52 protein-coding genes and 1 pseudogene (1 of these 53 running past the window's edge) are annotated in these 57671 nt (G+C 55.4%); 19 read left to right on the forward strand and 34 right to left on the reverse strand.

Features of this window, described 5'->3' with window-relative positions; all coding sequences use genetic code 11:
- Positions 1 to 77 precede the first annotated feature (77 nt).
- The 3 genes from prc to IAE30_RS19820 form a co-directional block, all read right to left on the reverse strand.
- Positions 78 to 2117, reverse strand: a complete 2040-nt coding sequence (gene prc, locus IAE30_RS19810; protein ID WP_038646561.1) for a carboxy terminal-processing peptidase — start codon at positions 2115 to 2117, stop codon at positions 78 to 80.
- Positions 2118 to 2136: 19 nt separating this feature from the next.
- Positions 2137 to 2817 (reverse strand): RNA chaperone ProQ, encoded by a 681-nt coding sequence (proQ, locus tag IAE30_RS19815; RefSeq protein WP_200680794.1) that lies wholly within the window; start codon positions 2815 to 2817, stop codon positions 2137 to 2139.
- A gap of 96 nt (positions 2818 to 2913) precedes the next feature.
- A complete protein-coding gene (locus IAE30_RS19820) occupies positions 2914 to 3414 on the reverse strand; it encodes a GAF domain-containing protein (protein WP_038646557.1) in 501 nt (166 codons plus the stop codon).
- A 217-nt stretch (positions 3415 to 3631) separates the two neighbouring features.
- Here IAE30_RS19820 and yebS point away from each other — a divergent pair, with 217 nt between their 5' ends.
- From yebS to rsmF, 3 genes are all read left to right on the forward strand, one after another.
- Positions 3632 to 4876 carry a membrane integrity lipid transport subunit YebS gene (gene yebS, locus IAE30_RS19825; RefSeq protein WP_200537864.1) on the forward strand — a complete coding sequence of 415 codons (1245 nt, stop codon included), beginning with the start codon at positions 3632 to 3634 and terminating at the stop codon, positions 4874 to 4876.
- Complete coding sequence (locus IAE30_RS19830) at positions 4845 to 7478, forward strand: PqiB family protein (protein WP_200680795.1); 2634 nt, start codon at positions 4845 to 4847, stop codon at positions 7476 to 7478. The genes yebS and IAE30_RS19830 overlap by 32 nt, the downstream gene beginning before the upstream one ends.
- A 75-nt stretch (positions 7479 to 7553) precedes the next feature.
- Positions 7554 to 8978: a 16S rRNA (cytosine(1407)-C(5))-methyltransferase RsmF gene (rsmF, locus tag IAE30_RS19835; RefSeq protein ID WP_200680796.1), complete on the forward strand. Its 1425-nt coding sequence runs from the start codon at positions 7554 to 7556 to the stop codon at positions 8976 to 8978.
- Between the two features lie 2 nt (positions 8979 to 8980).
- Here the strand turns inward: rsmF and IAE30_RS19840 are convergent, their stop codons facing one another.
- Positions 8981 to 9628 carry a metallophosphoesterase gene (locus IAE30_RS19840; RefSeq protein WP_034828689.1) on the reverse strand — a complete coding sequence of 216 codons (648 nt, stop codon included), beginning with the start codon at positions 9626 to 9628 and terminating at the stop codon, positions 8981 to 8983.
- Positions 9629 to 10095: 467 nt separating this feature from the next.
- On the opposite strand from IAE30_RS19840, the gene IAE30_RS19845 reads away from it, so the two are divergent.
- On the forward strand, positions 10096 to 10356 hold the full coding sequence (locus IAE30_RS19845) for a DUF3761 domain-containing protein (protein WP_052696604.1): 261 nt from the start codon (positions 10096 to 10098) through the stop codon (positions 10354 to 10356).
- 62 nt (positions 10357 to 10418) lie between these two features.
- Positions 10419 to 10697, forward strand: coding sequence for a hypothetical protein (locus tag IAE30_RS19850; protein ID WP_200680797.1), 279 nt, complete (start codon positions 10419 to 10421; stop codon positions 10695 to 10697).
- Between the two features lie 42 nt (positions 10698 to 10739).
- Here the strand turns inward: IAE30_RS19850 and IAE30_RS19855 are convergent, their stop codons facing one another.
- The 5 genes from IAE30_RS19855 to copC all read right to left on the reverse strand — a co-directional run bounded on the left by IAE30_RS19855 (position 10740) and on the right by copC (position 13448).
- Positions 10740 to 10907: a hypothetical protein gene (locus tag IAE30_RS19855; protein ID WP_167540447.1), complete on the reverse strand. Its 168-nt coding sequence runs from the start codon at positions 10905 to 10907 to the stop codon at positions 10740 to 10742.
- Positions 10908 to 11015: 108 nt separating this feature from the next.
- Complete coding sequence (locus IAE30_RS19860; protein ID WP_200680798.1) at positions 11016 to 11342, reverse strand: hypothetical protein; 327 nt, start codon at positions 11340 to 11342, stop codon at positions 11016 to 11018.
- A gap of 467 nt (positions 11343 to 11809) precedes the next feature.
- Positions 11810 to 12157 carry a YebY family protein gene (locus tag IAE30_RS19865; protein WP_200680893.1) on the reverse strand — a complete coding sequence of 116 codons (348 nt, stop codon included), beginning with the start codon at positions 12155 to 12157 and terminating at the stop codon, positions 11810 to 11812.
- A 28-nt stretch (positions 12158 to 12185) separates the two neighbouring features.
- Positions 12186 to 13067, reverse strand: a complete 882-nt coding sequence (gene copD, locus IAE30_RS19870; protein WP_200680799.1) for a copper homeostasis membrane protein CopD — start codon at positions 13065 to 13067, stop codon at positions 12186 to 12188.
- 3 nt (positions 13068 to 13070) lie between these two features.
- Positions 13071 to 13448 carry a copper homeostasis periplasmic binding protein CopC gene (copC, locus tag IAE30_RS19875; protein ID WP_038646537.1) on the reverse strand — a complete coding sequence of 126 codons (378 nt, stop codon included), beginning with the start codon at positions 13446 to 13448 and terminating at the stop codon, positions 13071 to 13073.
- Between the two features lie 153 nt (positions 13449 to 13601).
- Here copC and IAE30_RS19880 point away from each other — a divergent pair, with 153 nt between their 5' ends.
- Together IAE30_RS19880 and exoX are read left to right on the forward strand one after the other, a co-directional pair.
- On the forward strand, positions 13602 to 13832 hold the full coding sequence (locus IAE30_RS19880) for a DNA polymerase III subunit theta (protein WP_034828680.1): 231 nt from the start codon (positions 13602 to 13604) through the stop codon (positions 13830 to 13832).
- A gap of 7 nt (positions 13833 to 13839) precedes the next feature.
- On the forward strand, positions 13840 to 14508 hold the full coding sequence (exoX, locus tag IAE30_RS19885; RefSeq protein WP_038646533.1) for an exodeoxyribonuclease X: 669 nt from the start codon (positions 13840 to 13842) through the stop codon (positions 14506 to 14508).
- Here the strand turns inward: exoX and IAE30_RS19890 are convergent.
- Entirely contained in the window at positions 14502 to 16565 is a 2064-nt protein-coding gene (locus tag IAE30_RS19890; RefSeq protein WP_200680800.1) for a prolyl oligopeptidase family serine peptidase, read from the reverse strand. The genes exoX and IAE30_RS19890 overlap by 7 nt on opposite strands.
- A 118-nt stretch (positions 16566 to 16683) precedes the next feature.
- On the reverse strand, positions 16684 to 17325 hold the full coding sequence (locus IAE30_RS19895) for a tellurite resistance TerB family protein (protein ID WP_200537886.1): 642 nt from the start codon (positions 17323 to 17325) through the stop codon (positions 16684 to 16686).
- 161 nt (positions 17326 to 17486) lie between these two features.
- On the opposite strand from IAE30_RS19895, the gene purT reads away from it, so the two are divergent.
- Complete coding sequence (gene purT, locus IAE30_RS19900; protein WP_038646529.1) at positions 17487 to 18665, forward strand: formate-dependent phosphoribosylglycinamide formyltransferase; 1179 nt, start codon at positions 17487 to 17489, stop codon at positions 18663 to 18665.
- A 102-nt stretch (positions 18666 to 18767) separates the two neighbouring features.
- Here purT and IAE30_RS19905 read toward each other — a convergent pair whose 3' ends face one another.
- Together IAE30_RS19905 and zwf are read right to left on the reverse strand one after the other, a co-directional pair.
- Complete coding sequence (locus tag IAE30_RS19905; protein ID WP_034828669.1) at positions 18768 to 19406, reverse strand: bifunctional 4-hydroxy-2-oxoglutarate aldolase/2-dehydro-3-deoxy-phosphogluconate aldolase; 639 nt, start codon at positions 19404 to 19406, stop codon at positions 18768 to 18770.
- Between the two features lie 185 nt (positions 19407 to 19591).
- Positions 19592 to 21067 carry a glucose-6-phosphate dehydrogenase gene (zwf, locus tag IAE30_RS19910; protein WP_034828667.1) on the reverse strand — a complete coding sequence of 492 codons (1476 nt, stop codon included), beginning with the start codon at positions 21065 to 21067 and terminating at the stop codon, positions 19592 to 19594.
- A gap of 373 nt (positions 21068 to 21440) precedes the next feature.
- On the opposite strand from zwf, the gene IAE30_RS19915 reads away from it, so the two are divergent.
- The 3 genes from IAE30_RS19915 (at position 21441) to IAE30_RS19925 (ending at position 25173) form a co-directional block, all read left to right on the forward strand.
- Positions 21441 to 22286, forward strand: a complete 846-nt coding sequence (locus IAE30_RS19915) for a MurR/RpiR family transcriptional regulator (protein WP_045816103.1) — start codon at positions 21441 to 21443, stop codon at positions 22284 to 22286.
- A gap of 117 nt (positions 22287 to 22403) precedes the next feature.
- A complete protein-coding gene (pyk, locus tag IAE30_RS19920; protein WP_038646525.1) occupies positions 22404 to 23846 on the forward strand; it encodes a pyruvate kinase in 1443 nt (480 codons plus the stop codon).
- A gap of 91 nt (positions 23847 to 23937) precedes the next feature.
- Positions 23938 to 25173: an MFS transporter gene (locus tag IAE30_RS19925; RefSeq protein ID WP_038646523.1), complete on the forward strand. Its 1236-nt coding sequence runs from the start codon at positions 23938 to 23940 to the stop codon at positions 25171 to 25173.
- 25 nt (positions 25174 to 25198) lie between these two features.
- Here the strand turns inward: IAE30_RS19925 and lpxM are convergent, their stop codons facing one another.
- From lpxM to znuA, 3 genes are all read right to left on the reverse strand, one after another.
- Positions 25199 to 26176 (reverse strand): lauroyl-Kdo(2)-lipid IV(A) myristoyltransferase, encoded by a 978-nt coding sequence (gene lpxM, locus IAE30_RS19930; protein WP_038646521.1) that lies wholly within the window; start codon positions 26174 to 26176, stop codon positions 25199 to 25201.
- Between the two features lie 127 nt (positions 26177 to 26303).
- Positions 26304 to 27632 carry a murein DD-endopeptidase MepM gene (mepM, locus tag IAE30_RS19935; RefSeq protein ID WP_038646518.1) on the reverse strand — a complete coding sequence of 443 codons (1329 nt, stop codon included), beginning with the start codon at positions 27630 to 27632 and terminating at the stop codon, positions 26304 to 26306.
- 14 nt (positions 27633 to 27646) lie between these two features.
- The gene (gene znuA, locus IAE30_RS19940; protein WP_200680801.1) at positions 27647 to 28618 is read right to left on the reverse strand and encodes a zinc ABC transporter substrate-binding protein ZnuA; all 972 of its coding nucleotides are present in this window, start codon (positions 28616 to 28618) and stop codon (positions 27647 to 27649) included.
- Positions 28619 to 28695: 77 nt separating this feature from the next.
- Here znuA and znuC point away from each other — a divergent pair, with 77 nt between their 5' ends.
- Positions 28696 to 29451, forward strand: a complete 756-nt coding sequence (gene znuC / locus IAE30_RS19945) for a zinc ABC transporter ATP-binding protein ZnuC (RefSeq protein WP_200680802.1) — start codon at positions 28696 to 28698, stop codon at positions 29449 to 29451.
- On the forward strand, positions 29448 to 30236 hold the full coding sequence (gene znuB / locus IAE30_RS19950) for a zinc ABC transporter permease subunit ZnuB (RefSeq protein ID WP_200680803.1): 789 nt from the start codon (positions 29448 to 29450) through the stop codon (positions 30234 to 30236). Before znuC ends, znuB begins: the two co-directional genes overlap by 4 nt.
- Before the next feature lie 67 nt (positions 30237 to 30303).
- Here znuB and ruvB read toward each other — a convergent pair whose 3' ends face one another.
- The 6 genes from ruvB to aspS all read right to left on the reverse strand — a co-directional run bounded on the left by ruvB (position 30304) and on the right by aspS (position 35985).
- A complete protein-coding gene (gene ruvB / locus IAE30_RS19955; protein WP_045816049.1) occupies positions 30304 to 31308 on the reverse strand; it encodes a Holliday junction branch migration DNA helicase RuvB in 1005 nt (334 codons plus the stop codon).
- Positions 31309 to 31316: 8 nt separating this feature from the next.
- Entirely contained in the window at positions 31317 to 31931 is a 615-nt protein-coding gene (ruvA, locus tag IAE30_RS19960; RefSeq protein ID WP_034828652.1) for a Holliday junction branch migration protein RuvA, read from the reverse strand.
- A 207-nt stretch (positions 31932 to 32138) separates the two neighbouring features.
- Entirely contained in the window at positions 32139 to 32666 is a 528-nt protein-coding gene (ruvC, locus tag IAE30_RS19965) for a crossover junction endodeoxyribonuclease RuvC (RefSeq protein ID WP_038646509.1), read from the reverse strand.
- Between the two features lie 37 nt (positions 32667 to 32703).
- Entirely contained in the window at positions 32704 to 33447 is a 744-nt protein-coding gene (locus IAE30_RS19970) for a YebC/PmpR family DNA-binding transcriptional regulator (RefSeq protein ID WP_038646507.1), read from the reverse strand.
- A 325-nt stretch (positions 33448 to 33772) separates the two neighbouring features.
- Positions 33773 to 34204: a dihydroneopterin triphosphate diphosphatase gene (gene nudB / locus IAE30_RS19975; protein ID WP_200680804.1), complete on the reverse strand. Its 432-nt coding sequence runs from the start codon at positions 34202 to 34204 to the stop codon at positions 33773 to 33775.
- Complete coding sequence (gene aspS / locus IAE30_RS19980) at positions 34204 to 35985, reverse strand: aspartate--tRNA ligase (RefSeq protein ID WP_200680805.1); 1782 nt, start codon at positions 35983 to 35985, stop codon at positions 34204 to 34206. The genes nudB and aspS overlap by 1 nt, the downstream gene beginning before the upstream one ends.
- Positions 35986 to 36218: 233 nt before the next feature.
- Here aspS and IAE30_RS19985 point away from each other — a divergent pair, with 233 nt between their 5' ends.
- From IAE30_RS19985 to cmoB, 3 genes are all read left to right on the forward strand, one after another.
- Positions 36219 to 37040, forward strand: coding sequence for a DUF72 domain-containing protein (locus IAE30_RS19985; protein ID WP_038646499.1), 822 nt, complete (start codon positions 36219 to 36221; stop codon positions 37038 to 37040).
- Positions 37041 to 37117: 77 nt separating this feature from the next.
- Positions 37118 to 37846 (forward strand): carboxy-S-adenosyl-L-methionine synthase CmoA, encoded by a 729-nt coding sequence (gene cmoA, locus IAE30_RS19990; protein ID WP_200680806.1) that lies wholly within the window; start codon positions 37118 to 37120, stop codon positions 37844 to 37846.
- Positions 37843 to 38811, forward strand: coding sequence for a tRNA 5-methoxyuridine(34)/uridine 5-oxyacetic acid(34) synthase CmoB (gene cmoB, locus IAE30_RS19995; protein ID WP_038646493.1), 969 nt, complete (start codon positions 37843 to 37845; stop codon positions 38809 to 38811). The genes cmoA and cmoB overlap by 4 nt, the downstream gene beginning before the upstream one ends.
- 3 nt (positions 38812 to 38814) lie before the next feature.
- On the opposite strand, the gene IAE30_RS20000 is transcribed toward cmoB, so the two are convergent.
- From IAE30_RS20000 to cutC, 3 genes are all read right to left on the reverse strand, one after another.
- Entirely contained in the window at positions 38815 to 39435 is a 621-nt protein-coding gene (locus tag IAE30_RS20000; RefSeq protein ID WP_200680808.1) for a LysE family translocator, read from the reverse strand.
- A 115-nt stretch (positions 39436 to 39550) separates the two neighbouring features.
- Positions 39551 to 40411: a hypothetical protein gene (locus IAE30_RS20005; protein ID WP_200680810.1), complete on the reverse strand. Its 861-nt coding sequence runs from the start codon at positions 40409 to 40411 to the stop codon at positions 39551 to 39553.
- 168 nt (positions 40412 to 40579) lie between these two features.
- Positions 40580 to 41332, reverse strand: a complete 753-nt coding sequence (gene cutC, locus IAE30_RS20010) for a copper homeostasis protein CutC (protein WP_038646489.1) — start codon at positions 41330 to 41332, stop codon at positions 40580 to 40582.
- An 85-nt stretch (positions 41333 to 41417) separates the two neighbouring features.
- Between cutC and IAE30_RS20015 the strand changes: the two genes are divergently transcribed.
- The gene (locus IAE30_RS20015) at positions 41418 to 42557 is read left to right on the forward strand and encodes a MalY/PatB family protein (protein WP_200680812.1); all 1140 of its coding nucleotides are present in this window, start codon (positions 41418 to 41420) and stop codon (positions 42555 to 42557) included.
- Here IAE30_RS20015 and IAE30_RS20020 read toward each other — a convergent pair.
- Positions 42554 to 43108, reverse strand: a complete 555-nt coding sequence (locus tag IAE30_RS20020; RefSeq protein WP_038646487.1) for a VOC family protein — start codon at positions 43106 to 43108, stop codon at positions 42554 to 42556. The genes IAE30_RS20015 and IAE30_RS20020 overlap by 4 nt on opposite strands.
- A gap of 319 nt (positions 43109 to 43427) precedes the next feature.
- On the opposite strand from IAE30_RS20020, the gene IAE30_RS30290 reads away from it, so the two are divergent.
- Together IAE30_RS30290 and argS are read left to right on the forward strand one after the other, a co-directional pair.
- A complete protein-coding gene (locus IAE30_RS30290; protein ID WP_007889544.1) occupies positions 43428 to 43550 on the forward strand; it encodes a hypothetical protein in 123 nt (40 codons plus the stop codon).
- A gap of 168 nt (positions 43551 to 43718) precedes the next feature.
- Positions 43719 to 45449 (forward strand): arginine--tRNA ligase, encoded by a 1731-nt coding sequence (gene argS, locus IAE30_RS20025; RefSeq protein ID WP_045832925.1) that lies wholly within the window; start codon positions 43719 to 43721, stop codon positions 45447 to 45449.
- A 35-nt stretch (positions 45450 to 45484) separates the two neighbouring features.
- Here the strand turns inward: argS and IAE30_RS20030 are convergent, their stop codons facing one another.
- The 8 genes and pseudogenes from IAE30_RS20030 to ntrB form a co-directional block, all read right to left on the reverse strand.
- A complete protein-coding gene (locus IAE30_RS20030) occupies positions 45485 to 45889 on the reverse strand; it encodes a flagellar protein FlhE (RefSeq protein WP_200680813.1) in 405 nt (134 codons plus the stop codon).
- Positions 45890 to 45891: 2 nt separating this feature from the next.
- Positions 45892 to 47979 (reverse strand): flagellar biosynthesis protein FlhA, encoded by a 2088-nt coding sequence (gene flhA / locus IAE30_RS20035; protein WP_045816039.1) that lies wholly within the window; start codon positions 47977 to 47979, stop codon positions 45892 to 45894.
- A complete protein-coding gene (flhB, locus tag IAE30_RS20040; RefSeq protein WP_034828621.1) occupies positions 47972 to 49123 on the reverse strand; it encodes a flagellar biosynthesis protein FlhB in 1152 nt (383 codons plus the stop codon). Before flhB ends, flhA begins: the two co-directional genes overlap by 8 nt.
- 87 nt (positions 49124 to 49210) lie before the next feature.
- Complete coding sequence (gene cobA, locus IAE30_RS20045; protein WP_200680814.1) at positions 49211 to 50032, reverse strand: uroporphyrinogen-III C-methyltransferase; 822 nt, start codon at positions 50030 to 50032, stop codon at positions 49211 to 49213.
- An 11-nt stretch (positions 50033 to 50043) separates the two neighbouring features.
- Positions 50044 to 52647: pseudogene (locus IAE30_RS20050) on the reverse strand (molybdopterin-dependent oxidoreductase).
- Positions 52644 to 56711, reverse strand: a complete 4068-nt coding sequence (nirB, locus tag IAE30_RS20055) for a nitrite reductase large subunit NirB (RefSeq protein WP_200680815.1) — start codon at positions 56709 to 56711, stop codon at positions 52644 to 52646. The pseudogene IAE30_RS20050 and the gene nirB overlap by 4 nt, the downstream one beginning before the upstream one ends.
- 10 nt (positions 56712 to 56721) lie before the next feature.
- A complete protein-coding gene (locus tag IAE30_RS20060) occupies positions 56722 to 57510 on the reverse strand; it encodes an ABC transporter ATP-binding protein (RefSeq protein WP_038646473.1) in 789 nt (262 codons plus the stop codon).
- A 10-nt stretch (positions 57511 to 57520) separates the two neighbouring features.
- Positions 57521 to 57671, reverse strand: the end of a protein-coding gene (ntrB, locus tag IAE30_RS20065; RefSeq protein WP_200680816.1) for a nitrate ABC transporter permease. Its footprint extends 725 nt past the window's final position; only the last 151 of its 876 coding nucleotides appear in the window; the start codon falls outside the window, past its right edge; the stop codon is at positions 57521 to 57523.

The following is a 57671-nucleotide window of genomic DNA, read 5'->3' on the forward strand; positions in this document are numbered from 1 at the left end:
GCCGGATCGTTCAACCGATCATTTTTGTCTTAACTGATCGGCATTACGCCGGAGCGGTGCTTTTATTCAGCGAAAATTTACTTCGCGCCTTCAGCAGCAGGCTGGGTTTTCTCCAGCTGCGCCATGTCATTGGCAATTTTCACGGTTTCGTCCAGATACGGGTCTGGCTCTTTGTAGTCTTTCGGCAAATCTTCAATGCTCTTCAGCGGGGCTTTGCCTTCCGCCTGATAGCGCGCGTTAATGCGTTCCAGACGCAGTGCATCATCTTCGTGGTTCTCTTTCTCACGTTGGCCGAGATTGAGCGACACGATATTGCGTTTGTCCTTCATCGCGTCAAAGCGCGCAATATCTTTCATGATGTACTGGAACTCGCGATCTTTAGCGATACGATCGGCGTGCTCTTTGGTCAGCTGCGGTACCAGCGCGGTGATATCACCGGTTTTGGTGTAAGTCGCGGCATTCACGCTATCCCATGGCAGCGCATTATCCTCGAATTTCTCACCGGTTTCCGCCGCTTCTACGCCAGTTGGCATCAGCAGATCCGGCGTCACGCCTTTACGCTGAGTACTGCCACCGTTGATGCGATAGAACTTCTGGATGGTATATTGCACTGAGCCCAACGCTGGCCATTCAGGGCGCAGCATCTGATCATAGATGCGGTTCAGCGAGCGATACTGCTGCACGGTACCTTTACCAAAGGTCGGTTCACCAACAATCAGCGCACGGCCGTAATCCTGCATCGCAGCGGCAAAGATTTCGGATGCGGAAGCACTGAAACGATCGACCAGCACCACCAGCGGACCTTTGTAATAAACGATACCGTCGTTATCACTGTCCTGGCGCACGCGACCATTATTGTCACGGACCTGCACCACTGGGCCACTTGGAATAAACAGACCAGACAGTGATACCGCTTCGGTGAGAGCACCGCCGCCGTTGGTACGCAGGTCGATCACAATACTGTCGACGTTCTGCTTCTGTAGTTTTTGCAGCTGCACTTTTACATCGTCAGTCAGGCCAACGTAGAAGCCTGGAATATCCAGTACGCCAACTTTCTCTTTACCGACGTTATGTACGGTGCCTTTCACTGCGCGATCTTCCAGACGGATCTTTTCACGCGTCAGTGTCACGGTGCGGGTTTTGGTGCCTTTGCCAGCAGGCAGGATTTCCAGGCGTACTTTACTGCCTTTCGGTCCTTTGATTTTGGAGACAACATCATCCAGACGCCAGCCAATCACATCTTCCATTGGCTTGCCTGGCTGGGCAACACCGACAATACGGTCGCCCACGCTGATGGATTTGCTCTTCGCGGCCGGTCCACCGGCCACCATGGAGTTGATGACCGTGTAATCATCGTCCATCTGCAGCACGGCACCGATACCTTCCAGCGACAGGCTCATCTCGGTGTTGAACTGTTCGGTGTTACGCGGTGAAAGATAGTTGGTGTGCGGGTCGATTTCGTGCGCAAAGGCGGTCATCGCCAGCTGGAACACATCTTCACTATTGCTCTGCGCCAGGCGACGAATGGCAAAGTTGTAACGCTTAGTCAGCGTTTCACGAATATCTTTGTCATCTTTGCCGGCCAGTTTCAGGCTCAGCTCGTCATATTTGACTTTGGCATCCCACAGCGCGTTCAGCTCATCGCTGTTTTTCGGCCAGGGTGATTTTGCACGGTCAATGTCGATGGTGTCATTGCCGGTGAAATTCATCGGGCGATTCAGCACGCTCAGCGCATATTGATAGCGCTCGAAGCGGCGTTTCTGCGCCAGATTGTAGAGATCGTAGAACACATCCAGCTTACCGCTGCGCAGTTCATCACCCAACGTGGTTTTCTTATCGGCGTATTGCGCGATGTCTGAAGCCAACAACACGTTATGGTTGTAGTCGAGCAGATTCAGGTAGCGATCAAAAATTTTCGCAGAGAAATCCTGATTCAGATCGAACTGGCGATAGTGAGAACGGGTGAAACGCGAAGTGACGCGTTCACTGACGGTAGGATGCTGCGGGTCTTCATGTAACTGTGGAATCTGGTCGGCGCGGGTAATGTTATCTGCGCCAAAGGTGGGGCCTGCTAACAGCAGGCCCGCGATCATACCGATCTTTAAAATGTTGTTCATGCCGAGGTCAGCCTCCGTTTCAGAACTGCAAGTGTTCTGCGCGCACAATCATAGCCATGCCGGAAGCGAGCTGCACCCGAACGCCATCCTTGGTGATTTCAAGAATGGTGGCGTCCATTGCACTTTTGCCTGCTTTAACTTTGATGTTCTGGCCGGGTTGCAAAGTTGAGGTGTCAGTGACAGGTTTAGCTCGCGGTGGGCGCGGTGCAGCAGTACGTTCTGCTGATGCGGCACGCGGTGCCTGTGGACGAGGCTTGCGTGGTGCGTCGCCTTCAGCCGCTTTGCGAGGAGCAGGTTTACGAGGACGACGTTCAGCGGTCTCTTCACCGGCTTCGCGTTTCTTCGCTTTTTGCTGATCGCGCTGCGCCTGAACGCGCGCTTTGGCTTCTTCCAGCTGCTTGCGCGCATGTTCAACGTGTTGTTCGTCCAGCACGCCACAGGCGTTGCCATCGAGATCAACACGGATTGCACCCGCTTTAATGCCGTACAGGTAACGCCAGCTTGAGGTATAAAGGCGCAAGGCTGAACGCAGTTGCGTCTTGCTCAGGCTGTTTTCACCCTGAACGCGCTCAACCAGATCCTGGAAGATACCGATTTTAAGCGGACGCGCTTCACCTTCGGCGCTAAAACATTGCGGAAAACGTTCCGCCAAAAAGGCGATCACTTCTTTACTGCTATTCAACTTAGGTTGATTTTCCATGAAATTTCCTGATTACTACGGGTTTGCCGACCAGAGCAGGCATGAACAGGCGACATTATAATGACAACATCGCCAAATGCTATGTGATCCAGTCGATTAGCTGCGTGACAGTTGAATAAATTTTTCGATGTCACTGCCCGCCAGCACTTCACAAAGCCCGTCGGTAAGGGCCACCAGCCCCGCTTCATCCTCACTATCAAAGCGAGAATAAACCGTACTATCAATGTCTAGCACACCGACAACGGTGCCATTCACTTTCAGAGGAATCACGATTTCAGCATTGCTGGCCGCATCACACGCGATATGACCAGGGAACGCGTGCACATCCTCAACGAGCTGTACTTTATCCTCTGCAATCGCTGTGCCACAAACCCCTTTGCCCACCGGAATGCGTACGCAGGCAATTTTGCCCTGGAACGGGCCCAGCACCAGCGTATTCGGCTCGGTGAGCAAGTAGAATCCTGCCCAGTTCACGCCTTCCAGGCGTTCAAACAACAGCGCACTGCAATTACCCAGTGCTGCCAGGAAAGAGGTTTCGCCCGCTAACAGTGCACGGACATCGCGATTTAAATCCTCGTAAAAGGCTTTTTTGTTCATTGTTTAACCATAACTCGTCACTGTCGTGAGCTTGTTGTCACTCAGTTGTTAAAATAAGCACTAATAATCCAGCCCCATCAGGTGAATCATTGTGTTAGTTACTATACCCTTAGCAGTCGGTGGTTAAGACTATTCTTGTACCACTCCCTATTGCAGTCAGAATGCTCTGAACAGCATGCCGGTAAACGTAACGAACGATGGGCCACTTGCGTCACCTATGAAAATTCACGCTATCAGCCAGACGTTGCCCCACGCACGTTATCAGCGTTGTCCGCAATGCGATACCCTTTTTTCCTTACCGGATGTGAAATCGCATCAGTCGGCGCATTGCCCGCGCTGTCATGCAAAAATTCAAAGCGGCCGCGATTGGTCAATGACGCGACTCACTGTGATGGCCGTGACCATGATCGTGTTGATGCCCTTCGCCTTCAGCCTACCTTTGGTGGATATTCGCCTGCTTGGCATGCGCATCAACGCCAGCCTGGTAGAAGGCGTCATCCAGATGGCGCAGCAGGGCAACGTGCTGACGGCCTCAATGGTGGCGTTTTGTACCATTGGTGCACCGGTAACCTTAGTCGCTGGCATCTGCTATTTATGGATTGGCAACGCCATCGGGATGAACCTGCGTCCGGTGTTGCTGATGCTGGAGAAGCTCAAAGAGTGGGTGATGCTGGATATCTATCTGGTCGGTGTGGCGGTCGCTTCTATTAAGGTGCAGGATTATGCCGCGCTGGAAGTGGGCTACGGTCTGGTGGCCTACATCGCGCTGACGGTGCTGAGCCTGCTGACACTGATTCACCTAAACGTGGAAGAGCTGTGGGAACACTATTATCCGCAGGCTTTGCCGACGTCCCCTCCTGAACAGTGGCAGGTGTGTCTGAACTGCCATCAAACCGGTGTGCCGGACGATCGCGGACGTTGTACACGTTGTCACACCCCGCTGGACTTCCGTCGTCGCCACAGTTTGCAGAAATCCTGGGCCGCGCTGATCGCTTCGATTGTGCTGTTGATCCCCGCTAACCTGCTGCCGATTTCAGTGGTTTACGTCAATGGCGCGCGCCGTGAAGATACGATCTTCTCCGGTATTCTGGGCCTGGCTTCCGGTAACATCCCGGTAGCGGCGGTGGTGTTTATCGCCAGTATTCTGGTGCCGTTTACCAAAGTGTTAGTGATGCTGACGTTGCTGGTCAGCATCCATTTTAAGTGTGAACAGGGCTTAAAAACCCGTATTCGACTGCTGCGTGCCATCACCTGGGTGGGACGCTGGTCAATGCTGGATCTGTTCGTGATTGCGGTCACCATGTCATTGGTGAATCGCGATCAACTGCTGGCTTTTACCATGGGACCTGCCGCTTTCTATTTCGGTGCGGCAGTCATCCTGACCATTATGGCTGTAGAGTGGCTTGATAGCCGCCTGATCTGGGATGCACATGCAACAGGAAACGCCGACTACACCGACTAGCGCCAACCTGCGTAACAAACGCAAGGTTTCGCCGTTCTGGTTATTGCCCATTATTGCCCTGCTGATTGCTGGCTGGCTGCTATGGACCAACTATCAGGAACGCGGTACCACTATCACCATCAACTTCCAGACTGCGGATGGCATCGTGCCGGGCCGTACGCCGATTCGCTATCAGGGCGTGGAAGTTGGTACCGTGCAAGGTATTGTGCTGAGCGATGATTATCACAGCATCCAGATCAAGGCCAGTATCAAGAGCGATATGCGCGATGCGCTGAAGGACAATACACAGTTCTGGCTGGTGACGCCGAAAGCCTCGCTGGCGGGTGTTTCAGGATTGGATGCGCTGGTGGGCGGTAACTATATTGGCATGATGCCTGGCGGCGGCAATCCGCGTGAGCACTTTACCGCGCTGGACACGCAACCCAAGTATCGCGTCAACACCGGCGAGTTGCTGATCCATCTGCACTCTCCCGATTTGGGCTCGCTGAACACCGGTTCGCTGGTCTACTACCGCAAAATCCCGGTGGGACGCGTCTATGACTACAGCATCAACGGTAATACTGATGGCGTCACGGTCGACGTTCTGATTGAGCGTCGTTTCGTCAATCTGGTGAAAAAGCAGAGCCGTTTCTGGAACGTGTCCGGAGTAGACGCTGACTTCAGTCTGAGCGGTGCCAAAGTGAAGCTGGAGAGCCTGGCCGCGCTGGTGAATGGCGCAATTGCCTTTGATTCTCCAGAAGAAGGCCAGCAGGCCAACAGCGACGAAAACTATCAGCTCTACCCTGATCTGGCACGCAGCCAGCGTGGTGTGCAGATCAGTCTGGATTTACCGAGCGGCGATAACCTCAAAGCGAATAGCACGCCACTGATGTATCAGGGTCTGGAAGTCGGCACCTTGACCAAACTCAATCTGTTGCCGGGCGGCAAAGTCACCGGCGAACTCACCGTGGATCCTTCGGTAACCAGCCTGATGCGCAGCGGTACCCGCATTGAAATGCGTGCGCCAAAGCTGAGCCTGACCGATACCAATCTCAGCAGCTTGCTGACCGGTAACACCTTCGAACTGGTACCGGGTGAAGGTCCCGCGCAGGATCACTTTACCGTGCTGCCTGCCAGCGAAACCCTGCTGCAAAAACCGGATGTCCTGACGGTAAAACTCAGCGCGCCGGAAACCTATGGTATTGATGGCGGTCAGCCGGTGATGCTGTACGGCATGAAGATTGGGCAGGTCATTTCGCGCCAACTGGATGAGAATGGCATTAGCTTTGCGGTAGCCATCAATCCGGAATATCGCCATCTGGTGCACGCGGATAGCAAATTCATCGTGAATAGCCGTCTCGACGTGAAGTTTGGTCTCGACGGAATGCAGGTGCTGGGTGCCAGTGCCCGTGAATGGGTAGACGGCGGCATACGTCTGGTGCCGGGGGCGAAAGGCGATCCTTCCGCCCGTTATCCTTTATATGCCGATGCTGAGCGTGCGCAGGAAGGGATTATTGGTGACCAGCCGCCAACCACACTGAAACTGACCGCCAACAGCTTGCCAGATGTGCAGGCCGGTTCAGTGGTGCTTTATCGTAAATTCCAGGTGGGTGAAGTGGTGGACGTCGTGCCACGCGCCGATGCCTTTGAGATCTCCATCCACATTGAGCCGCAATACCGCAAGCTGCTGACCAGCGAGAGCGTATTCTGGGCCGAAGGTGGCGCGAAAGTACAACTCAACGGCAGCGGTTTAACCGTGCAGGCTTCGCCGCTTAACCGTGCGCTGAAAGGCGCGATCAGCTTCGATAACCTCACTGGCGCGCAAGCAGCGAAAGGCATGAAACGCGTACTATATGCCTCTGAAACGGCTGCGCGTGCAGTCGGCAGCCAGATCACCTTGCATACCTTTGATGCCAGCAAGCTGGCCGCGGGCATGCCGATTCGCTACCTCGGCATTAATGTCGGCCAGGTCGAATCACTGGCATTGAGTAAAGACAACAATCAGGTGGTGGCGAAAGCGGTGCTTTATCCCGAGTATGTGCAGGACTTTGCGCGTATCGGCAGTCGCTTCTCGGTGGTCTCACCGGAAATTTCGCCAGCGGGTGTTAATCATCTGGAGACCTTGCTGCAGCCTTACCTCAATGTCGATCCCGGCAAAGGGGCTCAGGCACGTACCTTTGAGTTGCAGGAGAGTACCATTACCGATTCGCGTTACCTCAACGGACTCAACATTTATGTTGATGCTACCGAAGCCGGTTCGCTGTCGTTGGGCACCCCGGTGCTGTTCCGTGGGGTAGAAGTGGGTACGGTAACCGGTACCTCGCTGGGCAACATGGCGGATCGCGTACAGATCGCGCTGCGCATCAGCAAGAAGTATCAGCATCTGGTGCGTAATAACTCCGTGTTCTGGCTGGCGTCTGGCTATAACCTCGACTTCGGTCTGATTGGTGGCGTAGTGAAAACCGGCACCTTCCAGCAGTTCATTCGTGGCGGCATTCAATTCGCCACACCGCCGACGGTGCCGCTGGCGCCACAGGCCGGTGCTGATAAACACTTCCTGCTGCAGGATGAAGCGCCGAAAGAGTGGCGCAGTTGGGGAACGGCGATTCCGGATCCCAATTAAGCAATCGGGCAGCCTGCGGGCTGCCCGTTTTATTTGCACGTGTTACACTTCGCGCTAAATTTGATACCCCGGTAAATGTCCGTGTCCGATCGCTTTCCTGAAGATTTCCTTGCGCTGATGCGCACCAGCCTGGCTGACGAAAATGAACTGCAGCGTTTCCTGGCGATTAGCCAACAGCCGCTGCGCCGCAGCCTGCGCGTCAATACGTTGAAAATTAGCGTGGAGGCGTTTTTAGCACGCACCGCGCACTATGGCTGGCGCTTAACGCCGGTTCCCTGGTGCGCCGAAGGATTCTGGATCGAGCGGGAAGATGAGACATTGCCGCTGGGCAGTGTGGCTGAGCACCTGAGTGGTTTGTTCTACATTCAGGAAGCCAGTTCAATGCTGCCGGTGACCGCGTTATTTGATGCCGCGCCGGAAGCACGTAAGGTGATGGATGTCGCTGCGGCACCCGGTTCCAAAACCACGCAAATGGCAGCGTTGATGCGCAACGAAGGCGCGATCCTTGCCAATGAATATTCAGCCAGTCGTGTAAAAGTGCTGCATGCCAATATCAGCCGCTGTGGCGTTAGTAACGTGGCATTAACGCACTTTGATGGCCGCGTGTTTGGCGCCGCCCTCCCTGAACAGTTTGATGCCATCCTGCTGGATGCACCCTGCTCCGGCGAAGGCGTAGTGCGCAAAGATGCCGACGCCCTGCGTAATTGGACGCTGGCCAGTACTGAAGAGATTGCCGCAACCCAGCGTGACCTGATCGACAGTGCATTCCATGCATTACAACCTGGCGGCACGTTGATCTACTCCACCTGCACGCTGAACCAGATTGAGAACCAACAGGTCATCGCCTGGTTGCAGCAGCGCTATCCCGATGCGGTTGAAATCGTGCCTCTGGGCGAGCTGTTTGACGGTGCCGAGCGTGCACTGACGCCAGAGGGATTCCTGCACGTCTTCCCACAGATTTTTGACAGCGAAGGCTTCTTTGTTGCGCGTCTGCGCAAAACGGCCAGCATCCCGGCGCTACCAGCACCGACTTATAAAGTGGGGAAACTGCCCTTCTCGCCTGCCAGCCGCAAGTTGATCGCCGAAGTGCAACAAGCGGCAGCTAAGGTGGGGATTGAGTGGGATGATCATCACTCGCTGTGGCAGCGTGATAAAGAGCTGTGGCTGTTCCCGGCCGCGCTGGAAAGCTGGCTCGGCAGAGTACGCTTCTCACGCATTGGATTGAAGCTGGCAGAAACCTTCCCGAAAGGCTTTCGCTGGCAGCATGAAGCCATAGTTGCCCTTACGCAACCGGGCAGCGCACTGGATTTCGAATTGACGGAAGCCGAAGCAGAAAGCTGGTATCGCGGTCAGGATATTCGACCTGAAACGGCTCCAACGCGCGATGAAATGATCGTCACCTATCAGCAGCAGCCATTGGGATTAGCCAAGAAAGTCAGCAACCGGATCAAAAATAGCTATCCACGCGAACTGGTGCGCGACGGGCGTTTGTTCCGTTAATTCTACTGCAGCTGAACTAGCGTTAAGCGATTACCGAATACTGCTCCGGTGTCGATGTAATGCTGGTTCGCCACATTGAGCGGCTGTTCCAGCGGCGTGTGGCCAAAATAGAAATCGCTCGCACCGTCAATACTGGCGGAAGCGCCACGATGATGGCGGCCGAGACGATCGCGGCTCCACACCACCTGATGCCAGTCCACGTCCTGACCCAACTCATAATGGCTGGCTGGATAGTCGGCATGGGCGATCACCACCACGCGATCGGCTAACTCCAGATGCAAAATCAGCGGGAGATCGGCACAGCGTTTAAGCGCATGACGCGCCGCAATTAAATCCGCCCCTTTTAATTGCCAGAACCAGTCACCGCCGTTCATCATCCACAGCATCGGGTCCTGGCCTTCCAGTGCCGACAACGCCATCTGTTCGTGATTGCCACGTACGCAGCGAAACCATGGCTCCTGCAACAGTTGCAAGCAGCCGGGGCTGTCGGGCCCGCGATCGATTAAATCTCCCACTGACAGCAGCAGGTCTCGCTCTTTATCGAAGTCATGCAGAATCAGTTGCGAATCCAGCTGAGCGCGGCAACCATGCAAATCACCCACCACCCAAATGTTACGCCACGTTTTGGCACTCACCGTCTGGTAAAACATGTAATCTTCCCCGGTTGACTGGAAGTTTAGTGAACCCGGCATAAAGTATAGTCCGGTGAGATGAAGCCAGGGGAGGGAGCAGCGTGAGCAGCCGTAAACAATTTATCGGTGTACTGGTGTTTATATTTCTCGGCAGCCTGTTGCTGCTGGAATCGCTGGCGCGATTGGTGCATCTGCTGTTTGTGGGCTGAAGGATTTTGTCATCTCAGAAGTTTCAACAGCGGCCGCGTCCTGCAGCCCTGATGAAAGTCCCGTCCGGCGCTTATCTCCGGCGCTCATTAAAGGCGTTAGCTCTGTGCGGGACGGCGGCTACTCTATCAATCCAGACAATGCCGAACAAGTTAAATGATATTAACTATCATTCTCATCAATGTATTTTACGCTTCGCTTACATTAGTGATGGTGATTTAAGCTTTTATCCTTGCTGCCGATAACGTCCTATCCCCCCTTTCCACCGCAAAGAGATCATGAAGAGGCTTTCTGCAATCACACTGATGCTGTTGCTGGTCAGCATGCCCACACACGCCAAAAGGCACGTTGAACTGATCGAGCAAGGCAGTTATATCAACAGCGAAGGACAGTCGATCCATCGCCCCGCGCATACGCAAAATAATGACGTACCCGAAGGCGCAACGGCCCGTTGCCGCGATGGTTCATACAGTTTTAGCACCCATCATCGCGGCACCTGCTCGCGTCACGGCGGCGTTGCGGCGTGGCTGGCATCTTAAGCCACACGTAATTAACAGCGTGTGCCAGACTTAAAGGACAGTATTTTCTTAAGGAGTGAGCAATGAAAGACTATTACAAAATCGATCTGGAGCTTTTCATGCAAAATAACGCGGACTTGATTCGCGACATTAAAAGCAAAGCGCCAGTCTATGCGGATGAATTGGGATTAGAGGTGGTGCAATATATTAATCGGGAAGTTAAACAAGCTCACCTCGATTATATTGATAGCCTTGGCGTGCGCGACCCTTATGAATATTACGTGTCGCAACATGAAGAAGATCGTCACCTGGCTGACACGCTAATTGCTCAACATCGTGCCGCTTTACACCACACTGCTTAACCAACTGATTTGCCACACAAGCCGTGTGGCAAACGGTGTTCTTTAGCGCGAGAGGAAGAATATCGCCAGCAAGAAGAATACCCACAATCCGGCGAAGGTCGCAAAGCCTACACGCGGGGTTTTCGTCCGCCCGACGACAACACCAATAAAGAGACTCAGCAGCGTTAAGGTACCAATCATTACCCAGAGAAGATATTGTGCATTTGCCATGAAGGATCCTTATTAATCGGCAATACAAACAGTGCGCACTCTTATACCATTTTTCACGCTATCTGGCTGCTGTTAAATGTCCGCATCTTTCGTGCTGGCATGGATCTATTACGTCGCTGCATGCCCGCAACGCACCGTTTTTAATTGTTCCAGCTGATTCAAACGCGCGGTCGCATGCTTGTTAGCGCTGGCCTTAGCGATACCGTTGCCAATACCAAAATCGCCGATAAAACCAATCACCGTGAGCGCATCAAACTCGCCGGTTTTGTCGATTTGCTGCTGGACACTGTGGGATTTCGCGATCTCCTGATCCAGTGCCGTGCAGTTGTAGGTTTGCGCTTCTTCATCACTGACTTTGGGTGATTGCGGGTATTGCTTCAGCGCGCAGCCACTGAGCAGCAGTAGGATGGTGATCAGAACAGCAGGTTTTAACATCGCATGATTCTCGTTTTGGCTGGCAGGGTTGGCGTGTGGCTGAGAGGAAATGTAGCACGTGATGCGTGGCGCGATTGGCGGATTAGCTGGGGGAATTGCGGGTATTTTGTGCAAAGATTGGGTAAGGATTGCGGGTTAGGAATTTGATTCGGATATAAGGATTTCGGACGAATTTCGGGAAATCTGGGTAAAATTCAATTTTAATCATAAAAATCAATAAAACAAAAAAAGACCCAATACGATTCCTGTATCGGGTCCAGGGAAATGGCTCTTTGAGAGCCGTGCGCTAAAAGTTGGCATTTTTGAAGGCGAGTTCGCCTTGCCATTTAAAGGTAGTTCAAGGGTGGTTATTTTCCAGCCAACCGTCACGATGCGGTAAGGAAGCTGCCAACTCTGTGATCGTGCTGGCACATCGGAAAAGCAAGCGTAGCGGCAAAACTGTGCGCTACGCCCGAATTTTGCAGGGATTACTTACCGCACAGATGTTGCGCACGTTCAACGATCGGTTGCAGGCTCATTTTCTGGCCAGGATGCGCTTTGTCTTCCGCCACGATGGTATCGATGGATTGCAGTGTGCCCTTGCCTGCATCAGCGCGTGCCTGTGCTTTATCATTCAGCGGATATTGCAGCAAGGTGCTCGGATTGATGGCAAACAGCGCGCCATCTTTCTCACAGGTCAGCATCACCTCTTCGCGGGTGAAGGGCCATTTGTCCTTGCCAATCTCAAAGCGGCTGACGGTAATAATCTGTGCGGCCATCGCCTGGCTGCACAGCGCCATCAGAATGCAGGCTGGAATCAATTTCTTCAGCAAAATATCGACCTCATTTTTCATTTATTACAATTCAGGCCGGTGACAGCGTGGCAAACACGCTAACCAATCCGACAACAACAATGGCCAGCAGCAGCTCAAGCTGCGTCAGGCGAATAAACTGCTGCGGCGCGTGGCTGCCCGCGACGCGAAAACGTGGCACCAGAATATAGCGATTGATCAGCGCAATGCCCACCATCATCATCACCAGCATCACTTTAACCACCAGCATCGCACCCCACAGCGTGGCACCCCAATTGAGCGGCGTGCCGCCAATCATCAGGCTGTTGATCATCCCGGTGAGCAATGCCAGTGCGACAGCCAGATGCCCATAACGCGAAAAGCGCATCATGCAGCGAATCGCATCGGTGCGATACGTAATCTGACGGGCTTCACGCATCAGCAATAACAGAGGCAGTAAGCCGCCGGTCCAGAACGCAGCAGCAATCAAATGCAGCGCGTGATTGCTCTGCTGCAATAAGCCTGGTAAACCATCGCGCATCGCGGCGTGCCCGACGCCTGCCAGCGCCACCAACTGCAACAGACCACTGATCAGCAAGAGCTGCTGGCGCAGTGTGCCACGCAGCAGCAAAGCCAGCGTGCTGAGCAGTGCGAACCCCAGCTCCCAACGCCACACCGCGCCGAAGCGCGTGGCTAATACCGCTTGCCAGGTTTCCACGTCAGCCACATTGCGCCAGTCGCCGCTCATCAAACCGGTTTGCGTGGCCAGCATGAATACCGCGCTGAGCAAACTCAATAGCGCTGTCGTCACTAAAATTGAGTGCAGACGTTGCGCCAGCACCGGGCGATAACGCCGTGGCGCCAGCAGAGCCGTATAGAACGCGCTGCCAGCCAGCAATAACACCGCAATAAAATGCAGGGCGCGCAGACCAATCCACAACGTGCTCAGGCTCATCGATTACTTCACGCTGAACGCGTAACTTCCCTTGGTTTTGTGACCATCAACGGACAACACATGCCAGTTCACCTGATAGTGACCTGACGGCAGCGGTTTGCTGATCGGTACGATCAACTGATCATGCTGCTTGTCGTTGAGTTTGGCTTTTTCCACGGCCATTGGCTGATTCTGGGCATTGAGCACCTCAACACCACTGAAGGCAGGCTCAACATCTTCAGTGAAGGTCAGCGTAAGATTTTGTGGCGAGCTGTCGATCACCGCTTTATCGGCGGGAACCGGCGTTTTCAGGTGAGCATGTGCCAGTGCAAACTGACTGAAGACCAACGTGGATGACGCCAGCAACAGCGCCATAATCGGGTTTAACGCAGTTTTCTTCATCACTTCTTCCCTTTGCCATGCGGCGCTCTGCCGCAAACGTGGCAGCAGGATACGCCGCTGGCAAAGACGTGTCGAGACTTGCGGTGCGATCCAATTTCCTTGATCCGTAAAGAGGAAACCATTACTTTTGCCCCTGTTTATCAGGAGAAATGCATGAGCCAAAACCTTGCCCTGTTGTCGCAGGAAGAGAAAGACAAAGTGAATGTCGATCTGGCCGCCGCAGGTGTGGCCTTTAAAGAGCGCTACAACATGCCCGTGATCGCGGAAATGGTTGAGCGCGAGCAACCGGAAGCCCTGCGCGAGTGGTTCCGCCAGCGTTTGATGAGCTATCGCCAGGCATCGCTCAGTCTCTCTCGCCTGCCCTACGAACCCAAACAGAAGTAATTAACCTATGTTACGCGTTATCGATACCGAAACCTGTGGCTTGCAAGGCGGCGTGGTCGAAGTCGCGTCGGTGGATGTGATCGACGGACAGATCGTCAATCCGATGAGTGATTTGATTTGCCCGGACCGCCCTATCAGCCGTCAGGCCATGGCGGTGCATCGCATTACGGAAGCGATGGTCGCCGATAAGCCGACCATTGAAGAAGCGATTGGTCGCTATCATGGCAGCCCACATTATGTCGCGCACAATGCCAGTTTCGATCGTCGCATGCTGCCCATCATGCCCGGTGAATGGATTTGCACCATGACGCTGGCACGCCAGCTGTGGCCGGGCATTAAATACGGTAATCAGGCACTGCGTCACAGCCTGAAGCTGGACGTCACGCCACCTGCCGAACTGCATGCGCACCGTGCATTGTATGACTGCTATGTCACCGCTGCGCTGCTGATCCGCATCATGGAGACCTCCGGCTGGAGCGTCAGTGATATGGTCGGCCGCTGTCAGCCCGCAGAAGTCAGCGGTGATGTGTTCCCATTTGGTAAATATCGTGGGCAAAGCATCGGTAGCATTGCGCGCAAAGATCCCGGCTACTTGCGCTGGGTGCTGGAAAATGTGCGCGATTTGCGCCCACCGTTACGGCAGGCGCTGCGCAAGTACGTGAAGGTCGATCAATAATCGACGCGGTCTGGCAAGCTGCCCTGCGCCAGACCAATCAGGAAAGTAAACTCCTGCGCGACTCCTTCATACGCTTTAAAACGCCCCGATTTACCGCCGTGACCGGAATCCATCTCGGTACACAGCAGCAGTAACGTATCGTTGGTTTTCAGCTCACGCAGTTTTGCTACCCACTTCGCCGGTTCCCAATACTGCACCTGGGAATCGTGCAATCCTGTCGTCACTAACAGATGCGGGTAGGCTTTCGCTTCGATGTTGTCATACGGGCTGTACTGACGAATGATGTGATAAAACTCTTCTTGCTCCGGGTTGCCCCACTCGTCATATTCGCCGGTGGTCAGCGGGATCGATGGGTCCAGCATCGTCGTCACCACATCGACAAACGGCACTTGTGCCACGACACCGTGGAACAGTTCGGGGGCTAGGTTAATCACACCGCCCATCAATAAGCCGCCCGCACTGCCGCCCACCGCATACAGCTGCTGCGGATTGCCGTAGCCTTTCGCCACCAGCGCCTGCGTCACATCAATGAAGTCGGTGAAGCTATTCATCTTATTCTTCAGGCGACCATCGTCATACCACTGCTGCCCCAACTCGCCACCGCCGCGCACATGGATAATCGCGTAGACAAAGCCGCGCTCCAGCAGGCTGATGCGGCTGGTGCCAAAACTGGCATCCATGCTACTGCCGTAAGCGCCATAGCCGTATGCCAGCAGGGGATTACTGCCCGGTTTGAAATGCTTGCGGTGATAGACCAGCGATACCGGCACTTCGGTGCCATCACGCACCGTGATCCAGTGATGTTCGCTTTTGTAGTCCTCTGAGTGGAAGCCCGGCACTGGCGTCTGTTTCAACACACGGCGATCGCCCGTCTCCATATTGAGTTCAAACAGCGTGGTCGGCGTGGTCATGGATGAGTAGCCATAACGCAGCGTGTCACTTTCCGGGGTAGGATTGTAGGCCAGCCAGGTGACATAAGCCGGATCGTCAAAGGCGATCCCGATGCTTTCTCCGCTTTCCCAGTTGATTTGGCGTAGCGTGTTGACGCCGCGCTGGCGCTCTTCCACCACCAGCCAATGCCGGAACAGCTGGAAATCCTCCAGCACCACGTTATCGCGTGCCGGAATCAACGCCTGCCAGCGGTTCTCGGCCAGCCACGCGCTGCGGTACAGGCCAAAGTTTTTGCCGTCGCGATTCGAGCGGATGTAGAACTGATGATTGTAGTGATCGATGCTGTATTCATGATCGCGGCGACGCGGGCAGAACACCTGCGGCTGCGCATCCGGATACTCAGCATCAATCAGCTGGATCTCGCTGGTGGTGGTGCTGTACATCGCAATCAGGATGAAGTGCTCGGAGGTGGTTTTATGCACGCTGAGGTGGAAGCTCTCATCCTGCTCTTCATACACCAGCTGATCGTCCGATTGCGGATGGCCCAACTCATGGCGCCACACCTGGTACGCGAGTAGCGTTTTCGGGTGCTTGCGCACGTAGTACAGCGTGCGCGAATCATTGGCCCACGCCACGCTGGAAGAAGCATTGCTCAGCACTTCCGGATACCAGCTACCACTCTCGAGGTTACGGAAACGGATGCCATACTGACGACGCGACAGAAAATCTTCCGCCAGCGCCATCACCTGGTTATCAGGAGAAATGGCCAGTGCGCCCATGGTGTAGAAATCGCTGTGGGAGGCACGCTGGTTACCGTCGATCAGCAGTTGCCAGGGTTCATCCGCTGCTGCGTTCACCGACTGACGAAAATAGAGCGGATATTCGTTGCCCACCTCATAGCGGCTTTGATAGCGATAGCCGTTTTTTACGTAGGGGACGGAGTGGTCCTGCGGCGGGATGCGGTCGACAATCTCTTTTAGCACCCGCTCCTGCAGTGGGTCCTGTGACGCCATCATCGCTTTACCGTAAGCATTCTCGGCGTGCAGATGTTCCAGAACCTCTGGGCTTTCACGCTCGTCATCGCGCAGCCAATAATAGTTATCGGTACGCGATTCACCGTGCAGGTTCATGACGTGGGGGATTTTCTTCGCTTGCGGCTGGTTCATTCTGGCTCCTTTCCCTGAAAGACAACATTCAGCAAGCGTGGCACTTATCACGCGGGAAGCCAAGCAGCAGCGCACAGGAAGTACAGTGAAGGGCCCCATGACCAGGCCCTCCGTTCAATTATGCGGCTTTCTCCGCCTGAATATCGCGCTGAATACCGTCGCGCACATCCTGCGGGATCTTCAGGGCATCGCCCAGTGCAGAGAGATAGCTGCGCTCCATAAAGTGATCCACATCGATAGCGGCGCAACTCAGGAAATAGAGTTCTAGCGCTTCCTCTTCATTTTTCACATCTGCTGCCAGCCACTGTGGATCGAGCGGACGATTCATCGCTTGCTGTATCAGCGTTTCCGCCTGTGAACCATAACCCGCCTGATGGATATTCTGCTCAATGGCGGCGCGTTCGCGATCGTCAATATGACCATCGCTTTTGGCGGCGAACACTAACGCCGTCACCAAACGTTCAGCGCGCTGATCAACGGGCGTCTGCAACTGACCAAATCCCGGCTCATCCTGATGCGATTCACGCACACGCTGTTTGTATTTATTCCACAGCACGGCACCCGCTGCCGCACCGCCGCCGACCAGCAAGGCTTTGCCGCCATATTTGGTCAACAGGCTTCGTGTAGACTTGCTTGCCACCAGCAATCCCGCTAACCCACCCAGCGCGCCGGGTGCCAGCATATCGCTCAAACCACCGGCTTTGCCGTCGCCGCCCTTCTTCGCCAGCACCGACTGGATTTGCTGCAACCAATTGCTCATCGTTTAACTCCCGTTTAAGTTTCCGCGTTCCATGCTGCCGCAGCTTGTGTCAGGTAACGTCAGAGCGGGAAAAGTATGGCAAACCTGATGAAGGCGAATGCGTGAGTACGCAAACGTTTTCGTATATACTGCGCGCGCATTTTGACTGCTAAGGTGAAATTATGACGACTCTCGGAACCGCGCTGCGCCCTGCCGCAACGCGTGTGATGCTGTTAGGTTCAGGCGAATTGGGCAAAGAAGTGGCGCTGGAGTGTCAGCGTCTGGGTGTGGAAGTGATTGCCGTGGATCGTTATGCCGATGCACCTGCAATGCACGTTGCGCACCGTAGCCATGTGATCAATATGCTGGACGGTGATGCGCTGGCTGCGTTAATCGCGCAGGAAAAACCGCACTTTGTGGTGCCAGAAATTGAAGCTATTGCCACTGAAAAACTGCTGGAACTGGAAGCACAAGGCCAGAAAGTGGTGCCTACCGCGCGTGCTGCGCGCCTGACCATGAACCGCGAAGGTATTCGCCGTCTGGCGGCAGAAGAGTTGTCGTTACCGACTTCAACCTATCAGTTCGCTGACAGCAAAGAGAATTTCGTAGCGGCCGCCAATGAAATTGGCTTCCCGTGCATCGTTAAACCGGTGATGAGTTCATCGGGCAAAGGTCAGAGCTTCATCCGCGAAGCGAGCCAGTTGGATAAAGCCTGGGATTACGCACAGCAAGGTGGTCGTGCCGGTGCCGGTCGCGTGATCGTTGAAGGCGTGGTGAAATTTGATTTCGAAATCACCCTGCTGACCATCAGCGCAGTAGATGGCATCCATTTCTGCGCGCCGATTGGCCATCGTCAGGAAGATGGCGATTACCGTGAATCCTGGCAGCCACAGCAGATGACCGACCTGGCGCTGCAACGCGCTCAGGATATCGCAGCCAACGTGGTGAAAGCATTAGGTGGATACGGTCTGTTTGGCGTTGAGCTGTTTGTCTGCGGTGATGAGGTGGTGTTTAGCGAAGTCTCGCCACGCCCACACGATACCGGCATGGTGACGCTGATTTCTCAGGATCTGTCCGAGTTTGCACTGCATGTGCGTGCGTTCCTCGGCTTGCCAATCGGTGGCATTCGCCAGTATGGCCCGGCGGCTTCGGCGGTGATTCTGCCACAGCTGGACAGCAACAATGTGCAGTTTGTGAACATCGAAGCGGCATTGGGTGCCGGTCTGCAACTGCGCCTGTTCGGCAAGCCGGAAATTGCCGGTCAGCGTCGCCTCGGCGTAGCACTGGCAACCGGTGACAATACCGACGAGGCGATTGCACGTGCCGTAGCAAGCGCCGCAGCCGTGAAAGTTGAGGGCTAATCCCCTCGGCGGCTATTCGTCTATTGAGACAGCGTAAAAGGGCGGCCACCAGGCCGCCCTTTCAGTTCCAATGATGCGCGCTCGATTAAATCTGCAAATGCGTTATTTCGCGCCTTCAACGGCTTCGCGAGCCAGACGCGTAATGCGATCCCAATCGCCGCTTTCCAGCGCATCATTCGGCACCAACCACGAACCACCAATACAGAGCACGCTTTTCAGCGCCAGGTAGTCACGATAGTTGGCGGGTGAAATACCGCCGGTTGGGCAGAAACGCACCTGCGGGAACGGACCGCCAATCGCTGACAGCGCTTTAACACCCCCATTCGCCTCAGCCGGGAAGAACTTAAACTCGCGCAGGCCATAATCCATACCCAACATCAGTTCAGAAACGGTGCTGATGCCCGGAATCAGTGGCACCGGACCTTCAACTGCGGCTTTCAGCAACGGCTCGGTCAAACCTGGGCTGATCACGAACTGCGCACCGGCGTCAGTCACCTCTTTCAGCTGCTGGGTGTTGATCACTGTGCCCGCGCCGACAATCGCTTCTGGCACTTCTTTGATCATCGCACGCAGCGCGTCCATCGCGACCGGCGTACGCAGCGTCACTTCCAGTACGCGCACACCACCAGCCACCAGCGCTTTGGCCATCGGCACGGCGTGTTCCAGTTTATTCACCACGATCACCGGCACAACCGGGCCCGTCGTCATGATCTGTTCAGCAGTGGTTTTCCAGTTCTTCATCAGGTTTCCTTAGTGGCATCAGCCCGACTCACATCCGGCTGTCAATGTTTGGGCTCTACCATACAAGATTGGCTGGAGCGGCGTCTATCGGATATCAAAATTTTTTGAAACTCTGGTTCAGTTTTAAGAGAAATGAATTTTGGGCACAAAAAAGCCCGCTCAATGGCGGGCTTGGATTTTAAGGCTTATTCAAACTCATTCCACGAACGGCCATCACGCGTAATCATCGCGACGGAAGCCACCGGGCCCCAGGTGCCGGCCTGGTATGGCTTAGGCGCTTCGGCATCGGCGTTCCAGGCATCAATGATGGAATCTACCCAGCCCCACGCCGCTTCCACTTCGTCGCGGCGTACAAACAGCGCCTGAATACCGCGCATGGTTTCCAGCAGCAGACGCTCATAGGCATCCGCCAGATGCGACTGGTTGAAGGTCTCGGAGTAGCTCAGATCCAGCTTGGTGGTCTGCAGTTTGTGCTTGTGATCCAGACCCGGCACTTTGTTCAGGATCTCGATATCCACACCTTCATCCGGCTGCAGACGAATAGTCAGCTTGTTCTGCGGCAGTTCAGCGTAGGAGTCTTTGAACAGGTTCATCTCTGGGTTCTTGAAGTACACCACAACCTCAGAGCATTTGGTCGGCAAGCGCTTACCGGTACGCAGGTAGAACGGCACGCCCGCCCAGCGCCAGTTGTCGATATCAACACGGATCGCCACGAAGCTCTCGGTGGCGCTCTGCTTGTTCGCGCCCTCTTCTTCCAGGTAGCCTGGCACTTTTTTGCCCTGCACGAAGCCGGCGGTGTACTGGCCACGCACGGTTTTTTCACGCACGTTGGTTTGGTCGATACGACGCAGCGAACGCAGTACCTTCACTTTCTCATCACGGATGGCATCCGCACTGAGATCGGATGGCGGTGACATGGCGATCATGGTGAGAATCTGCAACAGGTGGTTCTGGATCATGTCGCGCATCTGGCCAGCTTTATCGAAGTAACCCCAACGGCCTTCGATACCCACCTCTTCCGCCACGGTAATCTGCACGTGATCGATGGTGCGGTTATCCCAGTTATTGACGAAGATGGAGTTGGCGAAACGCAGTGCCAGCAGGTTCAGTACCGTCTCTTTACCCAGATAGTGGTCAATACGGAACACCTGGCTCTCTTCGAAGTACTTGCCAACGCTGTCATTGATCTCTTGCGAGGTCTCGAGCGAGGTGCCGAGCGGCTTCTCCATCACCACGCGCGCCGGTTTAGCATTCAGCTTGGCGGCGCCCAGACCGTCGCAAATGGCACCAAAGGTGCTCGGCGGCATGGCGAAGTAGTTGATGGTGACACGATCTTTCTGGTCAAGCATCTTGCCCAGTTTGGTGAAATGCGAGGTGTCGTTAACGTCGAGGTTGCAGAAATCGAGACGGCTGCTGAGTTTATCCCACAGCGCTTCATCGATTTTCTCCTTCATGAAGGTTTCCAGCGCTTCACGGACCACTTTGGTGTACGCGTCTTTGTCCCACTCCGCGCGCCCCACGCCGATGATGCGTGTGGTGTCGTGAATCTGACCGGCTTTCTCCAGCTGATACAGTGAAGGCAACAGTTTCCGGCGAGCAAGATCGCCTTTGGCACCGAAAATAACCAGATCGCATGCCTGGGCTGTTTGTGTTACCGCCATTTTCCTCTCCTCGTTGCAGGATATACCCGGTTTGAGCGTCCTCATCATCCCAGGTCCTTATTGTAATTTTCTTACAGCACAATGTACTTTTTTCCCCGCATCGGAACAACCCAGACGCGGTGTGGCATTAGCCATTACTTTGAACATGATGGCGAACAAAGGTGTGTTGTGGAGTGCGCTTTTGCCGCTTTTTCTGTTTCGATGTTTGTCGGGATAAAACCCGGCAACGATCAAAGTATGACAAAAAAAAGCCGCTTACATTTGTCCGCTGCTGCGTGCGAGGGTGTATTACACGGTATATTGTTGTGAATTGGCAGCGTTTTATCATGCGATGAACGCGACGAAAGTGATTGAGACGCATCGGGTTAACGACATGCTGGAACATATTCAGGCGCAACTTCACGCGCTGAGCAAATCAGAACGGAAAGTGGCAGAACAGATTCTTGCCGCTCCGCAGCAGGCGATGCACTCCAGCATCGCCACCCTGGCCCGTGCCGCCGATGTCAGCGAACCGACCGTTAATCGCTTTTGTCATCGTATGGGCACGCGCGGCTTCCCCGACTTCAAGTTACGGCTGGCGCAGAGTCTGGCGAAAGGACCGAACTGGGTCAGTCGCGATGTGGAAGAAAATGACAGCGTCGAAAGTTACAGCCATAAGATTTTTGATTCCGCCCTCGCCGGTTTAAGCCATGTGCGCCAACAGTTGGATCTACAGGTCATTGATCAAGCCGTTTTGGCTCTGACTCAGGCCCGAAAAATCGCCTTCTTTGGTCTTGGTGCCTCAGCGGTTGTGGCGCACGACGCGACCAATAAATTCCTGCGCTTTAATCTGCCGGTCATCTGGTCAGAGGATATTGTGATCCAGCGCATGAGTTGCATAAATAGTGGGCCAAATGACGTTTTTGTTCTCATATCACATACTGGTCGAACCAAAAATATGATAGAACTGGCTCGCCTGGCGCGTGTAAACGCTTCCACAGTACTGGCTATCACCTCTCCGGGTTCACCCCTTGCGGCAGAAGCAACCCTCGCACTGACGCTCGATGTACCTGAAGATACGGATATCTACCTGCCGATGGTTTCCCGCCTTGCGCAATTAACCGTGGTTGATGTTTTGGCGACAGGTTTTACCCTTGAGCGTGGCGCGGCTTTCCGCGAAAATCTGAAACGGGTGAAAGAAGCGCTCAAAGATTCGCGCCTGGAAAAGCGTGTGCAGTAAAATAATTAACATCACATTCACAATGTGAGTCGAATCACAGCCCATCGATCATATAGAATATGCGATTACACCGTGTCCCCTTGAGAGTGACACGAACCTTTGTCAACGGAGTCCTTCATGTCAAGACGTCTCAGAAGAACCAAGATCGTAACTACCCTCGGCCCAGCCACCGATCGCGACAATAACCTCGAAAAAATCATCGCGGCGGGCGCGAACGTGGTGCGACTCAATTTCTCCCACGGCACCCCGGAAGACCACCAGATGCGCGCCAACAAGGTGCGTGAGATTGCCGCTAAGCTTGGCCGTCACGTGGCGATTCTGGGCGACCTGCAAGGTCCAAAAATTCGTGTTTCCACCTTCAAAGAAGGCAAAGTCTTCCTGAATGTCGGCGATCGCTTCCTGCTGGATGCGGATATGGGCAAAGGCGAAGGCGATAAAGAGAAAGTCGGTATCGACTACAAAGGCCTGCCAGAAGACGTGGTGCCTGGCGACATCCTGCTGCTGGATGATGGTCGCGTGCAGTTGAAGGTGCTGGAAGTTCAGGGTGTGAAAGTCTTCACCGAAGTCACTGTCGGCGGCCCGCTTTCCAACAATAAAGGCATCAATAAACTCGGTGGCGGTCTGTCTGCAGAAGCGCTGACGGAGAAAGATAAAGTCGATATCATCACCGCCGCGAAAATCGGCGTGGATTATCTTGCCGTGTCCTTCCCACGTAATGGGGAAGACATGAACTACGCTCGCCGCCTGGCGCGCGATGCAGGTTGTGATGCCAAACTGGTGGCCAAAGTCGAACGTGCTGAAGCCGTTGCGTCACAGGAAGCGATGGATGATATCATCCTCGCCTCTGACGTAGTGATGGTGGCGCGTGGCGACCTCGGCGTTGAGATTGGTGATCCAGAACTGGTGGGTATCCAGAAGGCGCTGATTCGTCGTGCGCGTCAGCTGAACCGCACCATCATCACCGCCACGCAGATGATGGAGTCGATGATCACCAACCCGATGCCAACCCGCGCTGAAGTGATGGACGTGGCGAACGCCGTGCTGGATGGTACCGATGCGGTGATGTTGTCAGCTGAAACGGCTGCTGGCCAGTATCCAGCGGAAACCGTGTCTGCGATGGCGAAAGTATGCCTCGGTGCGGAAAAAATCCCAAGCGTCAACGTGTCTAAGCACCGTCTTGAAGTGCAGTTCGACAACGTGGAAGAAGCGATTGCGATGTCCGCAATGTATGCAGCCAACCACCTGCAGGGTGTTTCTGCCATCATCACCATGACCGAATCGGGCCGTACCGCGCTGATGACCTCACGTATCACTTCTGGCCTGCCGATCTTCGCCATGTCACGTCACGAACGTACATTGAACCTGACTGCGCTGTATCGCGGCGTGACGCCAGTTTATTTCGACAGCAACAATGATGGTGTAGCCGCCGCGCATGATGCAGTAAACCTGCTGCGCGACAAAGGTTTCCTCGTCTCGGGCGACCTGGTGATTGTCACCCAGGGCGACGTGATGGCGACCACCGGCACCACCAACACCAGCCGTGTTCTGCGCGTAGATTAACGCGCACGCTCCACCAACAGCGGCTGTAACAACATGGATAAACGCGACTGCCTGGCAGTCGCGTTTTTATTTTTTCTGACAAGGAGGCCAGATGGCCCGCTATCAACCGATTACCCAACTCACCGGACGGGTGCTGCTGTTCCCGCTCGCGCTGGTGTTGTTTGAGTTCGCGACTTACATCGCCCATGACATGATTCAGCCCGGCATGCTGCTGGTCACTTCTGAATTCAACGTCGGCCCGGAATGGGTGTCGACTTCTCTTACTGCTTATCTGATGGGCGGCGTGGTGCTGCAGTGGCTGCTCGGCCCGCTCTCGGACAAATATGGTCGCCGTCCAGTCCTGCTGTTCGGCATTCTGTTCTTTGCTGCGGCCTGCATTCTGACCACCTGGGTCACGAACATCGAACAGTTTGTCACCCTGCGCTTTATCCAGGGCATCAGCCTGTGCTTTATCGGTGCAGTCAGTTATGCCGCAGTGCAGGAAGCGTTTGATGAGGCTTTAGCGGTGCGCATGATGGCGTTAATGGCTAACGTGGCCCTCTTAGCCCCGCTAGCCGGCCCGCTGGCGGGTGCCGCCTGGTTGACCGTGGGTGAATGGCGTAGCATGTTCTGGCTGTTTGCGATTTGTAGCGTGGTGGCTTTTGTGGTGCTGTGGCGCATCATGCCAGAAACCGCTGGCGATCGTAGTCACTCCATTGCCCTGCCCAATCTGGCGCGCGCCTATGGCCGTCTGGCACGCGATCGTCAGGTGATGTATGGATCTTTCGCTATTGGCCTGGTGTTTATTCCGATTCTGACCTGGGTTGCCCTGTCGCCCGTGATTCTGATGCATGACGAGGGCTTATCGCGCATGGAGTATGCGCTGCTGCAACTGCCGGTGTTCCTCGCCATGATCGCTGGTAACCTGACGCTGGGTAAACTGGCGGGTCGCGTTCCCATCGAGCAGCCGGTCAAATTCGCTGCGTGGCCGATTTTGATAGGTTTAAGTATCTCGTGGCTGGCAAACCTGCTCGACAGCCACACCTACCTGCTGCTGACCGCAGGATTAAGTCTGTATGCCTTTGGTGCGGGCATGGTCAACGCCGGTCTGTATCGTCTGACGCTGTATTCCAGCAGCGAAGGTAAAGGCAGCGTGGCAGCCATGCTGGGTATGATCAGTATTCTGACGCTGGCTATCGGGATTGAACTGGCGAAAGCAGGCTACTTCAGTGGCGGTACGCCATGGTTCAGCGGCATCAATTTTGCGGCGGGTGTGCTGTGGTTTGGCCTGGTCACGCTGTTCCTGCGTGAACGTATCCGACGCAGCCACGTTGAATCGGTAGAATAATCAAAGGGGCCAATCGGCCCCTTCGTTATTTCTTGCGAGGATAAAGCTCCTTGCGCGCATAAGGTTCAATATCCCCTTCTTTGCGCGTTTTCAGCAGCTTTAAAATCCAGGTGTATTGCTCTGGATGCGGCCGCACAAATATCTCAACTTCCTCATTCATTCGCCGCGCCAGGGTGTTATCGTCGGCATCCAGCAAATCGTCCATCGGTGGTCGCACATAGATTTCCAGACGATGTGTCTCGCTGTTGTACACCGGAAACAGTGGCACCACGCGCGCTCGACACACTTTCATCAAACGGCCGACCGCGGGCAGTGTTGCTTTATAGGTGGCAAAGAAATCCACGAACTCACTGTGCTCCGGGCCGTGATCCTGGTCCGGCAGATAGTAACCGTAATAGCCCTGACGCACCGAGGCGATAAACGGCTTAATGCCGTCATTACGTGCATGCATGCGGCCACCAAAGCGACGGCGTACGGTGTTCCACACATAATCCAGCAGCGGATCGCTCTGATTATGGAACATGGCCGCCATCATCTGGCCCTCTGACGCCAGCAGCATCGCCGGGATATCCACGGCCCAACCGTGCGGCACCAGAAAAATCACGTTCTCTTTGTTGGCCTGCAAGGCTTCGATAATTTCACGGCCGTGCCAGTCAACGCGTTGGCGCACACGAGCCGGATCGCGCATCCCCAACTCAGCCATCATCACCATCGCCTGTGGCGCGGTGGCAAACATACGATCAGCAATCTCTTCGCGCTGTGCTTCGCTTAGCTCCGGCAGGCAATAATAGAGATTGATCAACGCACGACGACGCGCACTTTTTGCCAGCTTACCGGCAAACCGCCCCAATCCACCCAAAATCGGGTCGCGCACTTTGGCTGGCAGCATTGCCATGCCCGCCAGCGCACCAATCGCCAGCCAGTTGCCCCAGTATTTCGGTTTTAAAAAAGAACGTTGAAAAACGGGAATAAATTCACTGTTATTTTTCTTTCGGGTTTCCATGCACTCGCCTCTGACAATGACGGGACAATGATAGTGACGGTGGTTAATTTTGCAATCATCATGCGTCAGATAGCAAAAAACCGACGAATAATTCGTCGGTTTTTTCAATATTGGCTACAGAAATGGGTTATTTCAGTGCCAGCTGTGGCAGATAACTCTTCACGTCCGCCAGATAGTTGCTGCGGTCTTTACCCGTCAGCCCTTCCATACGCGGCAGTTTTGCCGTAAGTGGATTGACGGCCTGATTGTTGATCCACACTTCGTAATGCAGATGTGGCCCCGTAGAACGCCCGGTGTTGCCTGACAGCGCAATACGGTCACCGCGCTTCACTTTCTGTCCTGGTTTCACCAGCGCCTTACTCAGGTGCATATAGCGGGTCATATACTGACGACCGTGACGAATCGCCACGTAGTTACCCGCCGCCCCGCCATTTTTTGCCATCACCACTTCACCATCACCCACGGCAAGCACCGGTGTGCCGATAGGCAGTGCGAAATCGACACCCTTGTGCGGCGCGATGCGGCCCGTTACCGGGTTAAGACGGCGCGGATTAAAGTTGGAGGAAACGCGATACTGTTTCACCGTCGGGAAGCGCATAAAACCACGCGCGAGGCCTGAGCCGTTGCGATCGTAGAATTTGCCATCTTCAGCGCGGAACGCGTAGTAATCTTTGCCGCCGGTACGCAGACGCACGCCGAGCAACTGGCTCTGCGCACTTTTGCCATCCAGCATCTCGCGGGACATCAGCACGCTGAAATCATCCCCGGCGCGCAGTTTGCGGAAATCCATCTGCCACTGCATGGCTTTAATGACGTTGCTGGTTTCAGCACTGGTCAAGCCTGCCCGCTGGGCGCTGGCGCCAAAGCTGCCACGCACTTCACCTTTCAGCACACTATTCTGCCACTCCCCCTTTTGCATCTCCTGCTGCATCTTAAAGCTGCCATTTGGCTGACGCTCGTAAGTGCGGGTTTCGCGGCGATCCACTTCCCAGGTAAAGTTTTGCAGTTGACCATCCGCATCCAGCGTCCAGCTGAGTTGCTGGCCGACGCGCAGGTTACGGAAGTCTTTATCGCTACTGACTAACGCATTGATATCACTGAGATCAATACCGTACTGATTCAGTGCGCTGCTCAGGGTATCACCAGAGGAAACGGTGTAATCGTGTTGATTCGGGTTGTCCTGCACATCTTTATCGATGTCATCGGCCGGAATCTCTTCTTCCGGTTCAACCGTGGTCTGATCAATCGGCTCACTAGCTTCGGGCAACAGCGTGCGCAGTTCGTTTTTGTCCAGCGTGATGTCTTTCACGATGGGGGCAACATCATGGGGATGGTAAACGTAAGGCCGCCAAACAGCGACGGCCAACGTGATAACAGTTAATGAACCCAGCATAACGCGGTGGGGACGCGGCAAATTATTAAATGCGAGGGCGACAGAGCGGGCTATCTGCTGCACTTTTACTTATTCCTCTATGCTCCATTCAGGCAGCTCGCATACTGGCTCGACAACTGTGAGAGGAATTTCACATAGCTGTCTTTGGTTAAGCTGATTCCCATGCCCAGCGGATCAAGTGTGCCTTTGCGCACGTTGGTTCCGCGAGACACGGCATCGATGACGGCCGGCCTGAATTGTGGTTCAGCAAAAACGCATACGGCTTTCTGCTCAACCAACTGTGTTCGTATTTGATGTAAACGCTGGGCGCCCGGTTGGATCTCAGGGTTGACGGTGAAATGTCCAGCAGGGGACAAACCGTAGTGTTTTTCAAAGTAGCTGTACGCATCGTGAAAAACGAAATAACCCTTACTCTTAACGGGGGCAAGCTGCGCGCCAATATGCTTATCCGCATCTGCTAATTCTGCTTCAAACTGCTGCAGGTTCGCGTCAAGTTTGGCTCTGCTTTGCGGCATAAGTTCCAATAATTTTCCGTGGATTGCAACCGCAGATTGTCGCGCAATCTCAGGTGACATCCACAGGTGCATATTAAACTCACCATGGTGGTGGTGTGTATGAGACGGCTCCTGGTCTTCAGACTTATCTGAGTCATGGTCATGATCGTGACCGTGCTCATGTTCGTCCTCGTCTTCACCACCACGAATCAGCAGCGGTTTCACCCCTGGCATCGCCGCTATTTCGAGATTTTTAGCCTCAGGTAACTCTGCCGCAGACTTGGTCAGAAACGCCTCCATTTCTGGTCCAACCCATACCACTAAGTCCGCGTTTTTAATACGTTTTACATCAGAAGGACGTAAAGCATAATCATGCTCTGAAGCGCCATCTGGCAACAGCACTTCCACTGGCGTCACGCCATCGGCAATCGCCGCTGCGATAAATCCGATCGGTTTGATTGAAGCGACTACGGCTGAGTGCGCGGGCATCGCGCAGGCGGCGGCGAGTGCCGCAGCAGGAAGAGTGAAAGCGAAGCGCTGCTTAATGTGTAACATAATGCGTCATTCCATCGTGACCTGTTGATGGAATGTGATATTATAACATTCGAAATTCAATGCAACCCGTAAATAATATGTCGTCACTTGTTACACTTGAAAACATCTCCGTGAAGTTTTCCCAGCGCCCTGTGCTAGCAGATATCAGCCTGACGCTGGAGCCCGGGAAAATACTGACGCTGCTTGGGCCGAACGGCGCGGGCAAATCAACGCTGGTACGAACGGTGCTTGGCCTTCTTACGCCAACAGGCGGCAGCGTCAAACGCACCCCCGGTTTACGCATCGGCTATGTGCCACAGAAATTGCACATTGACCCGACGTTGCCGATCACCGTTGAACGGTTTATGCGTCTGACGCGTGGCAGCAAGCGTGATGCTATTCTCCCGGCTTTGAAACGCGTGCAGGCCGGACATCTGCTCAATGCGCCTCTGCAAAAACTTTCGGGTGGTGAAACCCAGCGTGTGCTGCTGGCGCGTGCCCTGCTCAATCAACCCCAGTTACTGGTGTTAGATGAACCTACGCAAGGCGTTGACGTGAATGGGCAAGTGGCGCTCTACGATTTAATCGATCAGCTTCGCCAGGAACTCAACTGTGGCGTGCTGATGGTTTCGCACGATCTGCATTTGGTGATGGCAAAAACTGACGAAGTGCTGTGTCTCAACCACCACATCTGCTGTTCCGGCACGCCAGAAGCGGTGTCTCAGCATCCAGAATTTATCGCCATGTTCGGCCCACGTGGCGCGCAGCAACTGGCAATCTATCGCCATCATCACAATCACCGTCACGATTTACAGGGACGAATTGTGCTGCGTAAAGGAAATGGTCCGTCATGATTGAACTGTTATTACCCGGCTGGCTCGGTGGCGTGCTGCTGGCGCTGGCGGCGGGTCCGCTTGGCTCGTTTGTGGTCTGGCGTCGCATGTCTTATTTCGGCGATACCCTTGCGCACGCTTCGCTGCTCGGCGTGGCCTTTGGCCTGCTGCTCAATGTGAATCCCTATTATGCCGTGATTCTGGTGACTGTATTTCTGGCTCTGGGCTTAGTGTGGCTGGAGCGTCGTCCGCATCTGGCCATTGATACGTTACTCGGCATTATGGCGCACAGCGCGCTGTCGCTGGGTTTGGTGGTGGTCAGCCTGATGCAGGGTGTACGCGTCGATTTAATGGCGTATCTGTTTGGCGATTTGCTGGCGGTCACACCGGATGATTTGTGGATGATGGGCGCTGGCGTGGCCATTGTACTGGCAGTAATGGCATGGCAGTGGCGCTCACTGCTGTCGATGACCATCAGCCCGGAGTTGGCTCAAGTGGATGGCGTCAACATTCAACGCACGCGCCTGATGCTGATGCTGGTCACCGCCTTGACCATTGGTGTGGCAATGAAGTTTGTCGGTGCACTGATTATCACCTCACTGCTGATTATTCCCGCCGCCACAGCGCGTCGTTTTTCCCGTTCACCAGAACAGATGGCCGGGTTTGCGGTGATAATTGGCATTCTGGCGGTCACTGGCGGACTGACGTTCTCCGCCACTTACGACACGCCCGCTGGCCCTTCCGTCGTACTCTGCGCCGCTGTGCTGTTCATCATCAGCATGGCGAAAAAGCCGGCGTCGAAATAAAGGGGCCATTAATGACCCCTTCGTGAATGCCCGATCGTGAAATCGCGCCGCCGGACGAACGCCGGCTTTACTCTTCGCGGCTGATGCCGAAATGCTTATAGGCATGCTGCGTGGCCAGACGGCCGCGCGGCGTGCGCTGAATGAATCCTTGTTGAATCAGGAAGGGTTCAATCACATCTTCAATGGTTTCCCGTTCTTCACCAATCGCCGCCGCCAGATTATCCAACCCCACCGGACCACCCGAGAACTTGTCGATGATCGCCAGCAACAGCTTGCGGTCCATGTAATCGAAACCCTGATTATCGACGTTGAGCATATCGAGTGCGCTGGCAGAGACTTCACCACTCATCACACCGTTGGCACGAACTTCGGCGTAATCGCGTACACGACGCAATAAACGGTTGGCGATTCGCGGGGTACCACGGGCACGGCGCGCCACTTCTAATGCGCCCTCTTCACTCAACGCCAATCCTAAGCACGCTGCACTGCGGCTGACTATGTGTTGCAGGTCCGGTACGTTGTAAAACTCAAGACGTTGCACGATGCCAAAGCGATCGCGCAGCGGTGATGTCAGCGAGCCCGCGCGCGTGGTGGCGCCAATCAGGGTAAAGGGGGGCAAATCGAGTTTAATTGAGCGCGCCGCTGGGCCTTCGCCAATCATAATATCCAGCTGATAGTCTTCCATCGCCGGATAGAGCACCTCTTCCACCACCGGTGATAAACGGTGGATCTCATCGATAAACAACACGTCATGAGGTTCGAGGTTGGTCAGCATCGCAGCCAGATCGCCCGCCTTTTCCAGCACCGGACCGGAGGTGGTACGTAAATTCACGCCCATCTCATTCGCCACAATGTTAGCCAGCGTGGTTTTACCTAATCCCGGCGGGCCGAAAATCAGCAGATGGTCCAGCGCATCGCCACGCAGTTGCGCTGCTTTGATGAAGATCTCCATCTGCTCGCGCACCTGCGGTTGCCCCACGTATTCCGCCAGGAGCTTAGGGCGAATGGCACGGTCGAGGCTCTCTTCTTCATTTATAGAGCCGCCCGAGACCAGGCGATCGGCTTCAATCATGCATTACCTCAAATAGCTGCGCGCAGAGCTTCACGGATCAGCGTTTCGCAATCCGCATCAGGTTTGCCGACTTTACTGATCATGCGGCTGGCTTCTTGCGGTTTATAGCCAAGCGCCACCAGTGCAGCCACCGCTTCGGCCTCAGCGTCATTCGCTGCTGGTGCTTCAGACGGCGTGGTCAATGTGAAGGTCGAGTCACTGCCAAACAGATCGCCGTGCATGCCTTTAAAGCGGTCTTTCATCTCCACCACCAGACGCTCGGCGGTTTTCTTGCCGACGCCAGGCAACTTGATCAATGACGCGATCTCTTCACGCTCAACGGCGGTCACAAACTGTTGTGCTGACATGCCAGAAAGGATCGCCAGTGCCAGCTTTGGCCCCACGCCATTCACTTTTACCAGTTCACGGAACAGCGCACGCTCTTGTTTGTTATTGAAGCCGAACAGCAGCTGCGCATCTTCACGCACCACAAACTGGGTGAAGATAATCGCTTCCTGATTGATCTCCGGCAGCTCGTAGAAGCAGGTCATTGGCATGTGCACTTCATAACCCACACCGTGCGCCTCAATTAACACCAGCGGCGGCTGTTTTTCCAGAATATTGCCTCGTAAGCGACCAATCACCTGAGCAGTTCCTTATATAATCCTAAAAATACCTGATTGATTTCCGCTGACGTTAAAGCGGCAAGCGAGCGCATCACGATGAACGCACTGAGGTCAGTGATTCAGGTGAACAAGGGCAGCCCGCGCATCAGACAGTGGAAATATGACGGGTATTTATATCATAAAAAAGGCTGGATCAATATCCAGCCTTCAATGTTTGGGTTTTCGTCAGCCGGACCGCAATCGTCCACGCGTCATCACCAGCTTAGCGTCACTCAATCGCGTGGTGTTTTGGCTCAGGTGACAATGGGTGATGGCGATGGCCAGCGCATCAGCGGCATCGGCTTGCGGGTTAGCGGGTAGTTTCAGCAAGGTGCGCACCATGTGCTGAACCTGACTTTTTTCTGCCCCACCGGTGCCGGTTACCGTTTGTTTGACCTGACGCGCTGCATATTCGAACACCGGCAAATCGAGATTCACCGCCGCCACAATCGCTGCGCCGCGCGCCTGGCCCAGCTTTAGCGCTGAGTCTGCATTCTTCGCCATAAATACCTGCTCGATAGCAAAATAGTCTGGCGAGAATTGGGTGATGATTTCCGTCACCCCGGCGTAAATCAATTTGAGGCGAGAAGGTAGATCGGTAACGTTGGTGCGGATACAGCCGCTGCCCAGATAGCTGAGCTGGCGGCCAACCTGACGAATCACACCGTAACCGGTGACGCGCGAGCCGGGGTCAATCCCGAGAATGATCGCCACTACGCGCCTCCGGCTGTTCGGTTAATGGAAAACGCCATTACAGCGTTTCCGCGATCTCATCAGAAATTTCACCATTATGATAAACTTCCTGCACATCGTCGCAATCTTCCAGCATGTCGATCAGACGCAACAGTTTCGGTGCCGTTTCCGCATCCATTTCCGCTTTGGTGGAAGGGATCATTGAGACTTCAGCGGTATCCGCTTTCAGGCCACCGGCTTCCAGCGCATCACGCACTGCACCCAGTTCTTCCCACGCGGTAAACACATCAATCGCACCGTCGTCGTAGCTCACCACGTCTTCCGCACCGGCTTCCAGCGCCGCTTCCATGACCGCATCTTCATCCTGGCCTGGCGCAAAGGAGATCACACCCTTTTTGCTGAACAGGTAAGAAACGGAACCGTCGGTGCCGAGGTTGCCACCGGTTTTGGTAAAGGCGTGACGCACTTCGCCCACGGTACGGTTACGGTTGTCACTCAGACACTCGATCATCACCGCTGAGCCGCCAGGACCGTAACCTTCATAGATGATGGTTTCCATGTTGGAATCATCTTCGCCGCCCACGCCGCGTGCAATCGCACGGTTCATGGTGTCACGGGTCATGTTGTTGGACAGGGCTTTGTCCATTGCTGCGCGCAGACGCGGGTTCGAGCCGGCATCGCCGCCGCCCAGTTTCGCTGCGGTCACCAGCTCACGAATGATTTTGGTGAAGATTTTACCGCGCTTAGCGTCCTGCGCCGCCTTGCGGTGCTTGGTATTCGCCCATTTACTATGTCCAGCCATCTTTACTGTTTCTCCGATCTTTAACAGGGTGCAGGCTATCTCACTTGCAATCTTGTCCCCCGGCAGTGCTCGCAATCCTCACGTACAAAAGTACGCTCCGGTTGCTGTGCGCTGGCGGTGAACAACCTTGCTGCGCCGATAACGCCTGACTGTTCATTATTGGGCAACCTGTAACTGACACTTTGTGCCGATTACGCCCATCTGTTCAATTTTAGCGGTGCAAGATGAATGCCTGGCACCGGATTTAAGTACGAAGGGTATACGCTTCGTCGAATTCGTGGAATCTACCTTAATTGCCGCCGGAAAAACGCGCGGCGGCGGGCATTCAGGTAAATTCTTCGATTGCCTGGCGGTTACTCCAGGACTTGGTCAGGGCTGCGGCTGCGGCAGCATCGAGCCAGCGCGCGGCGAGATGCTCCGTAAGAAGGAGATCGCGCTCTTGCGGAAGTGCCAGCCGGAACCAGTGCTCACGGTTGTGCGTGATGCCAGGTGCGTAGCGATGGCGATAGTGCGGGAAGATTTCAAACTCAATATGCTTGTGGCAATCATCCAGCACCAGCTGTTCGCCCGTGACATCGATACCCAGCTCTTCCGACACTTCGCGTTCTGCCGCCTGGCGCGGACTTTCACCCGCTTCCAGGCTGCCCGTCACAGATTGCCAGAAACTTTCATCATCCTGTCGCTGCAGCATTAACACCCGGCCAGTATCTCGCGCAAAAATCACCACCAGCACTGAAACCGGATGTTTATAGCCCATTACTTGTTCTCTGACTTTTCTTTCTTCGGCGCCACAAGAATGCCGAGATCCAACAACGCTGCCGGGTTGGCTTCGCTTGGCGCTTCGGTCATCAGGCACGCCGCTGCAGTGGTTTTCGGGAACGCGATAACATCACGGATGTTGTCGGTGCCGGTCAGCAGCATGGTCAGACGGTCCAGACCAAAGGCCAGGCCCGCATGCGGTGGTGTGCCGTATTTCAGGGCATCCAACAGGAAACCAAACTTCTCGCGCTGCTCTTCTTCGGTAATACCGAGAATGCTGAACACGGTCTGCTGCATTTTACCGTTGTGGATACGCACGGAACCGCCGCCCACTTCGTAGCCATTGATCACCATATCGTAAGCGTTCGCCACGGCCTGCGTCGGGTCAACCGCCAGCTGTTCAGCCGTCAGTTCTTTCGGCGAGGTGAACGGGTGGTGCATCGCAGCCAGACCGCCCTCTTCATCCGCTTCAAACATTGGGAAGTCGATGACCCACAGCGGTGCCCACATGCCTTCGTCAGTGATCTTCAGGTCGCGGCCCACTTTCAGACGCAGTGCACCCAGAGCATCTGTGACAATTTTGGCACGGTCAGCGCCGAAGAAGATCAGATCGCCATCTTGTGCAGTGGTGCGGTTCAGAATCGCTTCCACGATTTCTGGCGTCAGGAACTTCGCGACCGGGCTCTGTACACCCTCGAAGCCTTTTGCACGCTCGTTGATCTTCATCCACGCCAAACCTTTGGCGCCATAAATCTCAACAAACTTGGTGTACTTATCAATCTGCTTACGCGTCAGCGCTGCGCCACCCGGCACACGCAGCGCGGCAACACGACCTTTCGGATCGTTAGCCGGGCCAGCGAACACCTGGAATTCCACGCTTTTCAGCAGGTCAGCTACGTCCACCAGCTCCATTGGGTTACGCAGATCGGGTTTGTCAGAACCGTAACGGTTCATGGCTTCGGCAAAGGTCATTTGCGGGAAATCACCGAGATCCACGCTTTTCACGTCGATCCACAGTTCACGAATCAGACGCTCCATCTTTTCACGCACCTGCTCGGCGGTCATGAAAGAGGTTTCCACGTCGATCTGGGTGAATTCTGGCTGACGGTCAGCACGCAAGTCTTCATCACGGAAGCATTTAACGATCTGATAGTAGCGGTCGAAACCGGACATCATCAGCAGCTGTTTGAACAGCTGTGGGGACTGCGGCAGCGCATAGAATTTGCCTTTATGCACGCGGCTTGGCACCAGATAGTCACGCGCACCTTCTGGCGTGGCTTTGGTCAGCATCGGGGTTTCGATATCGAGGAAGCCCTCGTTATCCATAAAGCGACGCACGAAGCTGGTGATTTTCGCACGGGTTTTCAGGCGCTGCGCCATTTCCGGACGACGCAGGTCCAGATAGCGATAGGTCAGACGCGCTTCTTCGCTGTTGGTCTGGTTAGAGTCCAGCGGCAGTGGTTCAGCGCGGTTGATGATGTTCAGCGCATGAGCAAACACTTCGACATCGCCGGTGGCCATATCGCTGTTGCGGTTTTTCTCTTCACGCGCACGCACGGTGCCGGTGATCTGGATACAGAATTCGTTACGCAGCTCAGAGGCCAGCTGGAAAGCGTCCTGATGATCGGCGTCGAAGAATACCTGTGCGATACCTTCACGGTCGCGCATATCGATAAAAATCAGGCTACCCAGATCGCGACGGCGGTTAACCCAACCGCAGAGAGTGACTTGCTGACCCACGTGAGACAGATTGAGCTGTCCGCAATATTCTGTACGCATAACGTATCCTTTTAACTTCGCCGCTGCTGCCAGACAGCATCAGGCCGCGTAACCTTCTGAGATGCTGTCGCAAAAAAGGCGGCTATTATAATGGAAAAACCCAGGCAGGATAAGTAGAGCCAGATCAAAGCGGACAAAACATTGCGGTTTATCGCACGGATTTTCCTGCCAACACCAAAACAGGGTACATTACCTGGCCTATTCCCGCCCGCAAAAGGATTCAGGAGCCACGTTTGACACTTCGCATTGGATTACCGCAATGGCAGCATCCCCGCTGGAAGCAGTATGGCCTGGAAACTCTGGCGGATTACGCACAGCTGTTTGACTGCGTCGAGGGCAACACCACGCTGTATGCGCTGCCCTCTCCGGAAGCAGTGATGCGCTGGCGCGATATGACACACGATGACTTTCGCTTCTGCTTTAAATTTCCCAACAGCATCAGCCATAAAGCCGCGCTTCGGAACTGCGATGAACTGCTGAACGAATTCTTCCGCTTGCTCGATCCGTTAAGCCAGCGCATCGGGCAGTATTGGCTGCAACTGCCGGCAACCTTTTCACCTGCGCAATTGAAAGACTTGTGGCTGTTCCTTGATAGCCTGCCGCGCGGGTTTAGTTACGGCGTGGAAGTGCGCCACGAGCAGTTTTTTGCCAAAGGCGAGGCTGAGCGCGCGCTCAACCGTGGCCTGCTGGAACGCGGCGTGAATCGCGTGATCCTCGATAGCCGTCCGGTGCACGCGTCCACCTCGCAAAGCGCCGCCGCCGTGGACGCCCGGGCGAAAAAACCGCGCGTGCCAACGCATGCTGTGCGCAGCGGTTCGCAACCGATGGTGCGCTTTATCGGCAGCGATAGCGTGGATGAGAGCGTGCCGCTGTTCCAGCCGTGGCAACATAAACTGGCGGAGTGGCAGACAGAAAGCGATCCGATGCTGTTTATCCATACGCCGGATATGGGCGAGGTGTTTCCCTTGCTGCAGGCGCTGTGGCCTCAACTGTTGCAGCTTGAGCCTTCGCTGCGCAATCTGCCCGACTGGCCGCAACAAAGCAGCTTGTTCTAAACTCAAAGCGGGTGCAGCCTGCGGGACTTTCTGACAGAATAGCGCCCTTTCCGATTCCTCTCTCCGGACTTTTCATTATGTCTGACCGCGATACGCTATTCTCTGCGCCCATCGATAAGCTGGGTGACTGGACTTTTGACGAGCGCGTGGCTGAAGTCTTTCCCGATATGATTCAGCGCTCGGTGCCGGGTTATTCCAACATCATTTCGATGATTGGCATGCTGGCAGAACGCTTCGTGAAGCCTGATAGCCAGGTTTACGATCTCGGCTGCTCGCTGGGTGCCGCCACGCTCTCTGTCCGCCGCAATATTCATGTGCCGGGCTGCCAGATTATTGCCGTGGATAACTCTCCGGCGATGGTGGAGCGTTGCCGCCGTCACATTGATGCCTTCCGCGCGGACACGCCGGTGCACGTGATTGAAGCGGATATTCAGGATATCCATATTGAGAATGCTTCAATGGTGGTGCTGAACTTTACCCTGCAATTCCTTGAGCCTCCTGCACGTCTGGAACTGCTGAAAAAAATCGCCAACGGCTTGAACCGTGGCGGCGCGCTGGTGCTGTCTGAGAAGTTCAGCTTTGAAGATAGCGAAGTGGGCGATCTGCTGTTCAACATGCACCACGATTTTAAACGTGCTAACGGCTATAGCGAACTCGAGATCAGCCAGAAACGCAGCATGCTGGAAAACGTCATGCTCACCGACAGTGTAGAAGCGCACAAAGCGCGTCTGAAAACCGCCGGTTTTGCCTACGCTGAGTTGTGGTTCCAGTGCTTTAACTTTGGTTCTTTGGTAGCGTTGAAATGATTGATTTTGGCCGTTTTTATCAGCAAATCGCCACCGGCCCATTGGCGAGCTGGCTTGAAGTCTTACCCGCACAAGTAGCGGCCTGGCAGCGTGAAAATCTGCACGGTAAATTCCGTGACTGGGAAAAGTCAGTGGATTATCTGCCGCTGCTAAACCCGCAAACGTTGGATCTGGTCAACAGCGTCACGGCCACGGCTGACGATCTCACCGATCGCCAACGTCTTGGTATTGAAAACCTGTTGCGCAACCTGATGCCCTGGCGCAAAGGTCCTTATTCCCTTTACGGCACCGAGATTGATACCGAATGGCGCTCGGACTGGAAATGGGATCGCGTGCTGCCGCATATCTCGCCGTTGACGCATCGCACGGTGCTGGATGTCGGCTGCGGCAGCGGCTATCACATGTGGCGCATGATTGGCGCAGGCGCGAAGCTGGTAGTCGGCATCGATCCGATGCAGCTGTTCCTGTGTCAGTTCGAAGCGGTGCGCAAGCTGCTGGGTGACGATCGTCGCGCCCATCTGCTGCCACTTGGCATCGAACAACTGCCCGCCTTGCAGGCTTTCGACACCGTGTTTTCCATGGGTGTGCTGTATCACCGCCGCTCGCCGCTCGATCATTTACTGCAGTTGAAAAATCAACTGGTCAGCGAGGGAGAGCTGGTGCTGGAAACGCTGGTGGTTGAGGGGGATGAAAACACCGTTCTGGTACCGGGTGAACGTTATGCGCAAATGCGTAACGTCTACTTTATTCCGTCTGCCGCCGCGTTGAAAGGCTGGCTGGAGAAGTGCGGATTTGTCGATGTGCGCATTGCGGATTACGCGGTGACATCAACGGAAGAGCAACGTCGCACCAGCTGGATGACCAGCGAATCACTGGCCGAGTTCCTCGATCCTAACGACAGCAGCAAAACCATTGAAGGTTATCCAGCACCGCTACGCGCGGTACTGGTGGCACGCAAGCCGTAATGCTTAACGCCGCGACAGCGCCAGCTTCGCGGCGAAACCGATAAACACACAGCCCGTCAAACGATCCATCACTTTCAGCACGGTTGGACGACGCAGATGCGCAGCAAAATACTGACTGCCGCCAATCAATACCGCATTCCATACCAGGCCAATCATCATATGCGTTAACGCCATCAGGGTGCACCACAGCGCCACTGACGCACCGGCCGGAATAAACTGTGGCAGGAAAGTGACATAAAACACACCGACTTTCGGATTTAACAGATTGCCGAATAATCCTCGCGAGAAGCAGGCGAAATAGCTTTGCTCTTTGCCCTGCACACTCTGGCTCTCTTCCGCCTGGGAGCGGGGATTCAGCAGCAGTTTAACACCGAGATAGAGCAGATAGGCGGCGCCGACCCACTTCAGCAGGTTATACGCCATTTCGGAAGCCAGCAGCAGCGCGCCGAGACCCAGCCCCACCGCTACGCCCCACACCAGACAGCCCATAGTGACGCCCAAAGCGGTGGCTGATGCCCGTTTCCAGCCTTGTGCGGCGGCGGAACGCAGCACCAGCGCGGTATCAAAGCCTGGCGTTAAGGTCAGAATAGTAATGGCAAAAAGAAATGAGAATATCAGTGTCATGGCGAGCTCCCTGTCAGTTGGCCGCTATCTTAACCTTGCCGCAACATCTTGACGATAGTTACCTTCCGTCAGCAATTGATAATAATTCTCAACCTTCCAGCAATGATAAAACGGCTTATTCCCCCTCATCCGCCACGGCTGGCGGGCGATTCCAATACTGATATTTATAGGCAGAACTCAGGTGACGCTCGATGGTGCCTTTGGCAAACACCTCGGTTTCATGCAGATAACTCAGCGTACAGTTGCCCACCTCATCCCATAACTGACACTCATCAACTGAACTTAAGGTACTGACTGGCGTGGTAGCGAAGCCATTAAGCCGCAGCTCTCGCCACTGCTTATCATAACTGTAGGTATCTTTACCGCGCGCACTGGACGATGAGGTGACCAGCCCTTGTGGATTCCAGCGCCAGGTGCTCTCTCCGTTGGTCATCACATCACTGCCGCGCGCTACGCTCTTCTCCAGGCGGAAATGTTTATCGTAGCGGTAGGTGGTATCGGTGAAGCCATCTTTGCCCATACTGGTGAATTTGTCGGACGAACTGATGATGTTGCCATGCTGGCCCATTTGCCAACTGATGGTGCCCTGGCGGTTATCCACCACTTCCTCTTTGCCCGCTTTTACCACTTTGACCAGGTAGGCATACTCCGCCACCCAACCTCGCTGCACGCGGGCGATGTGCTGCTCCATGGTCAGCACCACGTTGCCTTCGTTCTTGTCATACGTAATGTCGGCAACCATCAAATCCCCGCACTGATCGAACTGCCCCAGCACGCGTTTTTGCGAATCGACATCTTTACCGAATTCCCCTGCCACCACCTGACGTACCGCGCCTTTGGCATCACCCCCCAGCATAATCCAGTTGTTGCTGCTGGTAATGTTTTTGCTCAGAGGCGGACAGGCAGTGCTCACAGCCAGCGCCGTGCCAGACAGGGGGAACAGCAGCACTAAAACAGCACAAGAGTAGGATTTCATGAATGTTATCCGCGCTAAGCCATAGAGTAATCAAAGCATCTTTTTTAACAATGCGCTATCAACGGCTATACGGCAGATAAAAAGAACCCCAGCAAATGCGCTGGGGTTTGGTACTTGCAAACATCACGTCAGAGTTTTGGCGTGCTGCGCGGCAAAACGGGTGCGAACTCAGGCGACACGAACCGCGGTCATTTCCAGCATACTTTTCATCGCTTCGACCACATCGCCGTCGACACAAGTTCGGCTGAATTCGTCGACTTCTGCTTCGGAGCACATAGAAACACCGGCTTTACGGTAGCGCATCGGCGAAGCAACTAATCGGCTTGCGGAGCTGTGGACTTCCTGCAGCCCACTATCAATAAATTTCTGCAAATTGCTCAAACGGACTCCGGCACCGGCCATAATAATTGGACCCGTGCTCAGTTCATTTAGTTCCCGCAACAATGCAATTCCAGTTTCCGCGCTCTGCTGCTGGCCGGAAGTCAAAATACGCGCAACGCCTAAATCCGCCAGTACGTCCAGCGAACGTTTGGGGCTGTGGCACAAATCAAAAGCGCGGTGGAAGGTCACCGCCATGCCATCACTAAGCGCCATGATCTGCCGCATGCGCACAATATCCACATGGGCATCTTCATCTAGCATGCCGATCACCACGCCGGGGAAACCGAGTTCACGCATCAGCGCCACGTCGGATTTCATCACCTCAAATTCCTGTGCGGTGTAACAAAAATCGCCGCCACGCGGGCGAACAATCGGGTGAACCGGTATGGACAGTTCACGCTGTGCGGCTTCCAGCACGCCAGCTGACGGCGTCAGCCCGCCTTCGCGTGGGGCACTGCACAGTTCCACGCGATCGGCACCGGACTGCTGTGCAGTCATTGCACAGTCGATGCCGTAGCAACAAATTTCCAGTTTCGTCATAGCTTGCTCCTTTTCATGACTTCTGGCTCGAGAGGATGGCTTAAGTTAGTCTGCTTAATTGGACAGTTTACGTGGAAACCTCACTATGGCATTCGATTTTGATCAATGGATAGACCGTCGTCACAGCGATAGTTTGAAGTGGCACAAATATGGCGATCGTGATGTGCTGCCTTTATGGGTTGCAGACACGGATTTTCGCTCGCCACCCTGCATTATTGAGGCCATTAAAAAACGCGCCGATCACGGTGTTTTTGGCTATGGCGGTACGCCCACGGGATTGATTGATATCACTGTTTCCCGCCTGGCGCAGCGCTACAACTGGCCTATTCAGCCGGAATGGATCGTTATGCTGCCTGGTGTCGTCAGTGGCCTTAACCTTTCGGTCCGCGCGTTTACCGAGGCTGGGCAACGCACAGTCGCGCCAACACCGATTTACCCACCGTTCCGCGCTGCCTCAAAACTCGCCGAGCGTGAACAGATCAATTTGCCGCTGCAATTACAGCACGACCGCTGGGTCGTCGATCTCGATACGGCTGCGATGCAGGGTAATGAACGTCTGCTGATGCTGTGCAATCCGCAAAACCCCGGCGGCACGGTGTATCGTCGCGAGGAACTGGAGGCGCAACTGGCGTTTGCTCAGCAACACGATTTAATCGTTTGTTCTGATGAAATTCACTGTGATTTGATTTTGTCGCCTGATGCCCGCCACACGCCTTTCGCGGCATTGAGTGATGATGCCGCACAGCGCAGCATTACGCTCATCTCGCCGTCGAAAACCTTCAACATCGTCGGTCTGGGCGCATCAATGGCGATTATCCCCAATCCTGAATTACGCAAACGGTTTAAACAGGTACGCGAAGGTATTGTGCCAGGGGTCGATATTCTCGCACTGGTGGCAGCAGAAGCAGCCTGGCGTGAAGGTGATGCATGGCTGGAGGCGCAAATCCAGTACTTGCGAGCGAATCGCGACTGGCTGGTGGCGCAGGTGAATGCACTCCCCGAACTGCACATGAATTCGCCCGAAGCGACCTATCTCGGCTGGATTGATGCCAGCCAGCTGGATGTGGCCAGTCCCGCTCTCTATTTTGAAAAACACGGCCTCGGTTTTTCACCCGGCCGCGATTTTGGGGATGACAACTTCGTGCGCTTTAACTTCGGCTGCACGCGCGCTTTACTGGAGCAGGCGGTGAGCCGATTGCACAGCGCGGTCTTGGCACGGCGTTAGCCTTGTTCACTGGCGACAATCTCTTCTAATCGCCAGGGATGAAACTTGATGGTGGTTTGCCCGTCCGTCACCGCCAGTGTCGGGTTGGGCAAACGCTCATGCTCACCTTTTGGCGCGCTGGTTTTAAACGAAATGCCGGGTTGCGTCAGTGCATGATCGGAGAGCAAGGCCATCGCGCGCATACCCAATGTTTCTGGCTCACCGCGCAACACAATTTCCACATGTTCCCAGCCTTCATGGCGATACAATTTCTCACCCGGCCAGGGTAACTCAATCACATCGACCTGCCATCCCGCGAGCGTTAACGGCTGATGCAATTTGAACAAGCAGATCGGACGCCCGTTGATCATCGCTTCGGAAAACTGACTGCCCATCTGCAGCAATCCCGCCTTCCAGCGCTCCGCCGTTGCGAACTGATGGCAGCGCACCGCCAGGTGATCGGCCTCATGTTCGGATAACCGCAGCCCTAATCTTTCAGCAAATTGCTGCAAGGAGCGCTCAAATCGAGCCAGGTCTTGTTCTAAATCACTCAGTTCCGCAGGAAAATTCATCTCAACACTCCAGATACATCAATATCAGTTCAATTATTTTAATCAATTTAAAAACAGCAGCGCTTCAGAATCCCCTTGACAAAGTCGTCGGATTCCTCCGATTTCATCATGGAAAAGACCTGAAACCGCGTAAATAGGCCCTCTCTTTAGGATTATTCGCCTAAACAGGTCCAGCAGTTACTTTATGAAAACACCTTAAATCACTGTTAATATTAACGATAATTAATACAATAAGATAAGTCTTATTTCAGTTGCAAACAATTGCAGCTTGATACCCTTTCTTATAAATTTGTGTTTCACAACTACAAGGAATGGCTCTATGTCTATGCTCATTGTTGTCGCGGTCCTGATTGCATTGATGGGATTTGCAATTTCCCGCCACTGGAAGGTGCGTGAAGACAAAAGCGTTAAAAATCCTCGTCGCCACCCGCGTCGCCGTTAATCGGCGCGCGGGTTGCTGTTACCCGCCATTGCGCATGCTAAAAGCTGACGCACTTTAACATTTCACGTATACTTCCCCTCTTATTTTTCCGTCCCGCCGCGCTGTTGCGGGATGAAGGCATCGGCTCGCCGCCACTGGCGGGCCTTTTCAGCATATGAAGGTAACGCGGTGAATATTCAGGCTCTTCTATCCGATAAAGTCGGTCAGGCAATGGTAGCGGCGGGTGCGCCAGCAGATTGTGAACCTCAGGTTCGTCAGTCGGCTAAAGTGCAGTTCGGTGATTATCAGGCGAACGGTATCATGGCTGTGGCGAAAAAGCTCGGTCAGGCTCCGCGCCAGCTGGCTGAACAGGTGATTCAGCATCTGGATCTCGCCGGCATCGCCAGCAAAGTCGAAATCGCCGGCCCCGGCTTCATCAATATCTTCCTCGATCGCAACTGGCTGGCTACCCAGGCCGCGCAGGCTCTGCAATTGCCGCGCCTTGGCGTCAGCAGCCTCAAGCCACAAACCGTTGTCATTGACTACTCGGCACCCAACGTCGCCAAGCAGATGCACGTCGGTCACGTCCGTTCCACCATCATCGGTGACGCTGCGGTACGTACGCTGGAATTTCTCGGCCACAACGTGATCCGCGCCAACCACGTCGGCGATTGGGGCACCCAGTTCGGTATGCTGATTGCCTATCTGGAAAAGCAGCAGAATGAGCATCACGAAGATATCGCGCTGGCGGACCTGGAAGAATTCTACCGCGAAGCCAAGGTCACCTATGATGCGGACGAAGCCTTCGCCGAACGCGCCCGTGGTTATGTGGTGAAACTGCAAGGCGGCGACGAATATTGCCGCGCAATGTGGAAAAAACTGGTTGATATCACCATGAGCCAGAATCAGGAAGTCTATGACCGCCTGAACGTGACGCTGACGCGTAAAGATGTGATGGGTGAAAGCCTGTACAACGATATGTTGCCCGGCATCGTAAGCGACCTGCGTGAAAAGGGGCTGGCTGTAACCAGCGAAGGCGCAACCGTGGTGTTCCTTGATGAGTTTAAAAACAAGGAAGGCGAAGCGATGGGCGTGATCATCCAGAAAAAGGATGGCGGCTACCTCTACACCACCACCGATATCGCCTGCGCCAAATACCGCTATGAAACCTTGCATGCCGACCGCGTGCTTTACTACATCGATTCGCGCCAGCATCAACATCTGCAACAGGCGTGGACCATTGTGCGTAAAGCCGGATACGTGCCCGAGTCTGTGCCGTTGGAGCACCATGCGTTTGGCATGATGCTGGGCAAAGATGGTCGTCCATTTAAAACCCGCAGCGGTGGCACCATTAAGCTGGCCGATCTGCTGGATGAAGCCGTGGAACGTGCGCATGCGCTGGTCAGCGAGAAAAACCCGGAAATGTCAGCGCAAGAGCTGAAGGATCTGGCGGAAGTGGTGGGTATCGGCGCGGTGAAATATGCCGATCTGTCAAAAAGTCGCACCACTGATTACATCTTCGACTGGGATAACATGCTGGCGTTTGAGGGTAACACTGCACCCTACATGCAATATGCCTACACGCGCGTGCTTTCTGTGTTCCGTAAAGCCGGCATTGAAGCTGACAGCCTGAGCGGCGACATCGTGCTGACCGAAGAGCGTGAAGCGCAACTGGCGACTCGTCTGTTGCAGTTTGAAGAAGTGATCACCCAGGTTGCGCGTGATGGCACACCGCATGTTATGTGTGCTTACCTGTACGATCTGGCTGGCCTGTTCTCTGGCTTCTACGAGCACTGCCCAATCCTCTCCGCCGAGGATGAGCAGGTGCGTAACAGCCGTCTGCAACTGGCTGCATTGACCGCTAAAACGCTGAAACAAGGTCTGGATACGCTGGGTATCAAAACCGTCGAGCGTATGTAATAACAAAAAACCCGCCTCGGCGGGTTTTTTATGCGCTATTGGTAATTCACCGTCACTTCACTGCTCACCACTCGTAATCCCGGCGGTAATGCGCCCTTCCCCTGAAAACCGAACGCCAGATGCAGCGTCTCGTCAGCCGGAATATTCGCCAGGCTACGCGTTGAACCACTGCCGCCCTCAATCTCTACGCAACGCTGAGTCGCACACAGACGCACAATCAGCCCCGAGGGGGCTGGACGGCTCAACTGGTAACGCCAGTTCACCACCGTGATGGTGCCCACAGCGGGCGAAGGTGCTTTTAAAGCCGGCGTCGTGTGCCAGTTGCCGCGCACGCCGAGGCTCGGACCACTGGCACTGTCATTCCAGGATCCGGCTGCATCCACATAGAGCGGCAATGCCATCATCGGTAACATCATTAATGCCCAGTACCAACGACGCATGGTTATTTACCTCCGATGGTGGCAGTCATACGGATCTGGCGATTGTCGGTCAGTTCCATATTTGACAGCACCACCAACTGTGGCAGATTGCGGCGCAGGAATCGCGCCAGTAAGGCACGCAGCGGGTGATTCACCAGCAGCACCGGCGGTGCTCCCGTCATCTCTTGCTGTTGCAATGCGCCCTGCGTCTGCACTAACAGACGATCAGCCAGACCGGGCTCCAGCCCGCCGCCGCCCTGCAAGGCTTGCAGCAGCAGGCGTTCTAAGGTGGCATCCAGTCCAATCACCTGCACTTCACCGTTACCCGGGAACCACTGCTGAGTAATCGCACGGCCCAGCGCCACACGTACCACGCTGGTCAGCTCTTGCGGATCGGTCTGGACCGGCGCATGTTCCGCCAGGGTTTCGATGATGGTGCGCATATCGCGGATCGAAACGCGTTCAATCAACAGGTTCTGCAGCACTTTGTGCAGGGTGGTCAGGGTGATGACGCCCGGCACCAGATCTTCCGTCAGCTTCGGCATCTCCTGGGTCACGCGATCCAGCAGCTGCTGCGCTTCCTGACGGCCAAACAGCTCGCTGGCGTATTGACCAATCAGGTGGTTCAGATGCGTTGCCACCACGGTACTGGCTTCTACCACGGTAAAGCCCTGAATCTGCGCCTGCTCTTTCAACGCACTATCAATCCAGATTGCCGCTAAACCGAAGGCAGGATCGACTGTCGGTTCACCCGGCAAAGAGCCGGCTGCGGTACCAGGGTTGATCGCCATCCAGCGGCCCGGATAGGCATCACCGCTGCCAATTTCCACGCCTTTCATCAGGATGCGGTAACGCGCAGGCGGCAACTCCATGTTGTCACGGATGTGCACCACCGGTGGCAGGAAGCCCACCTCCTGTGCGACTTTTTTACGGATACTGCGGATGCGGCCCAGCAGCTCACCGTTTTGCAGATGATCAACCATGGGAATCAGGCGATAACCCACTTCGAGACCCAGTGAATCTTCCAACTGTACGTCTTTCCAGGAAGCTTCCACCGTGGCGGGGGTCTCCTGCGTTTTGACCAGACTAGTGGGTTCCGAGGAAGTCTTCGGTTTCATCTCTCGACCGCGCAACCACCAGGCCAGACCGAGCAACGCGGCGGTAAACAGCAGGAAGACAAAGTTGGGCATACCCGGCACCAGGCCGAGCAGACCGATAACACCACCACTCAGCATCAACACGCGCGGATTGCTGAACAGCTGGGAGACCATCTGATCGCCCACATCCTGATCGGTGCTGACGCGCGTCACGATAACACCCGCAGCGGTAGAGATGACCAGCGCCGGGATCTGTGCCACCAATCCGTCACCGATGGTCAGCAGTGTATAGGTTTCACCTGCGTGCCCCAGATCCATGCCGTGCTGCACCACGCCCACCAGCAGACCGCCGATGACGTTAATCACCATAATCAAAATACCGGCGATGGCGTCACCACGTACGAACTTACTCGCACCGTCCATTGAGCCGTAGAAATCGGCTTCCTGGGTCACTTCGCTACGACGACGTTTGGCTTCCTCTTCGCCGATTAATCCGGCGTTAAGGTCAGCATCGATCGCCATCTGCTTACCGGGCATCCCATCCAACACAAAACGCGCGCCCACTTCGGCGATACGTCCGGCACCTTTGGTGATAACCATAAAGTTGATGATAACGAGGATGATGAACACCACGATACCGATGGCAAAGTTACCGCCCACGAGGAAGTGGCCGAAAGCTTCAACCACGCGTCCGGCGGCATCGGCACCCGTATGACCCTCAAGCAGGATGATACGGGTTGAGGCGACGTTCAGCGCCAGGCGCAGCAACGTAGAGAACAGCAAAATGGTCGGGAATGCAGCGAATTCCAGCGTACGCTGGGTAAACATTGCCACCAACAACACCATGATCGATAAGGCAATGTTGAAGGTGAACAGCAGGTCGAGAATGAAGGCAGGTAACGGCAGCACCATCATCGACAGGATCAACATGATCAGTATCGGTCCAGCCAGCACCTTCCACTGCGTGTCTTTAAAGTTGCCCGGTAAACGCAGCTTTTCGGCCAGATTAGCCATCGTTTCTGTTCTCTCCTGCAAAGTCCATGTCTGCCGGAACCGGCAGCTGTTTTGGTTTGGTTGGGATCAGGCCACCTTCGCGTTTCCAGCGACGCAGTTGCCATACCCAGGCCAGCACTTCCGCCACGGCACCGTAAAGCGCGCCGGGGATGAACTGACCAATTTCCGTGTGTCGATACAGCGCACGCGCCAGCGGCGGTGCTTCTAAAATCGGAATGCGATGTTCTTTTGCCAGCTCACGAATTTTTAACGCAATATCGCCGGCCCCTTTCGCAATCACCTTTGGCGCGCTCATCTTGCCTTCCTGATACTGCAACGCCACCGAGTAGTGCGTTGGGTTGGTGACGATAACGTCAGCTTTCGGTACATCTGCCATCATGCGACGACGGGCCGCCGCACGCATCGCCTGACGAATGCGCCCTTTGACGTGCGGGTCACCTTCGTTTTGTTTGTGTTCGTCGCGGATTTCCTGGCGGGACATTTTCAGCTTTTTGAAATGGCTGTAGAGCTGCCAGAACACGTCGAAACCGACCATGGGTACCAGGCCCAGCATGATCAACGCACAGCTAATGGCAATCATGGTTAAACCGTGATGAAGCGCGTTGATGGGTGATTCACTGATTAACCGCAGCATCTCCTGCCAGTGTGACCAGATGTACCAGCCACCCACCAGCCCCACCAGCACCGCCTTCAAAATGGCTTTTAGCAGTTCCGCCCAGGTCTGGGAGGAAACCATGCGTTTAAGACCACTCAACGGGTTCAGCTTGTTGAAATCCAGCTTGATCGATTTACCGCTGATATTGATCCCACCCAGCAGCATCGGTGCAGCAATCGCCACGATCACCAGGCCTGCCATCAACGGCAGCAGCGCCATCACTGCCTGGCCGATCAGGTTGCTGATGTGGGCGATGATCATTTTGTCATCGGTCACCATGGCATGATCGAAACGAAAGCCAGTGGCCAACATGCTGGCCAGCTGTTCAGCCATCAGTTCGCCGCCGAGCCACAGGATCAGCAAGCCCGCCAGCAGCATCAGTACCGATGTCAGCTCGCGCGATCGCGGAATCTGCCCCTCTTCTCGCGCCTTCTCTAGTCGGTGCGCCGTGGGCGATTCTGTTTTGTCCTCGTCGCTCTCTTCAGCCACGACATACCTCAGCTGGCAGGAATTCTGAGCATAGGATGCCAAAACCCGCCAAGGCTAAAGCGTGGATTAAGGGGGGAAAATACGAGTTTATTTAGCCATAAGTGAAATTGCGCTGAGATCAGCAGTATGGGGCTGGCGATAAAAGCGCACCACCTCTCCCACCAGCAACAATGCGGGGGATTGCGCCTGCTCACGTGCAATAGTGGCGCTCAGGTCCGACAGCGTCGTCACCATCACGCGCTGGTCAGGCCGTGTACCATTTTCAATGATCGCCACTGGCGTAGTGGCAGCGCGTCCATGGGCTTGTAACTGGGCGCTGATGCTCTCGCTCCATTTCAGCCCCATATAGAACACCAGCGTCTGATTGGCGGCGGCCAGGCTGGCGTCGCCAAGCTGCGGCTCGCCGCTTTTTCCATGCCCGGTGATTAACCGCAAAGACTGCGCACAGTCACGATGCGTTAACGGGATGCCACTTGCCGCCGCACAACCTGCCGCTGCGGTGATACCGGGCACAACATGGCAGGCAATGCCCGCCTGCTGCAGAAACAGCATCTCTTCCCCGCCGCGGCCGAAAATAAAGGGATCGCCGCCCTTCAAACGCACCACCAATCGACCACTGGCCGCCAGATCCGCCAGCAGCTGATTAATCTGCGCCTGCTTCAGGCCATGGCTGCCCGGCTTTTTACCGACATCAATCGCCAGCGTGCCGGACGGGACTTCAGCCATGATCGCGTCGCTCACCAGGCGGTCATACACCACCACGTCCGCGCTTTTGATCAAACGCAACGCTTTTACCGTCAGCAGTTCGACATCGCCCGGCCCGGCCCCCACCAGCCAGACACCCCCTGGCGTCGCCTCTCCATTCTGGGGGTTGAACAGTTTATCGAGACGCCCAATGGCCTGAGTCATGATGCTCTCCGCTACTGCGCCACGCGCAGGGTTGCCAGTAAGTTTTTTAGCTCCGGAATACAGGAGCCACAGTTGGTGCCGCACTTCAGCGCTGCACCGAGTGCCGCTGGAGAATCGCAGCCCTGCTCAATCGCCCGACGGATTGCCACTTCACCCACGCCGAAACAACTGCAAATCGTCCGCCCCTGGCTTTCACCCAATGCGGGACGTCCGCCCAATAGCACATGGCGCTGCTGTGGAGAAGAGGGTGTTTCCGTAAAGGCTCGCGCCACAAAGCCATGATCGATCTCTGGCAGCCAGGGAGCAGCATAAAACGCACACATTAATCGACCGTTACGCCAGCCCAGCATGTGCAGCTGCTGTCCCGCCCGCGCCTGTTGCCACTGCAGTTCCTGCATCGTGGGGAGCTGCATTAACCAATCCGCTGCCTGCGCCTCGCCCGCCAGCACATAACGCTGTGCCCCCTGCTGCGGCGCACGCGACCAATACAGCACTGGCTGCGGCGTTATCACCTCAGGCAGGAACAGCCATCCCTGCCATGCCGGACGCAGAGGTTGCAAACGCACGGCGGTCTGCTTCAACGCAGGTTGCCCAGAGTCAGGACAGCAGTGAGCCGCCACTAAGCCGTCTACATTTGCCTGTGCACTAAACTGGCGTGTCCAGTGCATCGGGATAAACAGCTGACCACGCATTAACCCGCTGTCGATCACCACGCGGCCGCTCCACCAGCCGAGCGCAGACTGTACGCGTGTCAGGTCGCCCTGGCTCAAGCCGTGCGCCGCAGCATCATGCGGATGCAGCGCGACAAAAGGCTCATCGTAATGCTGCATCAGGCGCGGCACGTTGCCGGTGCGCGTCATGGTGTGCCACTGATCACGAATGCGCCCGGTGTTCATCAATAAGGGATAATGCGAACTGGTCAGCGTCTTAACTGGAATGGCGGGCGGCAGCAAACGTGCTTTGCCATCCACGTGAAAGAAACGACGATCGGCAAACAGCCGTGCGGTGCCCGTCGGCGCGCGGTCATTCAGCGGCCACTGTACGGGTGCGAGCTGGTCATATTGTTCTCGCGTAATATGTGCCAGTGCGCTGATATCGAAGGCGCGGCGGCCATGGTTTTCGAAGCCAGACAGTGCGGCATGCTCGGCGAAAATTTCGCTGGGGTGCTGCCAGGCAAAGGCTTCGGTATATCCCAGACGCTGAGCGACTTGCGCCAGTAACCACCAGTCAGGTTTCGCTTCGCCGGCTGGGGCGATAAAACTGCGCTGACGTGAGATACGGCGTTCAGAATTGGTCACCGTGCCGTTCTTTTCGCCCCACCCTTGCGCGGGCAGCAATACGTCAGCTAAATCAGCCGTATCACTGCGCGCGCTCACTTCTGATACCACCACCAATTCGCACCGGGCCAATGCCTGAGCGACACGATTGCCTTCCGGCATCGACACCGCCGGATTGGTGCCCATGATCCACACCGCTTTGACTTCGCCACGATTAATTGCATTGAACAGATTAACCGCGGTTAAACCGGGCTGACGCGCCACATGAGGGCTGTTCCAGAAGCGACTGACGCGATCCACTTCCACTGCGCTGAACCCCATGTGCGCCGCCAACTGATTCGCTAAGCCACCGACCTCACGCCCGCCCATGGCATTCGGCTGTCCGGTTAATGAAAAGGGACCCGCGCCTGCATAGCCGATTTTTCCACTCAGCAGATGCGCATTGATAATCGCATTGTTATTGTCACTGCCGGTTTGTGACTGGTTAATGCCCATACACCACAGCGTGAGTACGCGTGGTTGTGCAGCAAACCGCTGCCAGAAGCTGAGAATAGCGTGCTCACTGAGTTGACAGGCGACGGCCACCGTGGCCAGATCCCACGCTTTGCAGGCCTCCAGCGTGGTTTCGACGTTCGCCAGATGCGGCAGCATCGTTTCATCCACCGCCTCATTCTCGTTCAGCCAGTTAAGCAGCCCGGCGAAGAGCGCACTGTCCTATCCCGGCTGCAGAGCCAGATGCAGATCGGCGATATCACAGCTGGCGGTGCGACGTGGGTCGATCACCACCAGCTGCATTTCTGGTCGATCGGTTTTCGCCTGCACCAGGCGCTGCCACGCCACCGGATGCGCCCACGCCGCGTTTGAACCCACCAGCACCACCATATCCGCCTGCTCGATGTCTTCATAACAGCAGGGCACGGCATCGGCACCGAATGCACGTTTGTAGCCCACCACCGCCGATGCCATACATAAGCGTGAGTTGGTATCGATATTGGCGGCGCCGATAAAGCCCTTCATCAGCTTGTTGGCGGTATAGTAATCCTCAGTAAGCAGCTGGCCGGAACCGTAAAACGCTACGGCCTGCGGGCCATGCTTGTCGATAATATCGCGCAAGCCCTGTGCGACATGATCCAGCGCTTCATCCATGCTGACGCGTTCGCCATGGATCTGCGGCCAAAGCAAACGCCCCTCATGAGACAGCGTTTCACCCAACGCAGATCCTTTGACACACAGGCGACCAAAGTTCGCCGGATGCTGCAGATCACCGCTTACCAGCTGATCCGGCGCCTTAATCTCCACGCCACAGCCGACGCCACAGTATGGGCAGGTGGTTTTCATGATGCCGCCGCGAGCGCAAGAATGGGCTGATGGCCCAGCCACACTTTGCTGCCCTCCACGCGCACTGGCCAGCAGCGTAGTTGATGCTCGGCGTTATCTAAACTTTGCCCATCACGTAAACGTATGCGCTGCTTGTACAGCGGGGAGATCACCACCGGCTCACCCGCAACATCACCCAGAATGCCGCGAGACAGCACGCTGGCTTGCGTGCCCGGTTCGATATCCTCTAGCGCGTAAAAGGTTTCGCCAAAACGGAATAGCGCCACGCGTTGGCTTCCCAGTCGTGCGCCCATGCCCGCAGCCTCAGGAATGGCGGTCACATCGCAGATTTCACTCCAGGGTTCGGCAGGCACGTTGGTGACCGGAATGATGTCCATGGCGGCAGGTTGGCGTTGTTCGCGCACACGCACATAGTTGAGGGTCTCATCCATTTGTTGACTGTTAATCGTGGTAGTAAACAGTGCACGACGGGAGGGATCCTGTAGCGTGCTCTGCCATTCGCACTGGTAGCGATCCACCACCACTTGCATCTCCTGCTCCAGCATGTCGCCAATGCCGAGGGCATCCTCGATAATGACGCTGCGCAGGTAATCGAGCCCACCTTCCATGTTGTCCATCCACACGCTGGTGCGCTGTAAACGGTCGGCGGTACGCACATAAAACATCAGAATGCGGTCTACATAACGTAGCAGTGTCGCATCGTCCAGGTCGCTGGCGAACAGATCGGCATGGCGCGGTTTCATGCCACCGTTACCACAGACATAAAGGTTCCAGCCTTTGTCAGTGGCGATCACCCCAATGTCTTTGCTCTGTGCCTCCGCACACTCACGCGTACAGCCCGACACCGCCATTTTAATCTTGTGCGGGGCACGCAGCCCTTTGTAGCGGTTCTCCAGCGCGATAGCGAACGCGGTGGAGTCCTGTACGCCATAACGGCACCAGGTCGACCCCACACAGGACTTCACGGTGCGCAATGATTTGCCATAGGCATGGCCGGTTTCAAAGCCCGCCGCAATGAGAGTTTCCCAGATGTCAGGCAACTGTTCGAGTCGTGCACCAAACAGATCGATGCGCTGTCCGCCGGTAATCTTGGTATAGAGATCGTAGCGTGCCGCCACTTCACCAATCGCAATCAGCCCCTTGGGTGTGATTTCCCCGGCAGGCACACGTGGCACCACCGAGTAAGTGCCATCTTTCTGGATGTTGGCAAAGTAGCGGTCATTGGTGTCCTGCAACGGCAAATGCTGCGGCTTAAGCAGATACTCGTTCCAGCAAGAAGCCAGCAGCGAGCCCACCAGCGGCTTGCACACTTCACAGCCATGGCCACGACCATGTTGCTGAATCAGTTGATCAAAGGTGGTGATTTTGCCGACGCGAATCAGGTGATACAACTCCTGCCTTGAGTAGGCAAAGTGCTCGCAGATATCCTTTTTGACCACCACGCCCTGATTCGCCAGCTCCAGTTCCATGACCTGTTTCACCAGTGCGCTGCAGCCGCCACAGCCGGTAGCGGCTTTGGTGCAGCTTTTGATCGCGGCCATATCGCCGCAACCAGCCTGCACGGCGTCACAAATGTCGCCTTTGCTGACGTTATGGCAGGAGCAGATTTGTGCGGTTTCCGGTAACGCGGCCACGCCCAGCGCTTTAGAGGGCGCGCCTGCCAGCTGCGGCAGAATCAGGCTTTCTGGTTCACTCGGCAGTGGCATCTTGTTGAGCATCATCTGTAACAGGTTGCTGTAATCACCGCTGTCACCGACCAGTACCCCGCCGAGCAATGTTTTACTGTCTTTGCACACCACCAGCTTTTTGTAGATGCCTTTGGGATTGTCGGTCCAGTGATAACTCTGGCTGTCTGCGGTACGGCCATGCGCATCACCGAACGATGCCACTTCTACACCAAGCAGTTTGAGTTTGGTGCTCATGTCCGCGCCGTTGAACGCCAGTTCCTCCTGTGCCAGCTGTGCTGCCAGCACCCGCGCCATCTGATAGCCCGGCGCGACCAGCTCAAAAATCTGTCCTTGCCACAGCGCACACTCGCCTATCGCATAGACGCCTACGACGTTGGTTTCACAGCCGTCGTTAATGGCAATGCCGCCCCGTTCGCCGAGCTGAATACCCGCCGCCCGCGCCAGTGCATCACGGGGTCGGATACCCGCTGAGAACACAATCAGATCGGTTTCTAACACACTGCCATCGGCAAAGCGCAGCTGCACGCTGCCGTCCGGCTGACTTTCAATCGCTTCGGTCTGTTTGCTGGTGTGGATCTGCACGCCCAGTGCGCTAATTTTGCCGCGCAGCATCTGCGCGCCGCCGTCATCCAGCTGCACCGCCATCAGACGCGGAGCGAACTCCACCACGTGGGTTTCCAGTCCCAGTTGCTTGAGCGCATTAGCCGCTTCCAGACCCAGTAAACCACCCCCGATCACCACACCGCGCGTGGCCTGGTTGGCGCAGGCCGCGATGGCATCCAGATCGGCCAACGTGCGATAGACAAAACAGCGTGGGCTCTCTCGTCCCGGCACCGGTGGCACAAAGGGTACGGAACCCGTGGCCAGCACCAGTTTGTCCCACGCCAGTTCTGCTCCGCTGGCATCACGCAGACTGCGCTTGTCGGTATCAATCGCCAGCACTTCGCACCCCGTGCGCAGTTCTATTCCGTGTTGCGCGAAGAAGTTGTCGCTGACCAGTGACAGATCGTCGGCGCTTTTTCCGGTGAAGTATTCCGTCAGGTGCACACGGTCATACGCCATTTGAGGTTCGTCGCCATACACCACGACATGGTAGTGGTGATGCAGTTCGCGACTCACCAGCTGCTCAAGAAAATGGTGGCTGACCATGCCGTGGCCCACCACGGCGAGAAGAGGTTTGCTCATCACATTGCTTCCTGCAGCACCAGGCTGCGTTAAGGGATTATCCAGACCGAACAGCGCGTGAATGCCTACGTGTTCCGCCTGTTGTAATTGGGTTAGCAGCGTGCTGGCGCCCTGGCTGTCACCAAACAGCAGCACGCCGCGCAGTGCGCCATCGCGTAAGAACAGACGGCGATAGTGGCCGTCGAAAGGATCAAAACTGATGATGGATTCACCTTCGCGGATGTCGCCCGCACTGAACATCTCAATGCCAGTGACTTTGAGCCGCGTACCGCTCTCCTGATGGTGAAAATCCGCCACTGGCTCGCCGGCCAGCTGTGCCGCCAGCACCTCAGCCTGAGCGAGGCAAGGTGCCACCAGACCAAAAGTTTCACCGTCGATTTCACAGCATTCGCCCAGTGCATAGACGTGAGCGACCGAGGTTTGCAGCTGACGGTTGACCAGAATCCCGCGCTGGCACGGTACGCCAGCCTGCTGTGCCAGTGCGATTTCAGGCACGACGCCAATCGCCATCACCACCTGCTGAGCAAGCAGTGACGTGCCATCGGTGAGCGTAACGTGATCGCGATGGATCGATTGCAGCGACACGCCAAGGCGGCAGTGGATCCCGCGTTGGGTGAGATGCTGGGTCAAGAGCGCGCCTGCCTGTTGATCCAGTTGGCGATCTAGCAGCCATGGACGGTGATGCAGCAGCGTGACGTCGCGCCCACGCAGGCGCAGCGCCGCAGCGGCTTCCACGCCAATCAATCCGCCGCCCAGCACCACCACGGGTCCATCCTGCGCCAGCATGGTGTCGACATCGCGCAAGGTGCGAAATCCCAACACCTGCGGGCGCTCAACACCCGGCAGATCCGGCATTCGGGGTTGTGAACCACAGGCGAACACCAGCTTGTCCCAGTGCAGCGTGCGTTGGTCGGTGAATACCGTCCGTGCAATGAGATCCACCTGCAGCGCTTCTTCACCCATCAGCAGTTGCACGTCGTGTGCGACATACCATTCCGGCGTGTGAATCAACGTGTCAGCGAAGTCTTTTTCCCCAGACAGCACCGGTGACAGCAGCACACGGTTGTAATTGCCCTGTGCTTCACGGCCAATCACCGTGATGGCATAGCAGCCTGGCGCCCGTTGCAACAAGGTTTCCACCATGCGCATCGCCGCCATCCCGTTACCAATCACCACCAGATGCTGTACCATCGCCCGCTCCTTACGCCACTGCCGTCTGTTTTTCGTAGAGGAAATGCAGAACCTGCTGGCGTAGCTGGTGGTAGCGCGGCTCATCCGCCAGCGCCACGCGGGAACGTGGGCGTGGCAGATCAATCGTGAGGATCTCGCCAACCTGCGCCGCCGGGCCGTTAGTCATCATCAGCACGCGATCCGACAGCAACACCGCTTCATCCACGTCATGGGTGATCAGCACAATGGTGGTTTTCAGCTCCTGCTGGATGCGCATCACGCTGTCTTGCAGATGGGCACGCGTTAAGGCGTCGAGAGCCCCAAAGGGTTCATCTAAAAGCAGCACGCGCGGTTTCATCGCCAGCGCACGTGCAATACCCACGCGCTGTTTCATGCCGCCGGAGATTTCCGAGGGACGCTTGTGCATGGCATGGCCCATCTGCACACGATTGAGGTTGTGTTCGATCCACTCGCTCATCTCGCCTTTGCTCATTTGCCCTTTAAACACCTGCTGCACCGCCAGCTCGACGTTTTGATACGCGGTCAGCCATGGCAGCAATGAATGGTTCTGGAACACCACCGCGCGCTCGGGGCCGGGGCCGCTGATTTCACGGTTTTCACACAGCAGCACACCGCTGCTGGGTTGGGTTAGGCCAGCAATCAGGTTGAGCAAGGTGGATTTACCGCAGCCGGAGTGACCAATCAGGCTCAATGTTTCGCCCGCGTGGATATCAAAACTCACGTTATCGAGAGCCAGAAATTCACCGCTGGCGGTATTAAAACGCTGACTCACCTGTTGTACGCGAATAATCGGATTCATCATCGGCTCCCTATTTATCCCAGCTAAAACGACGTGCCAGCAGCATCAGTGCCTGCTCCAGCAACAGCCCGATCACGCCAATCACCACAATGGCGATCAGGATGTTTTCCACGTTGAGGTTGTTCCACTCGTTCCAGATCCAGAAACCTATGCCGAGCCCG

Origin of the sequence: Pantoea sp. S61 (assembly GCF_016625145.1) — a bacterium.
GTDB classification, from domain to species: domain Bacteria; phylum Pseudomonadota; class Gammaproteobacteria; order Enterobacterales; family Enterobacteriaceae; genus Pantoea; species Pantoea rwandensis_B.

Excerpts from the sequence above, each read along its gene's own strand:
- prc (WP_038646561.1), bottom strand. The coding sequence starts at position 2,117 with ATGAACAACATTTTAAAGATCGGTATGATCGCGGGCCTGCTGTTAGCA.
- proQ (WP_200680794.1), bottom strand. The coding sequence starts at position 2,817 with ATGGAAAATCAACCTAAGTTGAATAGCAGTAAAGAAGTGATCGCCTTT.
- IAE30_RS19820 (WP_038646557.1), bottom strand. The coding sequence starts at position 3,414 with ATGAACAAAAAAGCCTTTTACGAGGATTTAAATCGCGATGTCCGTGCA.
- yebS (WP_200537864.1), top strand. The coding sequence starts at position 3,632 with ATGAAAATTCACGCTATCAGCCAGACGTTGCCCCACGCACGTTATCAG.
- IAE30_RS19830 (WP_200680795.1), top strand. The coding sequence starts at position 4,845 with ATGCAACAGGAAACGCCGACTACACCGACTAGCGCCAACCTGCGTAAC.
- rsmF (WP_200680796.1), top strand. The coding sequence starts at position 7,554 with ATGTCCGTGTCCGATCGCTTTCCTGAAGATTTCCTTGCGCTGATGCGC.
- IAE30_RS19840 (WP_034828689.1), bottom strand. The coding sequence starts at position 9,628 with ATGTTTTACCAGACGGTGAGTGCCAAAACGTGGCGTAACATTTGGGTG.
- IAE30_RS19845 (WP_052696604.1), top strand. The coding sequence starts at position 10,096 with ATGAAGAGGCTTTCTGCAATCACACTGATGCTGTTGCTGGTCAGCATG.
- IAE30_RS19850 (WP_200680797.1), top strand. The coding sequence starts at position 10,419 with ATGAAAGACTATTACAAAATCGATCTGGAGCTTTTCATGCAAAATAAC.
- IAE30_RS19855 (WP_167540447.1), bottom strand. The coding sequence starts at position 10,907 with ATGGCAAATGCACAATATCTTCTCTGGGTAATGATTGGTACCTTAACG.
- IAE30_RS19860 (WP_200680798.1), bottom strand. The coding sequence starts at position 11,342 with ATGTTAAAACCTGCTGTTCTGATCACCATCCTACTGCTGCTCAGTGGC.
- copD (WP_200680799.1), bottom strand. The coding sequence starts at position 13,067 with ATGAGCCTGAGCACGTTGTGGATTGGTCTGCGCGCCCTGCATTTTATT.
- copC (WP_038646537.1), bottom strand. The coding sequence starts at position 13,448 with ATGAAGAAAACTGCGTTAAACCCGATTATGGCGCTGTTGCTGGCGTCA.
- IAE30_RS19880 (WP_034828680.1), top strand. The coding sequence starts at position 13,602 with ATGAGCCAAAACCTTGCCCTGTTGTCGCAGGAAGAGAAAGACAAAGTG.
- exoX (WP_038646533.1), top strand. The coding sequence starts at position 13,840 with ATGTTACGCGTTATCGATACCGAAACCTGTGGCTTGCAAGGCGGCGTG.
- IAE30_RS19890 (WP_200680800.1), bottom strand. The coding sequence starts at position 16,565 with ATGAACCAGCCGCAAGCGAAGAAAATCCCCCACGTCATGAACCTGCAC.
- IAE30_RS19895 (WP_200537886.1), bottom strand. The coding sequence starts at position 17,325 with ATGAGCAATTGGTTGCAGCAAATCCAGTCGGTGCTGGCGAAGAAGGGC.
- purT (WP_038646529.1), top strand. The coding sequence starts at position 17,487 with ATGACGACTCTCGGAACCGCGCTGCGCCCTGCCGCAACGCGTGTGATG.
- IAE30_RS19905 (WP_034828669.1), bottom strand. The coding sequence starts at position 19,406 with ATGAAGAACTGGAAAACCACTGCTGAACAGATCATGACGACGGGCCCG.
- zwf (WP_034828667.1), bottom strand. The coding sequence starts at position 21,067 with ATGGCGGTAACACAAACAGCCCAGGCATGCGATCTGGTTATTTTCGGT.
- IAE30_RS19915 (WP_045816103.1), top strand. The coding sequence starts at position 21,441 with ATGCTGGAACATATTCAGGCGCAACTTCACGCGCTGAGCAAATCAGAA.
- pyk (WP_038646525.1), top strand. The coding sequence starts at position 22,404 with ATGTCAAGACGTCTCAGAAGAACCAAGATCGTAACTACCCTCGGCCCA.
- IAE30_RS19925 (WP_038646523.1), top strand. The coding sequence starts at position 23,938 with ATGGCCCGCTATCAACCGATTACCCAACTCACCGGACGGGTGCTGCTG.
- lpxM (WP_038646521.1), bottom strand. The coding sequence starts at position 26,176 with ATGGAAACCCGAAAGAAAAATAACAGTGAATTTATTCCCGTTTTTCAA.
- znuA (WP_200680801.1), bottom strand. The coding sequence starts at position 28,618 with ATGTTACACATTAAGCAGCGCTTCGCTTTCACTCTTCCTGCTGCGGCA.
- znuC (WP_200680802.1), top strand. The coding sequence starts at position 28,696 with ATGTCGTCACTTGTTACACTTGAAAACATCTCCGTGAAGTTTTCCCAG.
- znuB (WP_200680803.1), top strand. The coding sequence starts at position 29,448 with ATGATTGAACTGTTATTACCCGGCTGGCTCGGTGGCGTGCTGCTGGCG.
- ruvB (WP_045816049.1), bottom strand. The coding sequence starts at position 31,308 with ATGATTGAAGCCGATCGCCTGGTCTCGGGCGGCTCTATAAATGAAGAA.
- IAE30_RS19970 (WP_038646507.1), bottom strand. The coding sequence starts at position 33,447 with ATGGCTGGACATAGTAAATGGGCGAATACCAAGCACCGCAAGGCGGCG.
- nudB (WP_200680804.1), bottom strand. The coding sequence starts at position 34,204 with ATGGGCTATAAACATCCGGTTTCAGTGCTGGTGGTGATTTTTGCGCGA.
- aspS (WP_200680805.1), bottom strand. The coding sequence starts at position 35,985 with ATGCGTACAGAATATTGCGGACAGCTCAATCTGTCTCACGTGGGTCAG.
- cmoA (WP_200680806.1), top strand. The coding sequence starts at position 37,118 with ATGTCTGACCGCGATACGCTATTCTCTGCGCCCATCGATAAGCTGGGT.
- cmoB (WP_038646493.1), top strand. The coding sequence starts at position 37,843 with ATGATTGATTTTGGCCGTTTTTATCAGCAAATCGCCACCGGCCCATTG.
- IAE30_RS20000 (WP_200680808.1), bottom strand. The coding sequence starts at position 39,435 with ATGACACTGATATTCTCATTTCTTTTTGCCATTACTATTCTGACCTTA.
- IAE30_RS20005 (WP_200680810.1), bottom strand. The coding sequence starts at position 40,411 with ATGAAATCCTACTCTTGTGCTGTTTTAGTGCTGCTGTTCCCCCTGTCT.
- cutC (WP_038646489.1), bottom strand. The coding sequence starts at position 41,332 with ATGACGAAACTGGAAATTTGTTGCTACGGCATCGACTGTGCAATGACT.
- IAE30_RS20015 (WP_200680812.1), top strand. The coding sequence starts at position 41,418 with ATGGCATTCGATTTTGATCAATGGATAGACCGTCGTCACAGCGATAGT.
- IAE30_RS20020 (WP_038646487.1), bottom strand. The coding sequence starts at position 43,108 with ATGAATTTTCCTGCGGAACTGAGTGATTTAGAACAAGACCTGGCTCGA.
- IAE30_RS30290 (WP_007889544.1), top strand. The coding sequence starts at position 43,428 with ATGTCTATGCTCATTGTTGTCGCGGTCCTGATTGCATTGATGGGATTT.
- IAE30_RS20030 (WP_200680813.1), bottom strand. The coding sequence starts at position 45,889 with ATGCGTCGTTGGTACTGGGCATTAATGATGTTACCGATGATGGCATTG.
- flhA (WP_045816039.1), bottom strand. The coding sequence starts at position 47,979 with ATGGCTAATCTGGCCGAAAAGCTGCGTTTACCGGGCAACTTTAAAGAC.
- cobA (WP_200680814.1), bottom strand. The coding sequence starts at position 50,032 with ATGACTCAGGCCATTGGGCGTCTCGATAAACTGTTCAACCCCCAGAAT.
- nirB (WP_200680815.1), bottom strand. The coding sequence starts at position 56,711 with ATGGTACAGCATCTGGTGGTGATTGGTAACGGGATGGCGGCGATGCGC.
- IAE30_RS20060 (WP_038646473.1), bottom strand. The coding sequence starts at position 57,510 with ATGAATCCGATTATTCGCGTACAACAGGTGAGTCAGCGTTTTAATACC.